We start from the raw sequence: 55,982 nt of genomic DNA, 5'->3' as shown, positions 1-55,982 counted from the left end.
GTGCATTGGCAAAGAAGCCGGCCCCGTTGCTCCTGTGGATCCACGGCGGACCGCTTGGATCGTGGAATGCCTGGACGTGGCGGTGGAACCCATGGCTCCTCACGGCCAGGGGCTACGCAGTGCTCCTGCCGGACCCGGCGCTGTCCACAGGCTACGGCCAGGCCAACATCCAGCGCGGCTGGGGCTCATGGGGCAAAGCACCGTTCACGGACCTGATGGCCGTGACCGACGCGGCCGTGGAAAGGCCTGATATTGACGCGGACCGGACGGCCGCAATGGGAGGCTCCTTCGGCGGCTACATGGCCAACTGGGTGGCCGGGCAGACGGACCGCTTCAAGGCCATCGTCACCCACGCCAGCCTATGGGACCTGGACCAGTTCGGCCCCACCACCGACGCCTCACAGTACTGGCTGAAGGAAATGACAGAAGACATGGCGTTGAACAACTCGCCGCACCTCCACGTGGAAAAGATCAAAACACCCATGCTGGTCATCCACGGCGACAAGGACTACCGGGTGCCCATCGGCGAAGGCCTGCGGCTCTGGTACGAACTGCTGTCCAAGTCCGGGCTCGCCGCGGACCAGGACGGCCGGACACTGCACCGGTTTCTGTACTTCCCCGACGAGAACCACTGGGTACTCCAGCCGCAGCACGCGAAGGTCTGGTACCAGGTCGTAGAGTCCTTCCTGGCCCGCAACGTCCTGGGTGAGGAGGTCGCACTGCCGGCCGAGCTGGGGCTGTAATCCTTGTCTTGTGTTTCCTTGGCTGGCTTCAGCGGCGGATATCAGAATTTACCGGCGCCTGCTCCTTCGTCGCTTTGACGGCGCCTACATAAATCCCTGATACCCGCCACCTCCTGCCTCTCCCACCCACTACAGGTGTCCCGGCTTGCTACTGCACTGTCTCCTGCCCGAAGCGCTGGCGGGCGTATTTTAGGTGGAAGTAGAGGTAGCAGGCTGCTACGAAGGGGATGCCGAAGTAGAGGGCCGTGGCTTGGGTGGGATCGAAGCCTATGCCTACCAGGGAGATGACGCAGAGCAGGAACGCGGCGATGGGCAGCAGGGGAAACAGCGGCGCCTTGTAGGCCAGGTCCTCATTGCGGCCGCCGTTTTTCAGGAAAGCCCGGCGGTGGAAGAAGTGTGATGCCGTGATGGACATCCAGACGCCCACTGTTGCGAAGCCCGCAATGGATACCAGCACCAGGTACACCGTGGTTGGAGCAACAATACTGCTGACCAGCGACGCCAGTCCGCCCAGCATGCTCACGCACAAAGCAGCCATGGGAATTCCCCGCTTTGTCAGTTTGCCCAGCGCTTTCGGTGCATGCCCCTCGTCAGCAAGTGAAAAAAGCATTCGGGCGCAGGAGAACAAACCACAGTTGCCGGCGGACAGCAGCGCGGTGATGATGACGAAATTCATGATGTCGGCCGCGTAGGGAATTCCCAGCTGGGAAAAAACGGTGACGAAGGGGCTTTCCTGCAGGGAAGCGTCCCCGTACGGGACAGTACCGGCAATTACGGCGATGGCGCCCACAAAGAAAATCAGGAGGCGGATTACAGTGGTGCGCATGGCCTTGGGGATATTCACGGCCGGATTTGAGGTTTCCCCTGCCGCCACACCAATAAGCTCCGAACCGGAAAAGGCGTAAAAGACGGCAAGCGTGGTGATCAGGACTCCCGTAATGCCGTTGGGAAACAGGCCCTCCGACGTCATCAGGTTCTCACCGAGGGCCGGAAAGTCCTCCTGGGCAAGGGGATGGAAACCCAACAGCGCAGCGCCGCCCAAAACGATAAGTCCGACGACGGCGCTCACTTTGATCAGCGCAAACCAAAACTCCGACTCACCAAAGACCCGCGAAGAAATGGCGTTCAGGGTGAACAGGATCGCCGCAAAAAGCAAGCACCAAATCCACACATCCACCTCCGGGAACCAGCGCTGCATGAGGAGCCCGGCAGCCGTGAATTCCGAGCCGAGGGCAACAGCCCAGCACAGCCAGTAAAGCCAGGCAGTGGCAAACCCGGTAGCGGGACCAATAGACCTGGCAGCGTAGATATGGAAGGCTCCGGACACCGGATAGGCCACGGCCAGCTCACCCAGACAGGCCATCACCATGTAAACCACGGCCGCCCCGATGAGATAGGCGATGATCGCCCCCAGCGGTCCGGCCTGGGCGATGGTGTAGCCCGAGCTGAGGAAAAGCCCGGAGCCGATGACTCCTCCCATCGCGATCATCACGAGGTGGCGGGCCTCCATGGAGCGCCGCAGGCCCCGTTTCCCGTGTTGTTGTTCCTGCATGTCCGTGGTCAGCGTGGGGGAGCCTAATGCCATGTTTCCTCCGGGGTAGGATCTCATTCCTCCGTCGACGGTGACGGGGGTAACAGCGGCAACACTGCTGGTCAGCGGCCTGCGGCTGCAAACTGGTCCGTCGCTCACAGGGAAAGTCTGGGCAGTCACCACCCGTTTCTGGCGCTAAGCGTAAGCAGCGCTTCGACTTACCTTGTTTATGAAGGACCTTTGGCTGCCAGCGGGGCAGGCAGCCAAATTGCACCGCCTGGGGCGGCGTGCCACGCCTAGAGGACCCGGATCATCCGGGTGTTGCCAAGGGTGTTTGGCTTGACCCGGGCCAAATCCAGGAACTCCGCGACGCCCTCGTCGTGTGAGCGCAGGAGCTCTGAGTACACCACCGGATCCACTACCGACTGGTCCGCCATGACCTCAAAGCCGTGGCGCTTGAAGAAGTCAACTTCAAAGGTGAGGCAGAAGACCCGCGCGACTCCCAGGGCCCGGGCTTCTTCCAGGAGGTTCTCCACCAGCACGTGGCCCACGCCTTTGCCGCGCCATTCTTCGGAAGCGGCCAAGGTGCGAACTTCCGCCAGGTCTTCCCACATGACGTGCAGCGCCCCGCAGCCGATGACCTCGCCGTCGGCAGACTCCGCGATCCGGAACTCCTGCAGGCTCTCGTAGTAGGCCACCGTCTCCTTCGCCATCAGGATCCGCTGCTCAGCCAGCGGCGCCACCAATTTCTTAATGGCGGAAACATCGGGGGTGCGGGCAGGCCGGACATGGAAGGAGTCAGTCACAGGCCCATCCTAGTTCTCGCCCTGCCGGGCCACGGACACGGCGGTGGGAGGGGCAGCCGGATAACGCCCAATTTTTGGGGTCTTCCCGTCCATCCATTCGATGGATAAACTGGGCGATACTGGTCGTGCCATGGCCGGTTGACTGCACGGAGATCGACATGTTGCGGGCGGAAGCCCACTTGACCGCGGCCTCGACGTCGTCAGCGTTGACGGAAGCCAGGACAAGGTCCGGGGCAGGCAAAGGGACAGTCATTGGGGGCTGTCCCTTTGCTGTATCCGCTCCCACCAGCGGAAACCTACCGGATCCGCCCGCCCCGGTAGTAGGGTCGGAAGGACATCCTTCAGGAGCAAGCCAGGAGCACTGCCATGAAGAAACTCATCAATGATCCCCGGTCTGTCGTTGCGGAATCCGTCCAGGGCTTCGGCCTGGCACACGCAAACCTCGTGACCGTCAGCGAAGATCCCATCTACATCACGCGCAAGGACGCGCCGGTCAGCGGAAAGGTAGGGCTGGTGTCCGGCGGGGGCAGCGGCCACGAACCCCTGCACGCGGGCTTCGTAGGGCAGGGAATGCTCGACGCCGCCGTGCCGGGGGCCGTCTTCACCTCACCTACGCCGGACCAGATCCTTCCCGCAACCCTTGCAGTCAACTCAGGCGCCGGCGTCGTGCATATCGTCAAAAACTACACAGGCGACGTTCTCAACTTCGAGACCGCGGCGGAGCTCGCGGAAGCGGAAGGCGTGAGTGTCCGGACCGTCCTGGTCAACGACGACGTCGCGGTCGAGGATTCGCTGTACACCGCCGGCCGACGCGGGGTGGGCGGAACGGTGCTCGTGGAAAAGATTGCCGGCGCCGCCGCCGAACGCGGGGACGGCCTTGACGCCGTGGCAAGCATCGCCGAGCGGGTCAATGCCGGCGTCCGCACCATGGGGGTGGCGCTTTCCGCCTGCACCGTCCCGCATGCAGGCTCGCCAAGCTTCGACCTCGGCGAGGATGAGATCGAGATCGGCATCGGCATCCATGGAGAGCCGGGCCGGCACCGGATACCGCTCGAAAACGCGGACGGCATCACGGACCGGTTGCTGGAACCGGTTCTCGCCGACCTGAAAGTCACCGCCGGTGACAAGGTGCTGCTCTTCGTCAACGGGATGGGCGGCACGCCGCTGAGCGAGCTTTATATCGTGTACCGCCGCGCTGCGCAGGTACTGGCCGGCCAGGGAGCAACGGTGGAACGCTCGCTGGTGGGCAACTACATCACGTCCCTGGAGATGCAGGGCTGCTCCATTTCGGTCCTCCGGCTCGACGATGAGCTGGCGGAACTGTGGGATGCGCCGGTCCACACGGCGGCCCTCCACTGGGGCGTGTAGCCGTGGCGCTGGATGTCAACTGGGCCGTAAAGTGGCTGACCCTGTCCGCGCAGGCCATGGCTGAACACCGGACGGAACTGATTGAGCTGGACCGTGCCATCGGTGATTCGGACCACGGCGAGAACATGGACCGCGGCTTCCAGGCTGTCGTGGACAAGCTGGCCGAAACGCCGCCGGAGACGCCGGGTGCTGCGTTGAAGCTGACGGCCATGACCCTGATGTCGAAAGTGGGCGGTGCGGCGGGGCCGCTGTACGGTACCGCCTTTCTGCGTGCGGCCGCTTCGCTCGGCGACGCCGCGGAAATCGACCCGGCGGCCCTGGCGGCGGCGCTGGCCGCCGCGAGGGACGGCATCGTTGCCAGGGGCCAGGCCGAACCCGGGGACAAAACCATGGTGGACGCCTGGACACCGGCGGTGGAAGCAGCCAGGGCCGCCGCAGATGCCGGGGGCACTGACACCCTCAGCGTCCTGGTTGCCGCCGCCGAAGCCGCGGAAGCCGGAGCTGTGGCCACCGATCCGCTGGTGGCCCGGAAAGGCCGGGCCAGCTACCTGGGAGAACGGAGCGCCGGACACCGCGACCCGGGGGCGGCCTCCAGCGCGCTGATCCTTCGGGCGGCAGTAGGGGCGGCTGCGTGACAGTCAGCATCGTGGTGGTCTCGCACAGCGAAAAGATTGCCGACGGCGCCGCGGAGCTTGCCGCCCAGATGGCACCTGACGTCGTGATCCGGGCGGCCGGGGGCACCACCGACGGCAGGATCGGCACCAGCCTGGAAAAGGTGCTCGCCGCCCTGGAGCAGGCCTCCGGTTCCGACGGAACGGTGGTCCTCACCGACCTCGGCTCTGCGGTGATGACAGCCGAATCCGCCCTTGAGTTTGCCGGGGACGCCGCCGGGGTGCTGCTGGCCGACGCTCCCCTGGTGGAGGGGGTGGTGGCGGCCTCCGTCGCCGCCCAAGGCGGAGCCGACGTGCAGGCGGTAAAGCGGGCGGCTGAATCCGTCCGCGGCCCCGCCCAGCAGCCCGGGCCGCCTCCGCAGGAGGTCCCGGAAGGCCCGGCCACCGGCGAGGGCCCGGCGTTCACCGGGGACTTCGAGCTCATCAATGAGGCGGGCATGCATGCACGTCCGGCCGCCAAGATTGCCGGCGGACTGTCCTCCCTTGACGCCGAAGTCCTCGTCAACGGCGTGGACGGCACTTCCATGACCGCACTGATGATGCTGGCCGCCGGCAAGGGAGCCGTGCTCCACGTCGAGGCCCGCGGGGTGGACGCAGAGCGGGCCGTGAACTATGTGGGCGGGCTGGTGCAGGCCGGCTTCGGCGAGCCTTAGTGGCCTGATCCGGACCCTGCGGTGTGTTCCGGACTGCTTTGTCCGCCCCTGGGAATAAGCTCGAACCCATGGAACGGCAGGACCTCGAAGACAACTCCCCAATTGAAGTGCTGGACGGGCAGCTGTCGGTGGAGGAACTCCTTGCTGACCTGGGCTTCGAGTGGCGGCCGAAGCCTCCCCCTTCCGGTGCCGCGGAAGCACCGGCCACGGACATTTTCGGTCAGCCTGCACTGTTCTGAACCGGCCGTTCAGGTCCGTTCGCGCAGGCCTGAACTTTCCAGCGTCACGCCTGCGCTAAGGAACTTGCCGCATTGTTCGCCGAACGGGTAGTCAGCCCTGGGGCGGAATTCCACCGTGTGCACGGGCAGCGGGGCCCCGTCCCTGCCGGCGCCGGAGGACGTTACCGTCAAGGTCGCTTCCGTCAGGGTATCCAGCATGAGCATTCCCACTTTGGTGCCGTTCGGGGAGGCGGTGGCGGAGCACACTCCGTCCGGCGTGCAGCCCTGGTCAATGGAGTCGCTTCCCGGACGCAGCTCGACGAAGTCCTCCTTGCACGTTCCGTCCTGGCAGGCTTTCAGCCGGAGGGAGCCGACCTGCGGTGCGTAGTCCTCCGGAACCGTGACGGAGACTGCGGTCGCCTGGGCTATGGCCGGGCAGGCAACTGCCGCCGGTCCGCATCCGGCGAGTCCCGTCGTCGTCATCAATGCCAGAAGCAGCCCCGGCGTGCGCATACTTCAGCGTAGGACTGCCAAAGGCAGCGCCGTGCCCGCGACGGGGAAGTGACAGCGGCATTGTTATGGCGCCGGTGCTGCTGACGGTCAAAAGGAGACCGTTGCGTATTCAGGCAGGAAGCCGGTAGCCGCCGTCGTGCAGTTCCGCCAGGCCGTCCGCCAGTAGCCCGTTGAGGGCCCGCTCCAGCTGCTCCGGCGGCGGATTCAGCCGGTGCAGGGCGGCCAGCGGCACGCCGATTCCTTCCGGGGCGAAGCCCAGGTCGGCCGGCTCGTGATGGAACATTTCGGCTGGTACGGGAGCCTCGGCCAGCCGCAGCACTGCCACCACGGCGCCGCGGACCTGCCGGTCGGTGCCGTGCCACGCCTGGCCCTTGGGAACGTACGACGGCGGCGGCTCGCCTGCCGCCAGCCAGGCACAGGAGTCCCGCACCGGGCAGGCGGAACATTTGGGCGCCCGGGCGGTGCACACCAGCGCGCCCAGTTCCATGACCGCGGCGTTCCAGCGCACGGAGGCTACGCGGTCCGCCGGCAGCAGCGAGGCCGCCAGGCGCATCTCGGCGGCAGTCAGGGCGGGCGCGGGCAGTGCTGTCCCGGCAATAAGCCGCGCGTGGACCCGCCGGATGTTGGTGTCCACCACGCTTTCCCGGCGGCCGTAGGCGAACGCCGCCACAGCCGCTGCCGTATAGCTTCCAACGCCGGGCAATGCCAGCAGTTCGGCGTAATTGTCCGGCACTTTGCCGCCGTGCTCCCCGGTAATGGCGACGGCGGCGGCATGCAGGCGGAGCGCGCGGCGGGGATATCCCAGCCGGCCCCAGGAACGCACGGCTTCCCCTGCGGGTTCACCCGCCAGGCCGGCGGGCGTGGGCCAGCGCTTGAGCCATTCGTGCCAGACGGGCAGCACCCGGACAACAGGGGTCTGCTGCAGCATGATCTCGCTGACCAACACCCCCCACGGGGAGCAAGCAGCTTCGCGCCAGGGCAGGTCGCGGGCGGTTTCCGCGAACCAGTCATTGATTGTGGCGTGCAGCTGCTGCAGTTCTGTGGCACCCGGCAGGATACCGGGCGAAGCTGGAGGGGGAGTCTTGGTGTCGATCCCAACACTGTAATAGATGGGTTTCCCGAGGCGTAAAACGGGATGTGACCAGCGCCTTGCCGGTCGGGCGGCGTGGTGGCAGTGAAGAATCCGGACCGTTCCCTAGCCTAGAAGGATGGGCAGGGAAGGTATTTCATCAGCACGCGGCAAGGCATCGGCATCCGGCTCCAGCAGCGTCCGGAAGCCCAGCCCTGCCGTTTACCGGCGGCGCCGTCTGGCTGTTGGCGGAGCATTGTTGATGCTCGTTGCCCTGGTGGTGGGCGGGTTTGCGGTGGCCGGCGCCTTCGGCGGCGGTTCGGAACAGGCCTCCTCCACGGACGCGACAAGCAGCGCCACCGCCTCCCCGGCTCCCGGCACGTCCACCACCGCCACGGCCACCGCCACGCCCACGCCGACTCCGTCCGCCACGCCCACCTGCAACCAGAACCTGGTGACGGTCTCGGCCTCGACCGACAAGGCCGCCTACGGACCCGAGGAGAATCCCCTGCTGACCTTGAAGGTCACCAATGGCGGGACTGCCCCCTGCCAGGTCAACATCGGCACATCGCAGATGGAATTCCTGGTCACGAGCGGCCCGGACCGTGTTTTCTCGTCCCGGGACTGCCAGACGTCCGGCGAGGACCTGGTGAAGGTCATCGCTCCCGGCGCCAGTGAAACGGCCAACTTCCCGTGGCAGCGGAACCGGACAGTGGAGGGCTGTTCGGTGGTGGATGCCAAACCCGGAGGGGGCGGGGCTTACTACATCTTCACGGCCAAGCTCGGTTCCAAGGCCAGCCCGAAGGCAGTCTTCCAGCTGCACTAAGGCCTGCAGGGAGGCTGATGGACGAGCGGCTACAGGAAGCGGTCCAGCAGGCTCGCTTCCGCCATCCGGCTCAGGCCCTCGCGGACGGTCCTGGCCCGCTGGTCGCCGATGCCGTCGACGGTCATGAGGTCGTCGATGGTGGCGGCCATCAGGAACTGCAGTCCGCCGAAGTGGTCCACCAGCCTGTCCGCCACGGCCTTGGGAACGGCCTTCAGCCCGGACAGGAGGCGGTAGCCGCGGGGCTGGACGACGGCGTCGAGGTTGGCTTCGCCGCCGGCAAACCCCACGATCCCGGAGATCTTGCCGAGGTCGATCAGCTCGGTGGAGCCCAGGTTGTTGAGCGCGCTCACGGCCTGCTCGATGTCCTCAGGAGAGGCATCGGGGCTGGCGTAATCCCGGATGATGACGTCGCTGCCCGGGCCCCGGCCCACCGTCAGTTCGTCGAGCTGCAGGGACAACAGGCGGCCGTCTTCGCCCAGTTCCAGGACGTACTGCGAGATCTCCTCCGAGATCCGCCGGACCATCTCCTGCCGCTGAAGGGTGACAGCCACGTCCCTGACTGTCACCATAGCCTCGATCTCGAGGGCGGACAGCGAACTGGTGACCTGGTCAAGGCGCGAGCGGTAGCGTTCGAGTGTGGCGAGGGCCTGGTTTGCGCGTGCCAGGACTTTTTCCGAGCCCTCCAGCACATGCCGCAGTCCGTTCACGTACAGGGCGATGATCTGCATGGACTGGCTGACCGAAATGACCGGAACGCCGGTCTGGATCGCAACGCGCTCGGCGGTGCGGTGCCGGGTGCCTGACTCCTGCGTCTCGATGCTGGAATCCGGCACAAGCTGGACGGCGGCCCGGAGGATGTTGCCGGCGTCCCTGTCGCAGATGATGGCACCGTCCATCTTGGCCAGCTCACGAAGCCGCGTGGGGGAGAAGTCGATGCCGATATCGAAGCCGCCGGAGCAGATGGAGTCCACGGTGCGGTCCGAACCAAGGACGATCAGGGCGCCGGTCCGTCCGCGGAGGATGCGTTCCAGGCCGTCCCGAAGGGGTGTTCCGGGTGCCACCCTGCCGAGAGTCGCCCGCAGTTGTTCCTCGGGGCTCCGCGCCATAGGTCTTTCCCTTCAAAGCTGCGGAACGGTGCCCGCAAGAATGCCGGCATTCACGGTTGGCCGGCAGGATCAAAAAGTACTCAGTTTCCCGCAAGCACAATGATAGGGGTAACAACCACCAACTTCCGCACGGGCAAGCCCCAAAGTACCCCGCCAGGGGGTGCCGGAAAGTGCTGCTGAACCGTCCTGGCGGCTGGACGTCGAACAGGTATTTTTCGCCGGTCAGCGCAGCGGCGTGATGGTCCGTGTGGCACTGTCCCAGAGCCGGGCTCCGCTGCACTGGCCTTGCAGGCGCAGGTCCAGTACGTCCATGGCCGGTCCCAGCAGCCCCGCCGGAACGCGCCGGGCGAGGGTGACATGGGGAGTCCAGGCGCCGGGCCTGGTCAGCGGCAGGGCTTCCGGGATGCCGGAGTGGAGGCGGGTGTGCAGCTGGAGGAGGGGGCCTGTGACCACCACCGACCGGGCGAGGACAAACTTGCCCGGTCCCGCCGGAAACAGCTGTGCGCCGGAGAACTCCACGTCAAGGGGCAGCAGCTGCCACAGGCCGTCCAGGTCCGCAGGCAGCCGGAGCCCGGGCCCCGCCGCGAGGGTGATGTGCGGGCTGTTGCTGGGGGCCGTGTGCCCCGCCAGGCTGGGGACGCCGGCCGCTGCCAGCCGGGACCAGTCGGCCCGGATGGTGGAATCGGTGAAGCCGTCGAAGACCAGCTCGATGCTGCGCATGGACACATCATGCCGTTACCCCGGCCGGAGGTGCGAAACTAGCGTGCGCGCTCCCGGAGCATGCGCTCCAGGTCCCTGCTGACCTGCGCGAGCGATGCTGCGCGCAAAGCCTTCAGTTCGGCTGCTGTCTGGGTCCCGTTGCTGGACATGCCGGAAACCGGGTGGCCGGAGACACGCTCCTGCTTCAACGCGGGCTCCAGGCCGGGGGACAGGGGGTCGAAAAACAACTTGCCGGACTTCGTCATGCGCCCAAGGTAGCGGCGGCCCGTTTCGCGGTTTTGAACCGCTGGTTTCACCGGTGTTAAGCGGAACCGGCCACCGGACCGGCGGCCGGTTTGCGGCCCTGCGATAAACTTGGAACTTGGCTGTCCGCCAGCCGTCACCGGCCCCGCGCCGCCAAGCCCTCGAACGGTGCGCTGGAAAGCAGTACTTCGAAGTCCGGCGCACGGGCAGTCCCAACCGCAGCGAAAGTAGCACCGTGTCCCAAGATGTCCTGACCCCCGCCCGGGTCTCTGCCATTCACAAAGAAGCGAACCGGCGTCGTACCTTTGCTGTCATCTCCCACCCGGACGCCGGCAAGTCCACGCTGACGGAAGCGCTTGCCCTGCACGCCAAGGTGATCGGCACCGCCGGCGCGTCCAGCGGCAAGGCGAACCGCAAGGAAACCGTTTCGGACTGGATGCAGATGGAAAAGGACCGCGGCATCTCCATCAGCTCGGCGGCGCTGCAGTTCTCCTACCGGGACACCGTCATCAACCTGTTGGACACCCCCGGCCACGCCGACTTCTCCGAGGACACCTACCGCGTGCTGGCCGCGGTGGACTGCGCCGTGATGCTCGTGGACGCCGCCAAGGGCCTGGAAACCCAGACCATGAAACTGTTTGAGGTCTGCAAGCAGCGCAACCTCCCCATCATCACCGTCATCAACAAGTGGGACCGTCCCGGGTTGGACGCCCTGGCCCTGATGGACGAGATCACCGAACGCACCGGCCTGCAGCCCATGCCGCTCACCTGGGCCGTGGGCATTTCCGGTGACTTCCGCGGCGTCTGGGATCTCCGTAACGACCGCTTTGCCAGGTTCGAGCGCAACAACGCCGGTGCGCAGATTGCCCTCACCCAATACTTCAGCCCGGAGGAAGCAGCGCAGGACCAGGGAAGCAACTGGTCCGACGCCGTGGACGAGGCCGGCCTGGTGATCGAGTCCAACCTCGCGTTCAACGTCAACGCCTTCCATGAAGGCAAGGCCACGCCCATCCTGTTCAGCTCGGCAGCGCTCAACTTCGGCGTCAAGGAGCTGTTAGACGCGCTCGTGGACTTCGCGCCGCCGGCAGCGCCCCGCCCGGACGTGGACGGCAATCCGCGGCCGGTCGAGTCGCCGTTCTCCGGCTTCGTGTTCAAGGTGCAGGCCGGCATGAACAAGGCCCACCGGGACCACGTGGCCTTTATCCGCGTCTGCTCCGGCGTCTTTGAGCGCGGCATGGTGGTCACCCAGACGCGCACGGGCAAGTCCTTCGCCACGAAATACGCCCAGCAGGTGTTTGGCCGGGAGCGCGAAGTGATCGACGAGGCTTACCCGGGCGACGTTGTGGGACTGGTGAACGCGTCCTCGCTGCGCGTCGGCGACAGCCTCTTCCTGGAGCAGCCGGTGGAATACCCCGCCATTCCGCTGTTCGCGCCCGAACACTTCCAGGTGGCGCGGTCCAAGGATCCCAGCAAGTTCAAGCAGTTCCGCCGCGGCATTGAGCAGCTCGAGCACGAGGGCGTCATCCAGGTGCTCCGCTCCGACGTCCGCGGTGACCAGGCGCCGGTGCTTGCAGCCGTCGGGCCCATGCAGTTCGAGGTGGTGGAGGACCGCATGGCCCACGACTTCAGCGCCCCGATGCGCCTGGAACGCCTGCCCTATTCGATGGCGAGGATTACGACGGCGGACGCCATGCCCGCGCTGGCCAACGTACCGGGCGCCGAGGTGCTTTTGCGGTCCGACGGCGAATACCTCGCCCTGTTCAACGACATCTGGGCGCTGCGGCGGATCGAAAAGAACCACCCGGACCTCACGCTCGTACCCATCGGCACCCACAACCCCGCAAAGTAGGGCTCCATGAACAAAACCCAGCCCCGTGCCGTGGTGACCGGCGCCGGCACCATCAACCCGCTCGGCTCCTCGGTGGCCGAAACCTGGGCCGCCCTGGTAGCCGGAAAATCAGGCATTGCCGCGCTGAACGCAGATTGGGCGGAGCAGCTTCCGGTGAAGATCGCCGGCCAGGCCCCAGCTGACCTTTCCGGCCACCTCAGCACACGGGAGATCAAGCGGATGGACCGCTGCGGCCAGCTTGCCCTGATCGCAGCCCGCGAGGCCTGGGCACAGGCAGGAACTCCCGAGGTGGACCCCGAGCGCTTCGCCGTGGTGATCGGCTCCGCATACGGCGGCCTCGGTTCCACCATTGAACAGGACCGCGCCCTGGCCGAATCCGGTCCGCGCAAGGTGTCACCGCACACCCTGACCCGGCTCATGGTGAACGGGCCCGCGGCCTGGGTGTCCATTGACCTGGGCGCCCGCGGCGGCGCCCGCACTCCGGTGAGCGCGTGTGCTTCCGGGGCTGAGGCGATTGTCCAGGCGGCGGAGATGATCCGCTCAGGTGCTGCCGACGTCGTTATTGCCGGCGGCGTGGACGCCTCCGTCAACGATTTGGTGATTACCGGTTTCTCCCAAATCCGGGCACTATCCACCCGCGAAGGCAACCCGAAGGGTGCCTCGCGCCCGTTCGACGGCGGCCGGGACGGCTTTGTGCTGTCCGAGGGCGCCGGCATGGTGGTGCTGGAGAGCGGAGAGCACGCCCGCGCCCGCGGCGCCGCCGTGCTTGGGTCCGTAGCCGGGGGAGCGGTGACCTCGGACGCCAACGACATTGTGGCAGCGGACCCCGTGATGCAGCGGCGCGTGATGCAGAAGGCGCTGGACTCCGCCGGAATGACACCGGCGGACATCGGGTTCGTCCACGCCCACGCCACCTCGACGCCCGTGGGGGACCGGCTCGAGGGCCAGGCCATCAACGCCATCTTCGGCGCAGGCATCCCGGTGACCTCAACCAAGGGGCACACGGGTCACCTGCTGGGCGGCGCCGGGGCGCTCGCCGCCGTCGTGGTCCTCCAGGCCCTGCGCGCCGGCAAGCTCCCCGGCACGCTCAACGTGGACGCGTTGGACCCTGAGCTGGAGCTCAACGTCATCACGGAGGACGCGCACGACCTTCCGGCGGACTCGGCCCGGGCCGGCCTGGTCAACGCGTTCGGTTTTGGCGGCCACAGCGTCGCCCTGGTGATCGCCGGGGAGTAGAGGCACACCGGAACTGGAGGGGTACCTGCCCGGCAGGAGGACGCTTGCTCGGATTGTTGAACAATCCGATTCCTTGAGGCATGATGATGAAAGCTCCAACCTGAGACGAGGGTCACATGCCTTTCATCGATCTGAACAGCGACGTCGGAGAATCCTTCGGCAACTGGACCATGGGCGATGACGCCGCCGTCTTCCGTTCCGTCACCAGCGCCAACGTGGCCTGCGGTTTCCACGCCGGCGATCCCACCACGATCGCCCGCACCTGCCGTGACGCCGTGGCGGCCGGCGTCACCATCGGCGCGCACGTGGGTTACCGTGACCTCGCAGGCTTCGGCCGCCGCTTCCTGGACTGCTCGGCAACGGAACTCGCGGATGACGTGCTCTATCAGCTGGGCGCGCTGCAGGCCCTTGCCCGCGCGGCCGGTGCCGACGTCCGGTACGTCAAACCCCACGGCGCGCTCTACAACACCATCGTTCATCATGGGGTCCATGCCCAGGCCGTGGTGGACGCCGTGCACGCGTTCAACCCGGGCCTTCCGCTGCTGCTCCTGCCGGGATCCGTGGCCGCTGACAAGGCAGCCGCCAAAGGGCTGACCGCCCTCTCCGAGGCCTTCGCGGACCGCGCCTACAACCCCGACGGCACTCTGGTATCCCGCCGCGAGGAAGGCGCCGTGCTGCACGACCACAAGGCCATCACCGGGAACATGGTCCGGCTGGCCACCGAAGGGACCATCATCGCCCGCGACGGGTCGCCCCTGAAGGTCCGGGCGGACAGCATCTGCGTGCATGGCGATACGCCTGGCGCCGTGGCCATGGCCGGGGCCGTCCGTACCGGACTCGAGGACGCAGGCGTCACCGTGCGGAGCTTTGCATGAGCATCACCGGCCTCCGCTGGGCCGGCCCCCGCGCCGTGCTGGTGGAGCTGGACAACCTCGCCTCGGTCCTCGCGCTGCACCACCGGCTGCAGGCGGAGCCCCTTCCCGGCCAGGTGGATGCCATTGCCGGCGCCGCCACCGTCCTGGTCCGGTTCGCCTCCCGCTTCCACACCGGCGCGGCGCGGGAACTGATCCCGCACCTCGACCTGGCCGTCCGCGGGCGCGCCGCCGGCAGCGAGGTCACCATCGAGGTGGTGTACGACGGCGAGGACCTCGCCGAGGTGGGCCGGCTCACCGGGCTGGGCGCCGACGGAGTTGTTGCAGCGCATACCGGCCAGGTGTGGACGGGAGCCTTTGGCGGCTTCGCCCCCGGCTTCACCTACCTGGTGGGCGAAAACGACTTGCTGCACGTGCCGCGGCGCAGTTCGCCGCGTACGGCGGTGCCCGCCGGTTCGGTTGCCCTCGGTGGAGCCTTTTCCGCCGTGTACCCACGGCAGTCGCCCGGCGGGTGGCAGCTGCTGGGCCACACAGGTGCGGTGATGTGGGACCTGGACCGGGAGCCGCCCGCGCTGGTGCGTCCCGGCGACACCGTCCGCTACGTCGCGGTGCGGGAGTCCGTGGTGGTGCAGCCCGCGCGGGACACGTCAGAAAGAACCGCAGAACAAACTCGGCCTGCCGGGGTTTCAGGTCTTGTGGTGGAGGCAAACGGGCTGCAGTCCCTGGTGCAGGACCTGGGCCGGCCTGGTTTCGGGGACCTGGGAGTCTCCGTGTCCGGGGCAGCCGACCACCGCTCCACCCGGCAGGCTAACCGGCTGGTGGGCAACCAGCCGGGGGCCGCCGTCGTCGAGAACCTGCTTGGCGGGCTCGCCGTCCGGGCCCAGGAAGACCAGGTGCTGGCCGTGGCTGGCGCACACGCACCCCTCGAAATCCGCGACGGCGCCCGGACGCTCCTGCGCCGCCCGGCAATGTTCGCGCCGTTCGCACTGCTCGACGGCGAGACCCTCACCATCGGTGCCCCGGACACTGGCGTGCGCAGCTACCTTGCGGTGCGCGGCGGCGTGGACGTTGCACCGGTCCTTGGCAGCCGCTCCAGCGACTCCATGTCCGGCATCGGACCCGCCCCGCTGTCCGCGGGGATGTTCCTGCCGGTCGCCCCCGTCAGCGGCGTCCACCCCGTGGGCATCCCGGAGGACGGGATAGCCGGGGCCGGGACAACCACCATCCTTCGGGTCACCCTCGGCCCCCGTGATGACTGGTTCGACGCCGAAGGGATCAGACTCCTCTCCGGCCAGCAGTGGCGGGTCACCGAACAGTCCAACCGGATTGGCGTCAGGCTCGCCCCGCCGGCGGAAGGCACTGCGCTGCATCGCACCCGGGAAGGCGAGCTGCCCAGCGAAGGTGCCGTGGCCGGTGCCCTCCAGGTCCCGCCCAACGGACACCCGGTGCTGTTCCTGGCCGACCACCCCGTAACCGGCGGCTACCCGGTGATTGCCGTCGTCGTACCCGAAGACCTGCCCGCCGCGGCACAACTGCCTCCCGGGCAGCAGGTGGCGTTCACCGTCGTCAATCCCCGGACCCTGGCCAGGCTCAACCAGGACAACCTCCTCGAATTCGGCGGAAGCAGCACCGCTCCTGAAGGAAGCCAGCCATGAAAAAAGTCCTGCTCGCCAACCGCGGGGAAATCGCCGTGCGGATCGCCCGGGCCTGTTCCGATTCCGGCCTGCAGTCCGTGGCCGTCTACTCCGACCCGGACGCCGACGCCCTGCATGTCCGCTTCGCCGACGAGGCCTACGCCCTGGGCGGGACCTCCAGCGCCGAAACGTACCTCGACATCGCCAAGCTGCTGGACGTTGCCCGCCGCTCGGGCGCGGACGCCGTCCACCCCGGCTACGGCTTCCTGTCCGAAAATGCGGACTTCGCGCAGGCCGTGCTCGACGCCGGCATCACCTGGGTGGGCCCGTCCCCGGAGTCCATCCGCGCGCTGGGAAACAAGGTGACGGCCCGCGGGATCGCCGTCCGCGCGGGCGCGCCGCTGGTGCCGGGCAGCGACGGCCCGGTGACCAACGCCGAGGAGGTTCTGGCCTTTGCCCGCGGGTACGGGCTGCCCGTTGCCATCAAGGCGGCCTATGGCGGCGGCGGCCGAGGACTCAAGGTGGCGCGGCGGATCGAGGACGTGGAAGATGCCTTCGAGTCCGCGGTCCGCGAGTCCACGGTGGCGTTCGGCCGCGGCGAGTGCTTCGTGGAGCGCTTCCTGGACCAGCCTCGGCACGTCGAGGCGCAGGTCCTCGCGGACACCCACGGCAATGTTGTGGTGGTGGGCACCCGGGACTGCTCGCTGCAGCGGCGCAACCAGAAGCTCGTGGAGGAGGCTCCCGCACCGTTCCTCACCGCGGAGCAGCGCTCCCTGATCCACGAATCCGCAAAGGCCATCTGCCGCGAGGCGGACTACCACGGTGCCGGAACGGTCGAATTCCTGGTGGGCAAGGACGGGATCATCTCCTTCCTTGAGGTCAACACGCGCCTCCAGGTGGAGCACCCCATCACCGAAGAGACCTCGGGCGTGGACCTGGTGCGGGAGCAGTTCCGCATCGCCGCCGGTGCCACGCTGGACCTGACCACCGACCCTGAGCCCCGCGGCCACGCCATCGAATTCCGGCTCAACGCCGAGGACCCGGCCCGCGGCTTCCTGCCCTGCCCCGGCACTGTTGAAGCGTTCGAGCCGCCCACCGGCGCCGGTATCCGCGTGGATTCCGGCGTTCGCACCGGGTCCGTGGTCCCGGGCGAGTACGACTCCCTGCTGGCCAAGCTGATCGTCCACGGCGAGGACCGGCTGCAGGCGCTGCGCCGGGCCGCAGCCGCCTTGGAGGAAATGCGGATTGTTGGGCTGCCCACGGTCCTGCCGTTCCACCGGGCCGTGGTCCGGCACCCGGCGTTCACGGCCGAAGAGGGCCTGGGCGTGCACACCACCTGGATCGAAACCGAATTTGCCGAACAGCTCGCGGCTTCGCCGGAAATCGCCCGCACCCAGCCGGGTGCCGCCAGGAGGACCCTCACGGTGGAAGTGGACGGCAAAGCCGTGCAGCTCGGGCTCCCGGAAAAGTTTTACGAGGCGCTCCTTCGCGGAGGCGGCGCCGGGGCCGCTGCTGCGGTGGCAGCGGCGGAACAGGATGACGCCGGGCTCGCCTCGCCGATGTCCGGTTCGCTGGTCAAGTGGGTTGCTGAAGACGGTGCTGAGGTGGAGGCCGGTCAGACAGTGGCCGTGCTCGAAGCCATGAAAATGGAAACCCCGGTAGCCGCGCACCGGAGCGGCACCCTGGCGCGGGGCCCGCAGGAGCCGGGCACCGCCGTCGGACGCGGTGACGTCCTCTGCCGCATCACCTGAGTCGGGCAACGGGGCAGGCAGATGCTTCGGTAAATTGGAACGATGTCCATGAATGCAGCACTCCAGGCAACCGCCGACAGCGGCCAGGCACCCCACGCGCATACCGGCGCCTGGGTTGCCGGGGTGCTGCGTTCACGCATCTCCGCGGGACAGCTGGCGCCCGGCAGCAAGCTGTCCGAGCAAAAGCTCTCCGAGGCGCTCGGCGTCTCCCGTAACACGCTCCGTGAGGCGTTTACGGTCCTGGCAGGGGAATCAATGGTGCAGCGCATCCCCAACCGTGGCGTCTTCGTCGCCGCACCCGGTGCAGAGGACGTGCGCGAGATCTACCGCGTCCGGCGGCTGATCGAACCTGCGGCGGTCCAGTCGGGCGAGATGCCTCCGGGGGCGCTTGAGCACCTGGAAGCGATCGTCGCCAAGGCCCAGGAGGCAAAGGCCGCAGGCTCTGTCCTGGACATGGCCGACGCCAACCAGGAACTGCACAAGGCCCTGGTGGGCCTGTCCGGCAGCGCTACCCTGGCCAGGCTGATGGAGAAGGTGCTGGCCGAGATGCGGCTGGTGTTCCACGCCATGTCCACCGCGCCGGACTTCCATAGCCACTACGTGGACCTGAACGCGGCCCTGGTGGAGCAGATCCGTGCCGGCCGGCGGGCGGAAGCGGCGGCCGAACTCCGGCGCTACCTGGACGCCGCCGAACGCGAACTGCTGGTGCATCTCGGGGCGGTGCCGGCGGAACCTGCCACCAAGGGCGGCGCTGACCGCTGAAGGGCCGCGCCGCCGTCGTACGTTCTTCCTTAGGCCCGGCTGGGAACCGCGGCCTCCACGCCGAAGTCCTCGGTTTCGGCCGCCGGCTCGCCGCCGGTACGCCGTTCTTTCAGGAAGTAGACCAGTCCGGCGGCCAGCGTGGACGCCGCAGCCAGCGCGAAGAGACCGGGGATGACGCTGCCCGTCTGTTCCTTGATGATCCCGAAACCGAAGGGGGCAACGAAGCCGCCCAGGTTGCCCAGGGAATTAATGAGGGCGATGGCCGGGGCCAGAACCAGCGGGTGCAGGCCGGACTGGGGAATGGTCCAGAACAGCGGGGACGCGCTCTTGAAGCCCATGGCGGCGATGGCCAGGAAGACCAGCGCCATGGCGGGGGAGGCGATGGCGGCGGCGAATGTGCCCACGGCGGCGGTGAGCAATGCGGCCACCAGGAGCGGCTTCTTGGAACGGGCCTTGTCCTGCAGTTTCGCCGCAAAGTACATGGCGAACACGGCGCACACCCACGGGATGGAGGACAGGAAGCCGACGGTGAGGTCAGTGGTGCCGGGGATCTGCTTGATGATGCTGGGAAGCCAGAACGTGTTGGCGTAGATGGACAGCTGGACCGAGAAGTAGATGCCGCACAGCAGCAGGATCTGTGGGTTCAGGAGCATCTTCCAGCGGTTAACCCTGCCGCCGTCTGCCTTGGTGTGCTGGGCGTCCTCATCGCTGATGGCCTGGGCCAGTGCGTCCTTCTCGGCTGCGGTCAGCCACTTGGCGTCTTTGATCCTGGCGTCGAGGACGAAGAACACCGCCATGCCGACGACGACGGACAGGGCTCCTTCGAAGCCGAAGAGCCACTGCCAGCCGCGCAGGCCCAGGGCGCCGTGCAGGCTGAGGAGCAGGCCGGCGATGGGGCCGGAGATAGCTGCTGCGACGGACGAGCCGGCGATGAAAATCGCGGTTGCCTTCCCGCGCTGCCCGGCGGGGACCCAGCGGGCGAAGTAGAAGATGACGGCGGGGAAGAAGCCTGCCTCCGCGGCGCCCAGCAGGAAGCGCAGGACGTAGAACATGGTCTCGTTCTGGACGAACGCCATCAGGAAGGAGACTGTGCCCCAGCTGATCATGATCCGGGTAAGCCAGACTTTGGCGCCGTACTTCTCCATCATCACGTTGCTGGGAAGTTCGAAGATGGCGTAGGCGATGAAGAACAGGCCCGCGCCGAAGCCGTAGGCGGCGGCGCCGATACCCACGTCAGCCTGCAGGTGGTCCTGGGCGTAGCCGATGTTGGAGCGGTTCAGCTGGTTGCAGACCAGCATGACAAGCATGATGGGCAGCACGCGCTTGAAGAACTTTTTCGTGGCGGTGGCCACGTCCGAGACAGCATTGTCCACAGACTTCATTGAATGTAATTCCTTTGGGATAGATAACGCAGGCCGGCTGCGGGGCGGAGGGATGTGGGGCCTGCCACAGCGACCCTCCTACTGTAGGGCGCCGGTGTGATGCACGTCCAACACACATAGGGCATCGCTTCATGCCCTCCGGGCATGGCCCTGGCCGTCTTGGGCGCATACAGAACAGCGGCCCTTTCCGCACTGCATCTGCAGGGCGGAAAGGGCCGCTGGTGTGCCTCCTAGCGGACCAGGCAGGGCCGCTTGGGGTCGAAGGACCAGCCTTCGATGTAGTACTGCATGCCGATGCTGTCGTCGCGGGCGTCCAGGCCGTGCTCCAGGTACAGCTTGTGGGCTTTGTCCAGGGCGTCCCGGTCCAGTTCGATGCCCAGGCCGGGCTTGTTGGGGACCTCTATGGCGCCGCCCTTGATTTGCAGCGGTTCCCGGGTGAGGCCCTGGCCGTCCTGCCAGATCCAGTGCGTGTCCAAAGCGGTGATTTCGCCCGGGGCTGCCGCGCCGGTGTGCGTGAACATGGCCAGCGAGATGTCGAAGTGGTTGTTCGAGTGCGACCCCCAGGTGAGGCCGAACTCGTTGCAGAGCTGGGCTACCCTGACCGAACCGTGCATGGTCCAGAAGTGCGGGTCTGCCAGCGGGATGTCCACGGCGTTGCTGCGGATGGCGTGTGACATCTCCCGCCAGTCGGTGGCGATCATGTTGGTGGCCGTCTTCAGGCCGGTGGCGCGGCGGAATTCGGCCATGACTTCGCGGCCGGAGAAGCGGCCCTCTGCGCCGCACGGGTCCTCGGCGTAGGCCACCACGCCCTGCATCCGCTTGCCCAGCCGGATGGCGTCGGCCAGGAGCCACCCGCCGTTTGGGTCCAGCGTGACCCTGGCCTCTGGGAAACGCCTGGCGAGGGCCGTGACAACGTCCACTTCGTCGTCACCGGACAGCACGCCGCCCTTGAGCTTGAAGTCGCTGAAGCCATAGCGCTCCTGCGCAGCTTCGGCGAGGGCGACGACGGCTTCCGGAGTCATTGCCTCCTGGCGGCGCAGTTCCTCCCAGCGGTCAGCAGGGTTGTCTTCCACGAGGTACGGCAAATCTGTGCGCTTGTGGTCGCCCACGAAGAAGAGGTAGCCGAGCATCGGCACGGAGGTGCGCTGCTGTCCGTCACCGAGCAGTTCAGCCACGGGAACGCCGAGGTACTGGCCATGCAGGTCCAGCAGGGCGGACTCCACGGCGGTGACGGCGTGGACAGTGGTGCGAAGGTCGAAGGTCTGCAGGCCGCGGCCGCCGGCGTCGCGGTCCGCGAACTCGGCGGCGATCTCCCGCAGCAGTGACCGGTACCGGGCCACCGGCCTGTCCTTGATCAGGGCGCCGGCTTCCTCAATGGTGGTGCGGATTTTCTCGCCGCCGGGCACCTCACCCAGGCCTGTGCGGCCGTCGGAGTCGGTAATGATCACCACGTTGCGGGTGAAAAAGGGGCCGTGCGCGCCGCTGAGGTTCATCAGCATGCTGTCGTAGCCGGCAACGGGCACAACGTCGACGCCGGCAATGGTGGGCTGGTTGCTCATGCGCTGGCCTCTGCTTTCTCTTCGGCGGGCACAACGTTGCCGTTGATGCGGCGGTTGAGGTGCCAGGGGTTGGTGTCCTGCAGGGGCTCGGGGAGGAGTTCCTGGGGAAGGTTCTGGTAGGCGACCGGGCGGAGGAAGCGGTTGATCGCGAGGGTTCCCACGGAGGTGGTGCGGGAGTCGGAGGTGGCGGGGAAGGGCCCGCCGTGGACCATTGCGTGGCCCACTTCGACGCCGGTGGGCCAGCCGTTGACGATAATGCGCCCCACCTTCTGCTCGAGCACGGGGATCAGCGGCGCCGCCGTCGGGTAGTCCTCCCCGGTGAGGTGGAGGGACGCGGTGAGCTGGCCTTCGATCCGGGCTGCGGCCTGGAGCAGGTCTTCGGTGCTGCGGTAGCGGATCACCAGGGACGCGGCGCCGAAGATTTCCTCGTGCAGGACGTGGTTGCTGGTGAAGTGCTCCACACCGGTGCCGAAGATAGCCGGGGCGGGGGCGTTTTCGGTAGCTCCCGGGGTACCTTTGCCGATCAGTGACACGCCCTCGGCGCTGCGGAGGGCCTCGGTTCCGGTGTTCCAGGAGGCGGCGATGCCTGCGGTGAGCATGGTCTGCCCTGCGCAGGTTGCGACAGCACGTCCGACGGCGGCGGCCAGTTTGTCCCCTGCCTCGCCTTCGGGGGCGAAGAGCAGGCCCGGGGAGGTGCACAACTGCCCGGAGCTGCCGGTCACCGCGGTGACGTAGGCGGCGGCGAGTGCGTCCACGTCACCCTTGAGCGCGCCTTCGAAGACGAAGACCGGGTTCAGCGAGGACATTTCGGCGTAGACCGGGATGGGCTCCGGGCGCGCCGCCGCCGTTTTCATCAGGGCGATGCCGGCGGCCTGGGAGCCGGTGAAGCCGACGGCCTTGATGGCCGAGTCCGCGACGAGGGCCTGGCCGATGCTGGCGCCGGGGCCGTAGACCAGGGAGAACACGCCCGGGTGCAGGCCGAGGTCCTTCACGGCCTTGGTGACTGCGTGGCCGACGAGTTCGCTGGTGCCCGGATGGGCGTTGTGGGCCTTGAAGACCACGGGGCAGCCCGCGGCGAGGGCCGAGGCGGTGTCTCCGCCCGCCGTCGAGAACGCCAAGGGGAAGTTGCTGGCGCCGAAGACCGCCACGGGGCCGAGCGGGATCTGTCGCTGGCGGATGTCGGCGCGGGGGAGCGGGGTGCGGTCGGGGATGGCGGGGTCGATCCGGACGCCGCGGAAGTCGCCCTGACGGACCACGGCGGCAAAGAGGCGAAGCTGCCCGGTGGTGCGGGCGCGTTCACCCTGCAGCCGGGCTGCCGGGAGACCGGTTTCCTGGCCGGCACGGGTGATGAGTTCGTCGCCGATGGCCTCGATGTTGTCCGCGATGGCCTCAAGGAACGCGGCGTGGGTTTCCGGGTCCAGGCTGCTGAAGGACGGGAAGGCGTCCTTCGCTGCCGCGGTCGCGGTCTTCAGCTGCTCCTCGGTGAGCAGCGAGTACGCGGGCTCGAGGGCCTCGTTGGTGGCGGGGTTGAAGCCGTTGGTGGTTTTGCCTTCGCCAACAACCGGCTCGCCGGCGATAAGGGAGTGTCCGGTGAGGGTCACGATGGTTCCTCCTGTGTCTTCGGGGACGGTTAGGAAACGGTGGCGATGAGCGCCTTGAGGTCCGCCAGGTCCTGCCCGGCAAGGTTCTGCAGCGGCGGGCGGACGGGCCCGGCGGAACGGCCGATGGCGTCCAGGCCGCCCTTGACGATGGACACAGCGTAGCCTTTGACGCGGTCGCGGATGTCCAGGTAGGGGATGACGAAGTCGTTGAGCTTCTTGTTCACGGCCGCGCGGTCGTTGTTGCGGACATCCTGGTAGAAGTCCAGGGCGAACTGCGGGACGAAGTTGTACATGGCGCTGGAGTAGGTGCTCATGCCCAGCTGCAGCAGGGGGAGGGCGAAGGTCTCGGCCGTCGGCAGGCCGCCCAGGTAGAAGAGCCGGTCACCGAGCTTGGCGTAGACGCGGGAATCGTGCTCCAGGTCCCCCACGCCGTCCTTGAAACCGATGAGGTTCCCGTGCCTCTCGGCCAGGGCAGCCACGGTGGTGTCCTTGTAGATGGCGTTGGCGCGGTTGTAGATGATGACGCCGAGGGACGTGGCGCTGCAGACCGCGCTGACATGCTCGATCAGCCCTGCCTGGTCTGCTTCGGTGAGGTACGGCGGCAGCAGGAGGAGGCCCTCGGCGCCGGCGGCTTCTGCAGCCTTCGCATTCTCGATGGCTTGCGCCGTGGATCCGCCGGCGGACGCAAGGACCGGGACCTGGCTTCCCACTTCATCGACGGCGGTGCGGACCACGCGCTCGGATTCGGCCGGGGTGAGTGAGAAGCCTTCGCCGGTACCACCGGCTGCAAAGAGGCCCGCCACCGGGAAGCTTGCCTGCCACGCCAGGTGCTTGCGGTAGTTCTCCTCATCGAACTGCAGCTGGGCGTCGAACGAGGTGACAGGGAAGGACAGCAGACCGTCCTTGAGGATGTCCGCCAATTCCTGGGGTGTGTACTTTGCCACGGTGTGGTCCTTTGTGGTGTGCGCCGCAAGCGGCAGGCTGATGGTTCCCCTCCAGAGTAGGAGCGCCGCTGATGCCTGTCTAAGTGCACTTTTGAATGCATTGATACCTTTGAGGCATCACCCGCGATCTACTCCATGGCAAATTCGAGATCCCGCAGCAGGCGGGACAGGGCCGGGTTGGTGATCCTGCGGTTCCAGATGGCGTGCAGCTCCACCTGCCCGCCGTCCCCATCCGGCAGCGGCAGGAACTCCACGCCCTTGATGCCCAGCATGGTGGCGGAGTGCGGCACGAACGCGACCCCCCGCTTGGCTGCCACGAGGGAAACCATGGTGAGGACCTGGCTCACGGTGTGGACCACATTCTCGTGCCGGATCGGAAGCGTCCGCACCACCAGGTCATAGAAGTAGCGGGCCTGGATGGGCGAATGCATGATGAGCGGCTCATCCTTGAAATCCTCAGGGGTGATGTCCCGTGCCAGCCTTGTCAGGGGGTGTCCGCCCGGAACCGCGAGGACCAGTGACTCCTGGTACAGCAGGTGCGAGTCGAAAGTCTCCCGGTCGAACGGGGGCCGGGCGAGGCCGATGTCCAGTTCGCCGGTCATCAGCCGGCTGATCTGGTCTCCGGTCACCAGTTCCTGCAGGTCCACATCCACGTCCGGGATGATTGTGCTGATTTCCTCCAGGAGCGGCCCCAGGATGCTGAACCCGCTGGCGGCCGTGAACCCGATGCGCAGGACGCCGGAGCGCCCCGAGGCAATCCGGCGGGCCGAGGCCGGAGCTCGCTCCGCCAGGGCCATAAGGCGGCGGGCTTCCTCGAGGAAGGTCTTGCCCGCATTGGTGAGTTCCACCTTCCGGTTGTCGCGCTCAAGGAGTTCGGCGCCGATGATCTTTTCCAGTTTCTGGATCTGGCGGCTCAGTGGCGGCTGGGTCATGTTCAGGCGCTCGGCCGCCCGCCCGAAATGCAGTTCCTCGGCGACGGCGATGAAGCCGGCCAACTGGTCGAAGGTAAACATGATGCCTTCCAGGTATCACTTGATGCAGATTAGGGCTTAGACAGGCATCATAACTGCTCCCTACACTCGACACAGCGAACGGGGTGACCCGGTTCACAGAACGTCCGGACCCCAACCGGAGAAATAACGAGGAGTTCCAATGAAGCACTTCCCCACCCGCCGTGCCGTCCTCGGCACGGCGTCGGCCTTCACCCTGATGGCATTGACCGCCTGCGGCGGCAACGTTGCCGGCGGCGCGGCCAACACGTCCAATTACCCCAGTGGCCCTGTCACCCTCACCGTCGGCCAGGCTGCCGGCGGCAGCACCGACCTTATCGCCCGTGCCCTGGCCGAAGGTGCCACGGAGTCCCTCGGTGCACCGATGCCCGTGGTGAACAAGCCGGGTGCCAACGGCGCCCTGGCCACCAAGGAAGTGGCCGGCAAGCCCGCCGACGGCCAGGAACTCGTCCTGCTCAACGCTTCCCTGATCACCATCACTCCCCTTGCGGTCAGCGCCGACGAGGCCGTGAACATCGACGACCTGGATGTCATTGCCGGGCTCTCGCAGGACGATTACGTGCTCGTCGCCAGCACGGATTCCGGGTTCAAGAGCTTCGAGGATGTGACCGGCGCCGGCCGCAGCGTCACATTCGGCACCACCGGCGTCGGGACCGGCAGCCAACTCGCCCAGACGGTCCTCTTCAAGCAGGCCAACGTGAACGGTACCGACATTCCGTTTGACAGCGGCAAGCCGGCCCTGACCGCCGTCATGGGGAACCAGGTGGAACTCGCCACCATCCAGCTCGGCGAGGCAATGCCGCAGATCGAGGCCGGGAAGGTGACGCCGCTGCTCGTCTTCTCGGAGGAGCGCAACAGCTTCCTTCCCGACGTACCCTCCGCCAAGGAAGCCGGCTACGACGTTCCCGTCGCCCAGTACCGCGCCGTGGCAGCGCCGAAGGGTACCCCGCAGGAGGTCAAGGACAAGTTGCTGGCCTCGTTCCAGGAGGCCTTCAGGACGGACGCCTACAAGGAGTTCAACGAGAAGAACATGCTGACTCCCAAGGAGATCACCGGTGAGGAAGTCGTCACCGAGTGGAAGGGCTACGCAGCCAAGTACAAGGAGCTGGTGGAAAAGCACGGCATCAGCCTGAGCGGAAACAAGTAACAGCAATGGAGACCACTCCAGCAGTGTCCGCCGGACGGGACGGCAGTTCCGCCGTACCGTCCGGCGGGGACGCCAATGACCTGCCCGAAGCCCTGACCCCCGAGCAGCTGGCCGCCCAGTGGGAGGCGGAAAAGCCGCCCGCCGCAGGCGCCCTCGCCAACGCGGGCTCATCCCTGGTGGTGCTCGCCGTCGGCATCGGTGCGCTGGTGCTCTCCGTATCCATGGGCCTTGGCACTCCTGCCGCTCCGCAATCGGGCCTGTGGCCGTTCATGATCAGCTGCGTCATGGTGGGGCTGGGGCTCTTCCAGCTGATCCTGGGCCGGCGCAACCGCGATGCCGAAAAGTTCACCCGGATGTCCCTGGCTCCGGTCACCGGCCTGGTCACGCTTGCCGCCATGGTTGCGCTGATGCCCCTGATCGGGTTCGAAATCCCCGCGCTCATCCTCTGCGTGATCTGGATGCGGATCCTGGGCGGTGAAACCTGGCGGTCCACCGCGCTGGTCAGCGTGCTCGTTGTGGCCGCGTTTTACGGGATCTTCGTCCTGGCGCTCGGCACCTCCATTCCCCATCTCTTCTAGGAGACCACCATGGATTTCCTGAATCCTGTGATCAATGGATTTTCAGTCGTCCTGGAGCCGACGAACCTCCTCTACTGCCTGGTCGGCGTCGTTATCGGCATGCTGATCGGCGTGCTGCCCGGATTGGGGCCGGCGGCAACCATTGCCATCCTGCTTCCGCTGACCTACGGCGTGGAACCTGTCACCGCCATCATCATGCTCGCCGGCATCTTCTACGGCGCCCAGTACGGCGGCACCATCACCTCCGTCCTGCTGCGGCTTCCCGGTGAAGCATCCTCCGTGGTCACGGTTTTCGACGGCTACCAGATGGCCCGGCAGGGCCGTGCCGGCACCGCCCTGGGCCTTGCCGCGATCGGATCGTTCGTGGGCGGTACCGCCGCCATCATCGGCCTGACCTTCCTGGCGCCCATCGTGGCAGGGTTCGCCCTGGACTTCGGTCCGCCCGAATACTCCGCGCTGGCGCTGCTGGGCATCCTCCTGGTGGCCACGATCAGCAGCGGTGCCAGGGCCAAGGCGCTGGTGGCCGCCGCGATCGGCCTCCTGCTGGCCACGGTGGGCCGGGACATGTTCACCGGTGAAAGCCGCTTCACGTTCGGCAGCATGCAGTTGGCGGACGGCATCGACTTTGTTCCGATCGCCATGGGCATCTTCGGCCTGGGAGAGATCCTCTACAACCTGGAGGAGCGGCACCGCGCGGCCAAGGCGCCGTCGAAAGTTTCCAACGTGTGGCCCTCAAGGGGCGACCTGAAGCAGGCCTCCGGGGCCGTGGGCCGCGGCTCGGTGCTCGGCTTCTTCCTTGGCATCCTGCCCGGCGGCGGCGCCACCATCGCTTCGATGGCCTCCTACGCCATGGAAAAGAAGCGCGCCAGGCAGCCCGAACGGTTCGGCAAGGGTGCGCCGGAGGGCGTTGCGGGGCCGGAAACCGCGAACAACGCGGCAGCGACGTCGTCGTTCATCCCGCTGCTGACCCTCGGCATTCCCGCCAACGCCACCATGGCACTGATGTTCGGCGCGCTGCTGATCCAGGGCGTCCAGCCCGGACCGCAACTCGTGGAGCAGAACCCGGACCTGTTCTGGGGTGTGGTGAACTCGATGTACATCGGGAACATCCTGCTGCTGATCATGAGCCTTCCGCTGGTGGGCATCTTTGTGCGCATCCTGCGCGTTCGCGCCGCGATTCTGGCCCCCATCACGGCCCTGATCACCCTGCTGGGCGCCTACACGATCAACAACAGCATGTTCGACGTCACCCTGGTAGTGGTCTTCGGCATCGTTGGTTATCTGATGAAGAAGTTCGGCTTCGAACCCGGGCCGCTGGTCCTGGCCTTCGTCCTTGGCGAGCTGCTGGAAAACTCCCTGCGCCGTTCGCTGCTGATGTTCGGCGGCGACGCCACCGGGTTCCTGACCCGCCCCATTTCGGCCACCCTGCTGGTTGTCTTTGTGCTGGTCGCCTTCCTGCCGGCCATCCGCACATTCATCGCCAAGCGCAAGGGCGGCGCGGGAGCCGTCACCACCACCAACAACATCGAGGAGAAGGTATGAGCATCGTCGTCGGGTTCGTTCCCACCCCGGCCGGTGAGGCGGCACTCGCCGCCGGCATCGCGGAGGCGCAGCTCCGGAAGCAGGAGCTGGTCATCGTCAACTCAGCACGGCAGGGCGCCCTGGTGGACAAGTCCGTTGCTCCGGAGGATGTGCTGGCGCAGGCTGCAGAGCGGGCATCGGAAGCAGGAGTGCGCGCCCGCGTGATCCAGCCGCCGTACCAGCACGACCTCGCTGATGAGTTCCTGGATATCGCCCGCGAGGTGGATGCCTCGCTGATCGTGATCGGACTGCGGCACCGGACCCAGGTGGGCAAGTTTATCCTCGGCAGCCACGCCCAGCAGATCCTGATGCAGGCGGACCGGCCGGTGCTCGCGGTCAAGGCCGGCGGCGGCAACTGCCCATAGAGAGCATGCCGCCGTCTGGCCCGGCAGCACAGTAGTAAAAGGTTGGCGGTCCCGGCAGGGGCCGCCAGCCTTTTGGTTGCCTAACCGAAGACGTGTTTCACCAGGGCGTCGAGGACGGGGATCTGGCCCTTGACCAGCTTCAGCCTGGCTTCTGCCTCCGGAAACCAGCGGGCGTCGTCGATCTCCGGAAAGTGCTGGATCCTGCCCGACCCTTTGGGCCACTCAAGGGAAAAGGTATTGCTGGCGATCCCATCCGGCTCGAAGTCATGTTCTGCCGCGTAGACCACAACCATCTTGCCGGACGGCTGCCGGAAGCCACCCAGCAGCCGGTACTCCACCTCAGGCGCCGGGGTTCCCATCTCCTCCGCGAATTCCCGAAGGGCGGCAGCCAGCGGGTCCTCGTCCTCGCCGTATTCGCCCTTAGGAATGGACCAGGCGCGGTCGGCTTTGTTGGCCCAGTACGGCCCGCCCATGTGGGCAATCCAAACCTCCAGCGTGCCGGGGGCCTTCTCCGGCGGCGCCGTTCCACCCCCGGTTGCACCCTGGCGCCTGTAGAGCAGTATCCCTGCACTGCGTACCGGCATCTGTTCTCCACCTCACTGCCGTCTTTGGCCCAGCCTGCAAAACTCCGCGCACTGCCCTCGAACAGGCGCAAAACCGCCTTCCGGTGTTAACCCGGAGTTCACGGCACTGCTTTAGGTTATTCCTTCAAGCAGTCTGCTGAAGGGACCCGTCATGGCCAATATTGCTGAGGTTTTGGGACGGCTCACGCCGGAAGAACTTGAGGAACTTCGCAGCCTTGGGCCCCAGGGCCACCTGCCGCGCCATCTCCAGGATGCGCTGGACCGGGCGGCCGGCGGACCCGGTTCCGGCCGCGGATATTACGTGCCCACCGGAAACGTCAGCGCCACCGGCGGGCCGCTGCTGGCGCTGCGCAGCGACGTATCCGGGTGGCTTTTCGGTGCCCACCGGGACGACCCCGAGCAGCTCGCCCAGCACCCCTGACTCCGGAGTTTTTGTCCAGATATGCAGGGCAAAGGGCCGGCGCTGAAGTCCTCATATCTGCACAAAAACTCTCTGCCGGGAGGGCGGCTATCCGATCAGTAGACTCAGCGCCTCCGTCAGGTGCTCCACTTCACGCACGGAGAAGCCCGCGGGAACAGGGCCGGGACCTGTGTGGCTGGCCGGAACCACTGCGTGTGTAAACCCGAGCCGGTGGGCTTCCTGGATGCGCTGGTTGATGCCGGGCACGGGCCGGACCTCCCCGGCGAGCCCCACTTCGCCGAAGGCTATCAGGCGGACGGGCAGCGGCTTGCGTGCCTTGGCCGAGGCGACCGCCAGGGCAACAGCAAGGTCAGTGGCTGGTTCGCTGAGTTTCACGCCGCCCACAGTTGCCACGTAGGAGTCATCCTTGTGCAGCAGGGTTCCGGCGCGTTGCTGCAGGACGGCCAGCAGCATGGACACCCGGGAGCTGTCCAGGCCGCTGGTGGCGCGCCGGGGCTGCGAGTTGGGGCTTTCGGCGAGCAGCGACTGGACTTCCGCCAGGAGCGGCCGCCTGCCTTCCATAGTCACCGTGATGCAGGTGCCGGAGACGGGATCCTTGGTCCGGCTGACAAACAGTCCGCTGGGATCGGCCAGGCCCTCGATGCCGTTCTCGTTCAGGTCGAAGCAGCCCACGTCATCCGTGGGCCCGTAGCGGTTCTTTACCGCACGGAGCAGCCGCAGCCGCGAATGGCGTTCACCCTCGAACTGGCACACCACATCCACCAGGTGCTCCAGGAGCCGCGGACCGGCGATGGAACCGTCCTTGGTTACGTGGCCTACCAGCAGCGTGGTCATGTTACGGCGCTTGGCCGCGGCGATAATGGACGCAGCCACCTCCCGGACCTGGGAAACGCCACCGGCGCTGCCGTCCACGTCCGCGCTGCTGAGTGTCTGCACCGAGTCCACGATCAGGAGCCGCGGTTCAATCTTTTCCACCTGCCCCAGTGCCTGGCCGAGGTCCGTTTCGGCCGACAGGTAGAGGGATTCGGCGACGGCGTCAATCCGTTCGGCGCGCAGCTTCACCTGGGCCGCTGACTCCTCACCGGTTACATACAGGACGTCCTGCGCGGTCCGGGCAAATTTGGCGGCAACGTCCAACAGGAGCGTGGATTTGCCGACACCCGGCTCACCGGCCAGCAGGATGACTGCACCCGGGACCAGGCCGCCGCCCAGCACCCGGTCCAGCTCATCAACGCCCGTGGGCAGGAAAGCCGCGGTGGTTGCATCCACCTCGGCAATCGGGCGCGCCGGCTCAGCAACCGTAGCTGCCGGCGTCGTCCGTGCCACCGCGGTGCCGGTTTCCTCCACCGTGCCCCACGCCTGGCACTCGCCGCAGCGGCCCACCCACTTGACCGTGATCCAGCCGCATTCGACGCACTTGTATGCGGGCGCCTTGGAAGCCCGGGAAGTCTTTGATGCCATGCGTCCAACCCTAGCGGTGGGCCATGACAATTCCCCCGCAGGGGTTTTCGATCCACGGCCGCGGGCTAAAGCGCCGGGAGCACGTCCCGGGCCTCGCGCGCGTCCATCCCGGTGGCTTCCAGCAGGTCCACCATAAGCGGCCGGAACAGCATCACCACCGTCTCGCCTTCGAGCCGCTGCACCCCGAGCAGTTTTGGATGCAGCCGCAGGGCGATCTCACTCAGGTCGTTCCGTGCGGTGCGCAGGTGGGCGCGCCGGACGCCGTCGTGCGTCTCTGCGAGACCCAGGGACAACTCGTCAACCGCGGCAGCGGTCTCCTGCAGCACCTCGGCAATGTTCTCAGTGGCCTCGTCGGAGAGCGCCGCATGGTTGATGGCACTGGTGAGGCGGCGCGCGAACACCCGGCTGTTGCGCAGCGCAAGGTCGATAAAGTCAAGCGACACCTGCAACCGGTCCAGCTCTTCCCGGTGCCGCCGGTAGGCGGGGGCCAGGCGGGCCACCTCGCCCGAGGCCCGCAGGGAATGCCGCATGCCGTCCACAAGTGACTGGCAGTTGCGGCCCCGGACCAGCGCGTGCCAGGCCCTCGTCGAATCGCTGCCGGCCAGCGCCTCAGCGCATTCGCGCAGCACTTCGGCCAGCTCGTGCAGCAGCTTCTGGACGTCCTTGCGGGGTTCGCGGCGCGGATCCTTGGGCGCCAGGATGGTGACGAGCAGTGCGAACAGCCCGCCGACCACGGCGTCGATGCTCCGGGTGAAAGGCCCGCCGGTCGGCGCAGGCAGCAGCACCACGAGCAGCGACTGGAGGGCCAGCTGCGTGGTGAAGATATTGCCGCTGTCCAGGAAGCGGGCAAGCAGGATGGAGAAAAGAAGCACGACGGCGGCCTGCCAGATTCCGCCGCCCAGCCAGTGCAGGAGCAGATCACCTACCGCGATGCCGATGGTGCAGCCGAGCCCCACTTCCAGCACACGCCGCAGGCGCGGCTCGCGCGAGAAGCCGAGGGCAATCAGGGAGGACGTGGCGGCGAACAGCGGGCCCGAGTGCCCCAGCACGTACTCGGCGAAGGCGTAGGCCCCCACCGCACAGACTGTCATCTGGACCGCGGGAAACATCGAGTTCCGGCTGCGGATCAGGCCGGTCCGGATACGGCTGCGCAGGAATCGCCTGCCTGCTGATAGTCCTGCTGCGGGAGCCATGCCGTTCAGTTTATGTGTTGCCAGCACTGTCAATCCCGGTCGGGATGCACTACGACTGGAGATGTGATCTGCGCAATGGTGACCCGGCATTTGTAAGCCAAATTCACGCTGTCGTTAATCCTCCGTTCATCTTGGACGGACCATCCCGTTACCTGTGGCCCCTAACTTCGATGAAGGTACAAAAGTACGCATCGCGCAGCAGGGTTTTCCGTTCCCTGCCCCGCACTGAATAACCCTGGAAGGGGTACACGTAGTGAAGGCATCCCGCTTCGGCCGCCACGCGGCTATCGCTGTTATCGCAGCCGGCGCACTCGCGCTCACAGCCTGCGGTTCGGACAACGCCACCGGCACCACCCCTGGAGGCGAACAGGGTTCGTCCGGTCCCAAGGTCACCGGTACCCTCACCGGCATCGGCGCATCCTCCACCGGTGCGGCCATGGACGCCTGGAAGGCCGGCTTCGCCTCCGCGAACCAGGGCGCCACCGTGCAGTACTCCCCGGACGGCTCCGGTGCCGGCCGAAAGGCGCTCATCGACGGCTCCGCACAGTTCGCCGGCTCGGACGCCTACCTGAAGGACGACGAGCTGGAAGCCTCCAAGGCTGTCTGCGGTCCAGACGGCGCCATTAACATCCCGGTGTACATCTCGCCGATCGCCGTTGCCTTCAACCTCCCCGGCATTGAAGAGCTGAAGCTGGACGCAGCCGCCGTGGCCAAGATCTTCCGCGGCGAAATCGCCACCTGGAACGATCCCGCCATCGCTGCCCTGAACGAGGGCGTCACCCTTCCCGACCTGAAGGTCACCCCGGTCAACCGCTCCGACGATTCCGGCACCACCACCAACTTCACCGAGTACCTGTCCGCCGCCGCTCCCGAGGTCTGGACGGACAAGGCCTCCGGTGTCTGGCCCGCAACCCTGCAGGGCGAGAACGCCAAGGGCACCTCCGGCGTCGTCAAGACCGTCACCGACACCCCGGGTGCAGTGACCTACGCTGACGACTCCGCCGTTGGCGGCGCCCTGGGCACCGCCTCCATCAAGGTGGGCGAGGAATTCGTTGAGATTTCCGCCGAGGCTGCCGCCAAGGCCGTGGAAGCAGGATCCCCGGTCGAGGGCCGCTCCACCAACGACGTCGCCATCAAGCTGGACCGCAAGACCACTGAGTCGGGCGCCTACCCGGTTGTCCTCGTTTCCTACCACGTGGTCTGCAGCGCCTACGACAGCCAGGAGACCGTCGACCTGGTCAAGGCCTTCGAGAACTACGTAGTGTCCGAGGAAGGCCAGCAGACTGCCGCGGATTCCGCCAAGTCCGCACCGCTGTCCTCCGCCCTGGCCGAGAAGGCAACCGCGGCCATCGAGTCCATCAAGGTCAAGTCCTAATAAACTGTCCAAAACCGGGTTCCCCGCCTGCCGAAAGGCAGTGCGGGGAACTTCGGTTTGAGAAGCACCATATATTTTCAGTGTCAGTAAACGATCGAAGGGCCGTCGAATGACCGCCACCTCCCTGACCACCACCCAGGGCGCCGGCCGAGCCGGTGACAAAGTCTTTTCCGGTGCCGCGCTCGCCGCCGGCTGCCTCATCCTCGCCGTCCTGTTCGGCGTCGCGCTCTTCCTGGTGGTCCAGGCCATCCCTGCGCTGACCGCCCCGTCCGCAGAAATCCAGGGCGGTGAAGGCTTTTTCGCCTACATCTGGCCCATCGTCATCGGCACCCTCATCGCCGCAGTGATCGCCCTGGTCATCGCAACGCCCATCGCCATCGGCGTTGCCCTCTTCATTTCACACTTCGCGCCCCGCGGGCTGGCCTCCGGCCTTGGCTACGTGGTGGACCTGCTCGCCGCCATCCCGTCCGTGATCTACGGCGCGTGGGGAGCGGCCTTCCTTGCCAAGGAAATCTCTCCGGCCTACAACTGGCTGGCCGCCAACATGGGCTGGCTGCCCATCTTCCAGGGCCCGGCCTCCGCCACCGGCAAGACCATCCTCACCGCCGGCATTGTCCTCTCGGTGATGGTCCTGCCCATCATCACCTCGCTGTCCCGCGAAATCTTCCTGCAGACTCCCAAACTGCACGAGGAAGCAGCCCTCGCGCTGGGTGCCACCCGCTGGGAAATGATCAAGATGTCGGTCCTGCCCTTCGCCCGGCCGGGAATCATCAGCGCCGTCATGCTGGGCCTGGGCCGCGCACTGGGTGAAACCATGGCAGTCGCCCTGGTGCTTTCCTCCGGCGCCCTCACCGCGAGCCTGATCCAGTCCGGCAACCAGACCATCGCGGCGGAAATCGCGCTCAATTTCCCGGAAGCAAGCGGACTCAAGGTCAGCACACTGATCGCCGCAGGCCTGGTCCTGTTCATCATCACCCTGGCCGTGAACATGATCGCGCGCTGGATCATCAGCCGGCACAAAGAATTCTCGGGAGCCAACTAAATGACCTCCACGCTTACCCCGGTGCGCAGCAAGCGCTCGGCCCTGACCAAGGGGCAGCTGCCCAAGTACGCCCCGTACGTCGTCCTCGCCGCCGCGCTCATCATCGGTGCCGCCATCATGGCCCTGGTGGGCTTCAACGCCTTCGGCTGGGGCATCGTCTCAGCGCTGCTGTTCGCCATCGGACTGGTGTCCTGGAGCGCGGCGTCGGAAGGGTCCCGCAAGGCAAAGGACAAGCTGGCAACGTGCCTGGTGGTGGGGTCCTTCCTGGTCGCCCTGCTGCCGCTTGTCTCCGTGATCTGGACCGTCCTGGTCAACGGTGTTCCCGGACTCCTGGCCCCCGGGTTCCTCAGCACCTCCATGAACGGCGTCACCGGCGTGTACGACAACCGGGCTGTGGAGGAAGGTGCCCCCGTGCTGGGCGGCATCTACCACGCACTCCTGGGCACGGTGCAGATCACCCTGCTTGCTACCCTCATCTCCGTCCCGGTGGGCCTGCTCACCGCCATCTACCTGGTTGAGTACGGCAACGACGGCCGCCTGGCCCGGGCCATCACGTTCTTCGTGGATGTCATGACGGGTATTCCGTCCATCGTGGCCGGCCTCTTCGCCGCCGCCTTCTTCTTCGCCGTCGTCGGGCCCGGCACCAAGACCGGTGCGGTGGCCGCCGTCGCCCTGTCGGTGCTGATGATTCCCGTGGTGGTCCGCTCCAGCGAGGAAATGCTGAAAATTGTTCCCAACGAGCTGCGCGAGGCCTCCTACGCCCTCGGCGTCCGCAAGTGGCGGACCATCGTCAAGGTGGTGATCCCGACGGCGATCTCCGGCATCGCGTCCGGCGTCACCTTGGCCATCGCCCGCGTCATCGGCGAAACCGCGCCCATCCTGGTCACGGCCGGGTTCGCCACGAGCATCAACTCGAATGTCTTCAGCGGCTGGATGGCGTCCCTGCCCACGTTCATCTACACCCAGATCCTGAACCCCACCTCGCCGGCCAACCCGGATCCGTCCAACCAGCGCGCCTGGGGAGCGGCGCTGGTGCTGATCATCCTGGTGATGGTCCTCAACCTTGCGGCACGCCTCATCGCCCGCGTCTTCGCTCCCAAGACCGGCCGCTGACAAGTTACTGCTACCGCCCTTCCGGGCGGGAACCTAGACTCAATTCATACCCAGTAAGTGAAGGAACACCATGTCTAAGCGCATCGACGTCAAGGACCTGAACGTGTACTACGGCGACTTCCTCGCCGTGGAGGACGTCACCATCAACATCGAGGCCAAGTCCGTCACCGCATTCATCGGCCCCTCCGGCTGCGGAAAGTCAACCTTCCTGCGCACCCTAAACCGCATGCACGAGGTCCTGCCCGGCGCCCGCGTGGAAGGCGAGGTCCTGCTCGACGGCGACAACCTGTACGGCGCCGGCGTGGACCCGGTGACCGTGCGTTCGCAGATCGGCATGGTGTTCCAACGGCCCAACCCGTTCCCCACCATGTCCATCCGCGACAACGTGCTGGCCGGCGTCAAGCTGAACAACAAGAAGATTTCCAAGGGCGAGGCTGATGTCCTCGTTGAGCGCTCGCTGAAGGGCGCCAACCTGTGGAACGAGGTCAAGGACCGCCTGGACAAGCCCGGTTCGGGGCTTTCCGGCGGCCAGCAGCAGCGCCTCTGCATCGCCCGCGCCATCGCCGTGGAACCGCAGGTGATCCTGATGGACGAGCCCTGCTCCGCACTGGACCCCATCTCCACGCTGGCCATTGAGGACCTCATCAACGAGCTCAAGGACCAGTACACCGTGGTGATCGTGACCCACAACATGCAGCAGGCGGCACGCGTCTCGGACAAAACCGCGTTCTTCAACATCGCCGGCACAGGCAAGCCGGGCAAGCTGATCGAGTTCGGTGACACCCACACCATGTTCAGCAACCCCGCCCAGAAGGCCACCGAGGATTACGTCTCCGGCCGCTTCGGGTAAATCGCCTTCCGATAGGCCCTTCCGGCAGCGCTGCAGGCGTTCCCGGGCGGGCCTATTCCGGAACTTCGAGCTGGAAGCCGCAGCGGCAGCGCAGGACCCTCGTAGGCAGGCAGACGGCGCTGAGCCCGCTTCCGCTGCTGCTGTTGCGGTAGCAGAGCCGCTCGATTTCGAACTCCGCTTCCTCCATGGGGAAGCCGCAATGGATGTAATCGTCGCCGAACATAATGACCTTGGCCATCCACCGCACCTGGTGCAGGGCCGCAGCGACGTCTGCCGCGTAGGCGAGGTGCTCCTGGAACAGGCTGCAGTCGTTGCAGGTGTAGGACACCGTCACCAGGTCGCCGCCCGCCGCGCCCATTGCGGTGATGGCGTGGATGGTGAGGTGGTGTTCCGTTCCGCAGTTTTGGCATCCGAGTTGCCGCGGCTGGGGCAAGGGACGCCGGGAGTTCGAGGTAGACATAACGCCTGATCTTTTCCGCGATGTGCTTCCAGGCCGCCGGTGGCTGCAGCGGCGAACGCCCAAAGGCCTGCACACGGCGGCGGGCGCAAGTCCCGGGGCCTCAGTGCCGGGGGACGTACTTTTGAATCTACGTCACCAGCCGTCCGCTGTATAGGGGAGCGGAACCCCTTGCACAGGCTTCAGCCGGCCAGCGGTGACAGGGCAAGCGCCAGGATGAACGCCAGGGCGGCCGTGGCGGCCGGGGTCAGGGCCCACAGGCCGAGGATGCGGAACACCAGCTTGCGGTGGGTCACCGCGAAGTTCTGGTTCTCTCCGGCGCCCAGGACCGCCGAGGTGACGGTGTGCGTGGTGGACAGCGGCCAGTGCAGCGCGATGGCGCCCACGAACAGCATCACGGCGCTGTAGATCTGGGCCACGGATCCGCGCAGCGGGTCTATCCGCGTGATCTTGTGGCCGATGGTGTGCGAAATCCGCCAGCCGCCGAAAAGCGTTCCCGCGGTGATCATCACTGCGGACAGCAACGCCACCCACACGGGCATCGTCCCGCCGTCGGAATAGCCCGCCGCCAGCAGGGCAAGCAGCAGCACCGCGCTGACCCGCTGGCCGTCCTGCAGGCCGTGGCCGAACGCCACCGCGCCCGCCGCGATGGCCTGGCTGCGCCGGAACCGCTGGTTCACCACGTTGGGCTGTGTGTGTCGGGCTGCCCACGTTGCCGGATACACCAAAAAGAACGCGAAGCTGTAGGCCACGAGCGGGGACAGCACCAGCGGCAGGACCACCTGGAACAGCAGGGACTGGTCCACGCCGCCCACTCCCGTGCCGCCCACGGCGAGGCTCGCCAGGCCGGCACCTGCCAGGCCGCCCACCAGGGCATGGGTCGAGGATGAGGGCATCCCGCGCCACCACATCAGCAGCCCCCACGCGCAGGCGCTGACCAGGCCGGCGATGAGGATGCTCAGGCCGCTGGAACCCGGAGGCAACGTGATCCAGTGCTGGCTGACTGCAACGGCAAGGCCCGCGCTGAGCAGGGCGCCGATGAAGTTGAAGAACGCGGCCAGCAGCACGGCGATGCTGGGTGTGAGGGCCCTTGTGCGGGTTGCCAGCGCGACGGCGTTGGAAACGTCGCGGAAGCCGTTGAGGAACGCGAAGGCTGCGGTCACCAGGACCACCGCACCGAAAATTACCGGCGCCACTCAGGATTCCTTGACGATGATGCTGCCCACCTGGGTGGCTACCCGCCGCATGTCCTTGGTGACCTCCACCAGCTGGTTGGCGATGTCCCGGTGGCGGGAATACTGGGCCCATTTCATGTCGCCGATCATGTCCGCCACCCACACCCGGTGCGTCCGTTCCGCCCGCTTGGCCAGCCGAAGGATCTCGATCCAGTAGTCCTCAAGGTCGTCCAGGTTGTCCAGCCGGCGCATGGCATCTACGGTCAGTTCAGCCTGCCGGCTGATGATTTCGAGCTGTTCCGCGGCCCGTTTGGGGAGCCGTTCCAGTTTGTAGAGGGCCACCAGTTCGGCGGCGGCGTCCATCTTCTCCATGGCTTCGTTGAGGTACCGGGAGAGGGCGTACATGTCCTCGCGGGGAAGGGGGTTCACAAAGCTGGTGCGCATGTGGGTCAGGATCGCGAAATGCAGTTCAGCCGACCTGGCCTCGTGGTTGTGCATGTCCTCAACCAGCTTTTCGTGCTCGGCTGCAGGCAGGCCGAGGATTTCCGCCAGGGTGCCGCTGGCCAGCACGATTTGCTGCGCCATCTGCGTGAGGAGGTTCAGCCCGGCGGGCTCCTGGGGAAAAAGGCGCAGCTTCACGTGGTTCCGTTTCCGGGAAAAGTACATTGCGGGATTGCCGCCGTGTGACTTGACCCTGGCAGGCAACTGACGCTAACTCTACCGGCCCGTAACTGCAGCGTTGAAATGGCCGAACGGTGGGCGGGCAGAAAAATGGTGCCGAACCGGATACGCCTCTCGGCGGTAGGCCGCTCTAGGCGGCTGAGTGTTGAAGCCCGGGGGTTTCGCGGTTCGGCACCGGTTTCAGTTTTCTACGTTGCCGGGCGCAAGTCAATCTTTACATCGGGCCGACGGCGGGGCAGGCGCGGGCTCAGTCGAGTTCGCCCAGCCGCCAAGCGTTGGCTGCGTGTTCCAGGTCCTCCGCTGTCTTGACCAGCTGGTGCGAGTTCCGGGTCAGCTTGCTGGCATGCGCTTCGTTGGCGTGTTCGGCGCCGTCGGCGACGGTCGCCTGGCCCAGCGCCACAACCCGGCAGAAAGCAGCGGAACGTTCCAGCGCGACGTCGAACTCGCCGTCGAACGCTCCGGAGAGGATGGCGTCTGCCATGGCCGTCATCTCGTCAGCGCCGGGCGGCTCGGCCGCGCCCGCCACCACGTTGGAGACCTGGGCGGTGTCCCGGCCCGCGCGGAAATAGACGGAAATGCGCTCAGGGTCCTGGACGGTGGCGGCGCGCAGCGCGTACAGCCGCCAGAGCGCGCCGGGCAGGGAACGGGCAGGGCTCTCGGCCCACATCTCGGCGATGGCCTCCAGGCCCTGTTCATCGGCGAGCTTCACCAGGCGCTGGGTCACCACGGGGTCGTCGCTGTCCCGGCCATGGCGGACCAGGGCATGCGCGGCGAGGTGGGCTGCCTCGGAAACCCGGGCGGGATCGGCGCCGCCGGCGAAGGGCTCGAAGTCGATGGGAGCGAACGGCTTCGGCTTGTGGTGCCGGTGCGCGCCGCCGTAAGGACCGGATCCTGCTTGCTGGCTCATGCCCCCACGCTACTCCTGTGCGGTGCCCGAATCGAGCGTCCCGGCGCCTTCCGGTGAGGCTCGACGGCGGCGCACGCGTGGGTGCCGAGGCGCCGGAACCATGCGTTAGAGTATTAATGTCCAGAAATGGAATGGGCCGGACGGGTATGTTTGACCGGACGGCAGGGGCCTTTAGCTCAGTTGGTAGAGCATCGGACTTTTAATCCGTGGGTCGTGGGTTCGAGCCCCACAGGGCCCACCGTTTACGCAGGTCAGAGGGATACAGCCTCTGACCTGCTGGTGGTTTTGGGACTATATCCAACGGAAACCCAACTAGTTTGGTTCTTCGATGCCCGTCATGAAGCGTCTGGCGAGAAGTTGGGGTGTTTCAAGAACAGCCAACCCCATGGTCCTACGTGAGGTGGTTCAATGACGGTCAGAACCCTGATTTACACACTTCCAGGTCGATCAGGAAATCGCTAGTGAGGATCGGACCGAGCGATTGACCGAGTACGCGGGCTTTCTCTATGTGCAGCGTTAGTGCTTGATTCAAGTCCTTCGTGAGGACGGCGATACGTCAGGTTATGTGCCTTTCATCAACCACTTCATGGCTTCCACCCGTGAAGTGAAGAAACGTTTAGGGCGGCTTGCCTTGTTCATGGCCAAAACGAAGTTTGCGATGACTTTGTCTACGGGCGAGGCCCCCAGAAGCGCAACTTGGGATGCTTGGCAGGGCCGGGCGAAAACAGCGCGTGCACCACGGCTGACGGTAGACACTGTGGCCATGTCCACCAGCAGCGGACGTTCCGTTTGTCCGCACAGCTCGTTAACCATCCGCATGGCTGCCTCAGCATCACTTGAACCGACGATAGCGTGGCGCGGCCACGTCAGCTGAAGGATGCCGTGTTCGTCCAAGAACAGCGCTACCTCGCCTGACCCACCAAGCCCCACTTTCTGAACCCCCCAATTTCCGGTAATGACTAAAGGCTAATGTGAAGGGATTGGATGCCCCCTTCATGTGAATATCTCTTGTTCCTGTTAGATCAAGGTGCCCTGGCGGCAATTTTGCGTACGGATAGCCGTTGTCAAGGTTTTGTCGGAGACCCGGCCTCTTGGCCGTAAGGATACCGATGGAACCCGGCCCACGACATCCAATAGCGACCGTTTTATCTGCAATGGCCGGCGCATTACGGTATTGATGGAGCGAACAAGCCTTTGCTCAGCATGATTGCGCCCAGTAGCGTTCTCTGGGTGGTTGCAGAAGAGCAAAAACTGACCGGTGGAAATGCTTCGGAGAGTGTTGTCCGCATTGGTGACACGGTGCGGAAACCGTGGTTGGCAAACTCATCTGCTGTTCAAAGCTACTTGGACGTTCTCCGGGCAGCGGGAGTTGATGTTCCCCGATCTCTGGGCCGGGATGATCAGGGCCGTCATGTTATCGAGTACGTAGATGGTGTTTCTGCGATGGATCAGCTTCCGTTAGGACGCGACGCGCTGCTGCGGGTGGGTGGTCTGATCCGGCAGATCCATAACGCGAGTGAATGCCTGGAGCTTCCCGATATAGACGGGTGGAAAGTGCTGCTGCCGGCCGAGGAGCCGGATCTGATGTGTCATAACGACCTGGCTCCGTGGAACCTGATTTTGGGGGAGCGGTGGGTCTTCATCGCCTGGGATGCAGCCGGGCCGAGCACACGTCTTTGGGATCTGGCATATGCTGCGCAGTCCTTCGGCCTGCTCTTTGACGAACAACCCGTAGCTGAAGCTGCATTGAGATTGCGGGCAGTAGTAGTGGACGGCTACGGAGCAGATGCCGCACTGCGGAAGGCTTTGCCCGAAGCCCTGGTGAAGCGAACGGCTGCCATGTACGACCTCCTGGAATCCTCCCATAAGACGGGATTCCAGCCCTGGGCCGACATGTACCTGAATGGTCATGGCGAGCACTGGCGTGCCGCTGCCGATTACGTCCGTCGCAACAAGGCAGCGTGGGCACAAGCTCTCGCCTAGAAAGGAGGCGGAAAGCAATCTTGTTTGCGACGTCGCTTGGGATTAGGAGAAGGTGCGGCTGTCCGAACGGAAACCCTTCACTGCACCCGGGTTATTCATTCAGGTGGCAGCGGAAACTGAAAGGTAAACCGGCCATTGGGTGACCAGATGTACTCGTCGTCGTATTGATATCCACGCAGCCACTTTTGGCCGTCCACGACGCGAAGATAGAAGCCCTTTGGATATTCGTCGTCTTGGCTGATGGCCTCGGCGGCCACTGTTGGGCACCATCAGGTGCCCGAAGAAGTCGTGCCCTTTTATAAGCGTGCGGTTACACACGCCTGCATCAGCTCACCATAGATGTCTCTCCGCAGGACGCCAGACCGTAATAGCAGCAATGGCCCCACGATGATTTGTGCCGGAACGAAGCCCATAAGCAGGTGGCCGGACGAACCATCAACCTTCGAGGGCTCCCTTGGTGACTGGCAGTAACCGCCCGTAAGCCCTCTCGCGATCCCGGTGCGGGATCCCTTACTGGACTCGGCTGCTCGCTTCGTATTGGTTAGCTGCGGGAATCGGTGAGCAGCCTGCTGGCAGCGAACTCCAACTTCGCGAGGTCGGATTTGGTCGCATTTATCTCCTGGTAGGCGGAAACCCGATCGTCCTCACTGCTCCTGCCACTGGAATGAAGAACGGCGAATGCCTTGCGGCCTCGAATCCTCCGCTGCGCCTCCAACGCGGGCAACACAAGCGAATCGTCGACAGTGTAGGCGGAGCTTTCGAGTATTGTGATCTACCGACTGGGCACCACGAGTCGGTAATGCGGGGCGTTCCCTGGCAACCGCTCCGCCTTATGGGGGACAGGCGAAGAAGCCGGCATCAAACCTAATGGGAAGCATGCTTACTTTTAAAAAATTGGAAGACACCCCTAGATGGGAGGAGGGCCGCACCGGTGTCGGTGCGGCCCTCCTGGTAGCAGCAGGAAGCTGTCTTCGTGTTGGGGCGTTTAGAGGACGTCTACGACGACGACGAGCACGTTGTCCACGACGGTGACGTCCAGTACGTCCTCGACGTCGATCTCGTTGTCATTCAGGGCGTTGACCGTGATGCCGTTGAGCACGTTGTTCACGGGAACGTCAACGTCGATGTTGCTCAGGACATCCCCGTTCACATTGACCAGCTGGATCTGATCGATGTCTACTGTGCGGTCTGCGTTCACTGCGGCTGCGACAAGGCCGCCGACGGCGCCTGCGTTCTGATTGGTGGCTGCCTGGGCGATTCCGGCGCCGCCGAATGCCAGCGACGCGGTGAGAGCTGCGGTGGCAAGTGTCTTGGTGATCTGCATGGGTTGTACTCCTTCGTTTAGGCGAAAGGGGGGTGCTAATCCCGGTGCGTGACTCACGTTACGCATGTTCCTGTTGTGCATGCAAACCAGTCGTAAGGTTGCTTACTATCTACTAGAATCTGTGTCCGCGCCATGAAGTCCTGGCTGCATGTTCAAAACGGCTGCTGCGGCAGCGAGTGGATAGTCCTCAAAAACGACCAGACTCACCAAGTGCAGGTCCTCAGCGCCCAGCGTTCCAAGAGCCTGCGAGAAGTCCTGGTCCAGGTTCTCTTGGTGACCGGAAAAGGTCAGCTTCCAACGGCTGTGAAGATGCCTCTGTGCGCGGTGGCGAGTCCAGCAGCTTCTGGTAGCGGAGGGCAGCTCGCCCGTTATTGCTAGCCATGTTTGTCGTCGTAACCAGCAGCCAGGATAGGATAACTCCCTTCCACTACACGGACTTTAGCGCGCCGCCGCCACAGCTCAAGAAAGGCGGCCGCCATGGTGTCTTCAGCGTCGTGATGGTTCCCAGCGAGCTGGTAAGCATGATGGAACACTCGGTCACGATGCCTGTCGTACAGCACGCCAAACGCTTCGCCGTCACCGCCCAGGCTGAGGGACCAAAGGCTGCCCTCGTCACTCTCGAGGTTCCCCATGCCCCGTATTGTCCGGGACAGCCGAAAAAGGTTACACAGAACCAAGAAAGACACAAAAAATCTTATGGGCATGCAACACAGGGCAGTCTTGTATCCCAAGGTTTCGAGGCATGGAGGTTTCGAGATATTGAATCGGGCTGAAAAAAGGAGCCGAACACCCCTCAACGGAAGGGGAGGCGGAACGCCCCTCGCTCGGATGTGGCCTACGCGACGGTAGGGGCGGAGCTGCCCAGGTAGCCTCATAAAATAACGCCGCAGCCAGTCCCGCTGATACGTCAATATCGACCACGCAGGCAACACGCGTGCATCGCGTCGCAGCATCACTTGGGGCTGAAGAAGTTGAAAAGGAATGCTGCCAACGACGGCATGCGGCGCGCGGCGAGCGAGCCGCGATGAGAACTGGCACTCTGGACCCGCCGTCTTTGACCCACCTCCAGCCCGGTGACGCGTTGCTGAACGGCACAGCGCCTTCAGAGCCTGATCTGGCCGCGCTTACCGTAGTCAAGCTCGGCAAAGAACGACGGCGGCCTTCTCACCTATCGGTGTGCGTGCGGATTCAGCTTTGATCAAGGCACGATCTAAGTAGTTAACGGGGGGTCCGTGGCACTGCCAGAGGAAGAACGCAGGCGCTTTGAAAGGCTTGAACAGGAACTGGCCTCCACTGATCCGGATCTGGTCCGGAAACTGCAGACCGGTACGCCCGGCCAGCATCCCAGGGAGGCGGCCATAGTGGTCCGTGGAGTCCTCACACTGGTCGCCGGATTCACCCTTGTGGTTGTGGGTACCGCAACAGAAGTCATCATCATCGGCGTGGCCGGCTTTCTGCTGATGATGGCCGGCGGGCACTGGTTTATCAACGGCCTCGGACTTTACCTAGGGCCGAAAGAGACAAAGCGTGAAACCTGAAAGGAATGTGCGCAACACATGCACACCACGCCGCAAGTTCCTGGGGCTTCCATTCCTTCACTACCTGCACGGCGACGGCGATCGGCACGGGCCGCCCTCCAGGCCGTAACGGAGACCCGCCTCCTGTTTGCTGACTGTTCCTTTCTACATGATGCTTTGAGTGGCTTCTCTTAGTCCTTGTTGGGGGGGAGGAACAATAATGCCTTCGCCCCGAGAGAAGCTGCTGGGGGTGGGGCTGGCTCGGGTCTCAGCACGTCTTGAGCCGGCGCCCACTACACCGGGAGGACTTGCCATAGTTGGCACGTGGAGAAGCGAAGGAAGACCCCGAGGCGTCCCCCATGCTTCGGGGTTTTCTGCTGTTTTCGTGCAGATGCTGTCGAGATTAGGTTGAGTGCAGGAGCACGCGGTAGCGCTGGGTGTTTCCTGACGGCAGGGCTCCTGCCGCTTACGTTTTCCGAAAGCAGGGACCGCCGGGGGGCCGGCGAACAACACGGGCGAGCAAGCTGCTCGTTATCCCCGATGTAATTAGTGGTCTGCCTTTTGAGGAGGGTAAAGGGGTGTTAACTTCCCGCGCCAGACCAATCTCTACCTGATCCAGCGCTAATGGTCTTTCTAGACAGTGTTCTGTCGTACCGGCAAACTGAAGTCCCCAGGTACTCACGGATCGTCACCGGGAGAGGACCCGATGGAGCATGGAGCACCTCAGCCGCTTCGCGAATGAATTTGTTGGGGCGCTGAGGAACCTGCTGCCTATCGTGGCCGTGGTTGTGGTGTTCCAACTCATGGTGTTCCGCCGGATGCCGGATGATCCGCTGGAGCTTGTCGCCGGACTTTTGATTGTGGCCACGGGGATTGGAGTGTTCCTGCAGGGCCTGGACCTGAGCATCTTCCCGGTCGGGAAGAACTTGGCCAACCAGTTCGTCCGGAATGGGGCGTTGAGGCTGTTGCTGCCGTTTGGTTTCGCGATCGGTTTCGCTGCCTCCATCGCCGAACCGGCGGTGATCGCCGTTGCCCAGCAGGCCCAGATCGTCAGTGAAGGACGCATTAACGGGCTGACCCTGCGCCTGGTCATTGCCGTCTCCGTGGGGCTGGTTCTGGTCTTGGGCATCCTCAGGGTCCTGCGCGGTTGGCCTATTCACAGGTTGCTTATCGCGGGGTACGCGGTAGCGCTCACTTTCACGTTCGTGGCACCTGCGGAAATCATCGGCCTTGCATACGACGCCGGTGGCGTCACCACCAACATCGTGAGCGTGCCCCTCATTGCCGCCATCGGCCTGGGCCTGGCCAACTCTATCCGCGGACGCAGCCTGCTGGCCGATGGGTTCGGTCTTGTGGCCCTGTGCGTGATGGTGCCGATGGTCGGCGTGCAGCTTTACGGCACATGGGTCTACTCCTTTGGCGGTGCCGGTGACATCCCGCCGCCGCCGGACTCCGATGACGGGCCGGCGGATTGGGTCCTCGGGATGATCCTGGGGCTGGCCGAAATGGTCCGGGAAGTCCTGCCCATCGTAGGTGTGGTCCTGTTCTTCCAATACATCGCGCTTCGGCGCCGGCTTGCCCACCCTTGGCGGGTAGTGGTGGGCTTCGTGATGGTCTTGGTGGGCCTGTACGCCTTCGTTGTTGGCCTGAAGCTGGGATTGGTCCCGCTCGGAACGCTGATGGCGGAGCAACTGATCGAGCAGGGAGTCCCGGCGCTGATCCTGTTGTTCGCCGTGCTCATAGGCTTCGCAGTGACGATGGCCGAACCGGCCTTGGTGGCCATCGGTGAGCAGGCCCAGGACGCTTCCCCCGGGAGGATCAGTGCCACCGCAGTTCGGGTCATCGTGGCACTTGGGGTCGGTTTGGGGATTGGTTTTGGTGTCTACCGGATTCTGGTGGGCGGGCCGTTCCATTACTTCATAGCCGCCGCGTACGCGGTGGCTATGGTGTTGATGTTCCTGGCCCCGCGATACATCGTCGCTTTGGCCTTCGATCTCGGCGGGGTAACGACATCCGAGGTTACCGTGCCGCTGGTCACCGCCCTGGGCATCGGACTGGCGGCGGCTGTGGAGGGTAGGAACGTCCTGATCGACGGGTTCGGGCTGATAGCTTACGCGTCAATCTTTCCTGTTATAGCGGTCATGGTGTATGCCATGGTGATGGAGAGATCTCCCCGCCTAAGGAGGGAACCCGGATGAAGTTCACCGCCGTCATCGTGATCGCACCCGATGACCTGGAGGACAAGGTGATTGACCGGGCGCAGCGGGCCGGTGCCACCGGGGTGACGATCCTTCCGGGCAAGGGCATCGGAGGCGAAGCGAGGAAAACCTTTTTCGGACTGACCTTCGAAGGGACTCAGTCCGTGCTGCTCATGGTCGTCGGTCAGCACCTGACCGCCCCCATCCTGAAGGAGCTGCATCAGGTCCTGGTCAAAGGTACCGAGTCCCGGGGATTGGCGTTCGCGATCCCGATCGAACACCTCACCGGGATCGAGATGTCCCAGGTCGTCAGGTTCGAAGAGCACCTGCGCCGCACCGAGACCTGAACCAAGGCTGCCCTGCTATGAGGAGGAACATTGCTTACCGTCAGAGACGTTATGGTCCCCGAGGTCGTCACGATCTCCCCGTTCAGCACCCTCCGGGAGGCGCTGTCGATGATGAAGGAACGTCAGGTGAAAAGCCTGGTAGTTGAGCGGCAACACGCCCATGACGCCTACGGCATGCTCAGCTACAGGGAACTCCTGGACACGGTCGTGGCGCAGGAAGGCGATGTGGATCTATTGAACGTCTACGACGCGGCAACGATTCCTGCGATTACGGTGAACGAGGACCTATCCGTGCGTCAGGCGGCAGCCCTAATGAGCCGGTACCACCTCAGCCGCCTGGTAGTAGTTGAAGGGAACCAACTCGTGGGGCTGCTGGCAATGAACGATATCCTCGCCCGCATGATGGAAGATCTGATCTGACGGCTACTGGTTGGGGTTGACCAGGACGTCCGCCCCGAACAGGGCCAGTACCTGCTTTGTCCCGCTCTCCAGCAGGACGGGCTACAGCAACCTTGCTGGATCATCCCATGGGTATGGGTCAGAAACGACCGTTTTTGAGACGGGCTTTGGGGGTGATGGTGGAGAGGCCGGGCAGGACCGCAGTTCTTTAGCTGCTTGGAGACGGATCCGGAACAGGTCAGTAACGCGCGTTTCTGCGCCTGCAGGATTCAGGGCGCGGGGCGACCTGCATATCCACCTGTCGGCTGCACCAGAAACTGAATCCACCTTCTCCCTTCGGCCGCGCTGATCGCCATCCTTGCCGCTCGAAGACAAAGCGTTAGTGCGCCAGTGCCTTGTGAATGAGATGTCTGGGTGTTTTCGATGCTCTGATCCTGTGGGGGACGCAAATCAGTTCATCTTTCGCCAGGAGGGCGGGAGGGCCATTATTAGGAATACCGCGCCCTGTGGTTTGTATCGGAGCTGCCATGATTTATGACCTGCTGTGCAAGCTGAGTATCGACACGGATGGCATCTTGAGCGCCGACGACGGGACGGTTTACAGGCGGTGTCGGCGATGCGACAAGGATGAGAACCAACGCGGCGAAGGTAAAGGAGGAGGATGATGGTTGATCCAGTGGACGACATCATCGGGGACTATCGGGCTTTCACCGCGCAGCAGCGCGACCGCCTGCTCGTGCGAGGCATCGACATCGCGTCGTACGAGCTGAGCCACCTCGCTGTCCGCGTGCCTGAGTGGGACCAGTATGTCCACCTGCGGACCCTGCTCGAACGCCACGCCATCGCCAATATGGAGAACGTTTGGAACGGGCGGCCGATGTCCATGCTCCTTCTCGCGGATCCGCTCCGCGTCCTTGATGACCAATTAATCCCGCTCATCGAGCTCATTCCGCCCGTCCACCAGCGCGTTTACAAGATGGGCATGGAGCACTTTGGCGTGGTCGTCGGCGAGGAAGTCGACGCGTTCTCCCGCCGGCATCGCGAGGCGCTGACCGGCCAGCAGTTCCAAAACCAGTGGAACGAGCCGTATTACGTCCTGTTCGAGGACTTTACTCACGTGAAGTTCCACCGGCGCCCGCTGCGCGCGGTGGTTGAGCTGCAAGGCGGGACGTTCGATGGTATCCACCATGTTGACGGCTGGGTCCCGCAGCGGCTGATCACGGCGACTGGCCCGAACCCTCTCCCGCGCTAAGTGGAGCCGTTGTTGGAAGGGCGCTCTCGGGATTAACAGCAGCGTTTTCAGTTAGAGAGCGCTCACCGTCCCGCTGCTCCTGTGCGGTGACGGGTCCACGGGATGGCGTCCATCACAAGCGACCATTTTTTGAATGCGATTTTGGGCAGCAGTGGGGGCCGGTTGGCCTACGGTCTCCTGCCGGACAAGCTTGCCTGTTCCTATAAAAGGTACGTGCCTGATGCCAGGAGCACGAGCACTCTTTGGTCTGTTGGCGTAAGGCCAGGCGTACCAGCACCCTGATACAGGGCTTGGTTGGCGTTACGGTCGCTGCTTCGGCTGAGCCGATGCCGCGTTGTCTGCCCGACGACGCCGGTATAGGTGGCACGCCGACCAAAGCCTCGGATTGAATCTCCTTTTCCCAGACGGTAGGGGGTTGTCCCTTACAGTAGCGAGCAGCCCGCTCTGGTCGGAGCGGAGCGCGCCCGGAAGGGTGAAGGGGTAGCCCCAAGGGAGGCCGCGCTTCACCCTTCCGGACGGTTGTACTCCTTGACGGTCTCCAGGGTTAGCCGGCGCGGCGCTTCAGGAAGCGCTCGGCTGCGATCATGCTAATGCCGCCGGCAAGAAACGTTCCGCCCAGGAAAAGGGCCAAGTCCTCACTGGTGCCGGTCCGTGCCAGCTCTCCGCCATTGGCGGACGGTGCGGGCACTTCGCTTATTCCAGCCGCGGTGACGACCTCAGCAGCGCCGTCCTGTCCCGGCGCCTGTGGTACGGCAGGAACTGCTTGTGCCGGCTGCGCTGCCAGCCTTGTGCCGGCAGTAAGCACAGCGCCCGCCTGGGTTCCCGTGTTTGCGCTGGCGTCCCCGTCGGCGCTACCCCCGGCGTTTACCGTCTCCACGTTGTTGTCGCCGGTTCCGGTGTCCACGCTGCCGGCACCACCGGTGGTTCCATCGGCCGGGCATACGATCGTGTTCTTAACCCGTGACTCAGTGACGGCAGGAATGGTGACAGTCGCATAAACGGCATCAGCACCCGGGGAAACAATAACGGTCCTGGTCTGGCCGGTTGAGGAGAATCCGCGGGAATTTTCGCTGTCGTCTGCGTTCCAGCCTTCTTCTTCCCACCGCGGTGAGTTCGGGTGGTTCTCGTTCCGGTGGACGTATTCGTACTCAACCCTGATGACCGGCTCGACTGCGGGCGTGACCAGTCGCTGTTCTGTTCTTTCCGGGCTGATGACGACGGTTTCCGTCTCGGTTACGACGTGGCAACCTGCGGGAACGGCCTGGTTATGGGTATCGGCGGTAGCCGGTGCCCCGGTCAGGAGCGTCAGGCCCAAGGCTGCGGCGAAAATGCTGGTGGCGATCGTGCGGTTCGGCATCAAAATACCCACCATTTAGTGATGCTTACGGATTCGGTGCGCAGGCTGCGATTAGTCCGAATAATAAGTTCACTTACTAATATAGGGATACGTGAAAGGTCAACAAAAACAACACGCCAGAAGTCCGGGAGGCGATCATTGGTACGAAAGTTGTGAAGACGCCGTACCTGCCCGATGAAGGTACTCCATTCGCAACTGTCGAAACGACCGATTCTGGGTTGCAGCTTCAGGCGGTGAGTCGTTCACAGAAGTCGTCTGCACCCCTTCATTCGGAAGTATGGTCCCGGCGCACGGGACTGTTGACATCCGCTTGGCAGAAGTAGCCTGCACTGCCGGCATTTTCATCAGAAGTCGTCTGCACTAGCCTGAATCATGGTCAGGAGTCGTCTGTTCGTCAGCGCCCGTAATCACATCGGATGATCCGCAGATCCTGGAGCGGGGCGTGTTGGGTATGTCTGCATAAGGCGTGGGAGCGCGTCCGCCGGGCAGGACGAGGTCACGTAAATTCTGTAGGCGCCTACCTTGAGCCCGGTGACGTCGGGGGCCCATTTGGTGTGTTTGGTCGCGGTTTCGAACTGGCGGTTCAACACGTCCTTAGCATCCTGACTCGCCACGGCAGGAGTTGTATCTGCGCCGGCGACGCACTGGGCTTGATAACCCGAGCGCGCGCATGAGTTTCAGCACGGCTTCATGGGACCCAATACTCCTGATTACGATTTCATAACTAGTAAGTGTCCTTAGTTGTGGCTTCGTCGAACACTGTAAGCATTGAGAAGCCTTGAGAGTTGTCGTCCCTACGTGGATGTCACTGTTGGGCTGGGGCCAACTTTTTACAAATCCCTAGGGAGAACTTTGAAATCGCGTAAACAACTACTCGCAGCAGGATCCGCCGTCACGCTCGCCGCTGGTGGCGTTTTCTTGAGTGCCGCGCCTGCATCCGCGGACCACACTTCTTCGGAATGCCTGTCCGCGCAAAGCGCCTTCACCGCGGCGCTGCACACTGTTGAACTCAATGCCGACCTCGAGGTTGAGCTCACCGCAGCGCTGCAGAACCTGGTGGACGCACAGGGAACACTGGAACTGCTTCGTGCTGAAGACACGCTGACGCGTGCTGAAATCGAGGCCCAGATTGCTGCCGCGCTGGAGGACACCCGGCTCAAGGTACCGCAGCTGCCCGCCATTCAGGCGCTCATCAACGCCAATGCAAGCGGAAACAGCGCAGTGGGGCAGGCCCGGGCGCTGATTGATGCCGCAGTTGATGGTCCGCTGGACCAGGCAACTTTGGAAGCACTGGCAGCCGCCGGCGTCGAGCCGGAGCTGTTCCTGCTTTCCCCGCTTCTTGATGAGGCCGCCTTGGAGGCAGCTGTAGTTGCAGCTGTTGACGCCGGGCTTCCTACGGGCGTCGACCAGGCCCTGGTGGCTGCTTTGCTGCTCGACATCAACAATGGCGACGACGTAGTGAGCGCCGCTAACCTCACCACGCTTGCGGCGTTGGGCCTCGAGGTAGAGGATTTCGAGACGCGGCAGTTCGACGTAGCCGCACTTGAGGTAGCACTCAATGGGGTCGTCACCGTGGAGGAACAGGAGGCCGCGCTGGCCCTGGTTGCCGCCCTGAACGCCGGCGACATTACAGCCATTCTGGAAACCGCAGCCGCGCTCAATGCTCTCACCGGCGCAAACGTGGACTTTGCGGCGCTGGTGAACCTGCAGACGCAGCTCCTGGAGGCCCAGGCCGTCCTCGATGCCCAGGCTGATCTTGACGCTGCGATCGCCGCCGTAAACGGTCTGCGGGTTCAGCTCGATGCGCTCGACATCGATCTGCTCGACCTCGAAGCACTCTTCAGCACAGCTATCGAAGCGTGCGACGGCGTCAGCACTGTCGGGGGCGGCAACGACCACAACAACGGTGACATCGGCGCTGGAGCAGGCGGAACCGGGGGAACAACCGGAGGTACAACAACGGCCGGAGGAACAACCGGCGGTGCAACAACAACTGCCGGAGCCACGACTGGCGGCGCAGTAACACTTGCCGCCAGTGGAACTAACCGCGGAATGAACGTACAGACTGCCGCGGCCACCAGTACCGATCCTGCCGGAATTGGCGCCTTCGCGGCCGGCATCGGCTTCATGGTTGTAGCAGCCGGAACAATGGCTGCTCGTCGGATTCGCACCAGCTAGCAAGCCTGGCTGCACGAGATAAGAGGTGCCCGTTCAACCGGGCGGGCACCTCTATCACTGCGCCCAATTGGAGAACCCTGAACAATGATTGACACCGAGCATGAGCTAACTGGACCGAGGGAAAAAAGCCGCCGATTACCACGGGTGGCAATCGTCGCCGTCGTCGCCGTGCTGTTCCTGGCCCTCGCTGTTCTTGGAGTACAGATGTTCTCCGAGCGAAGCGCAGCGCCGGTTTCGGCTGCGCCTGCTACATCGCCGTCTTCAAGCTTCAAGCCTGCGGCGGGGACTGCCCTACCGCAGGCGTCTTCACCACGGAAACTTACCATTGAATCGGCGAACATTGACGTTCCCGTCCTCCCTCTGACCCCAACGGAGTCGGATTTGGCGGCGCAGTCACTCGTGCCGCCAGAGACCCTGGACGGCTACTGGCTCACGAATTACGGGAGCCCCGGAGCAGGATCCAATAACACCGTCTACATCACCGGGCACAGTTGGGAGAACCGCGACAGCCCGTTCAACCGCCTCAGCTCAGACGTCGAGGTCGGCAACACCCTCACGTTGACCACCGACAAGGGAACGATCGACTACGTCGTCGACAACGTAACCACCCACAACAAGGACACCCTCAAAGACGCCGACATCTGGAACATCGTTCCCAACCGGCTGGTCCTCATCAGCTGCTACACGGAGGACCTCTGGGGAAAAAACGTCATCGTCACCGCAACACCCGCAGCATAGAAACAACTCATCCGCCACCACGGGAAAACGATGAGTTGCTATCTCGATATCAGACGATATGGGTTAAGGAGGGGCGCCGGTGGTCGGGCCCTTCTGAAGGCCATTGTCGCCGCTCCGGACCCGGGAGCGCCTGTTCGATAGGGCTGGCTTTAGGGGGTTCGGCGCTCCGGCTCCTTTGCCGGCGCTGCTGGCCTCTATCAGAAGGGCCCTGTCGGGGGGACTGTGTTCCAGAAGGCTGGAACCTCCTTTTCAAAGCAAGACGTGGGTTGCCTGCCACACTTGGCGGACAGGTAGAGCCACATTTGAAATTTGGAGGTTCCAGCTATGTTCGAGCGTACAAGCGTTGGTCTGGATGTCCATGCCCGAACTGTCGTAGCCTGCGCCTTGGACGGTCAGACCGGCGAACTTTTCCGGCAGCGTCTGACGCCGGACCGGGATGAGATCCTTGCTTGGATAGTCTCCCTGCCTCCCCCGGTCAAAGTCGTCTACGAGGCGGGCCCGACAGGTTTCGGTTTGGCCAGGTTCCTCCTCGCTGCAGGGATCGACACTGTTGTCGCGGCCCCATCGAAGCTTCAGCGCCCGTCCGGTGACAGGGTAAAGACCGACGCGAAGGATGCCTTGTATCTGGAAGAAGTTGGCCAGGACACGGTCAACCGGGCTGGCACCTAGAAGCGCAATCCGGGAGGCCACGCAAGGCATGGAGAACACCGCCCGCGCCTGCCGTGTCACCGATGTAACGCGTATGTCCAGCTGCAAAGGCGTCGCTGCGGTGGCAGCAAGCATGGACAGCGTTGCGGGACTCAACCCCTGACTGGGCGTTGTCTTGGTTGGAACCGGAAGCAACTTAGAACAGGTCCAGAAGGTTACCCGTGATCACCTAATTGTCGCGCTGGCCACGACTAGTGTCGGTGACGGTTGAAAACTGAGCCATTGTGACGGTTGAAAACTGAGCCGCCCGTTTCAAACGATTGGGTGGGTGATCACTGTGGAGGATTGGGCGCTTATTCGGCGGTTGCATCTTGCCGAGGGTGAGTCGATGAGGTCGATAGCGGCGCGGCTGGGGATCTCCCGGAACACCGTTGCCAAAGCGGTCAGCTCTGATAGTCCGCCAGCATACGCCCGGGCGCCTCAGGACTCCGGGATCAAGGCTGTCGAGCCTGCGATTCGCGCTCTATTGCAGGAGAACCCGCGGATGCCCGCGACCGTGCTCGCGGAGCGGGTGGGCTGGTCGGGGTCCCCGGCGTGGTTCCGGGAAAACGTGGCCAGGATCCGGCCAGAGTATGCGCCGGCTGATCCTGCTGACCGGATCACCTATGACCCCGGGGATCAGGCGCAGTGCGATTTGTGGTTTCCAGAGGCGCGGATTCCCGTCGGAGCGGGGAAGACCAGGGTGTTGCCGGTGCTGGTGATGGTGTCGTCGCATTCACGGTTCAGCATGGCCAGGATGATCCCGTCGCGGATGACCGGGGACCTGCTGGCAGGAATGTGGGAACTGCTTGGTGGGTTGGGGGCGGTTCCGCGGCGGCTGATCTGGGACAACGAAACCGGGATCGGTCGTCGGAACAGTTACGCCGCCGGGGTTGCTGCGTTCGCCGGGGTCCTCGCCACCCGGGTCGTCCAGGTCAAACCCTATGACCCGGAAAGCAAAGGCGTGGTCGAGCGGGCCAACCAGTTCCTGGAGACCTCGTTCCTGCCGGGCCGGGTCTTCACCTCACCGGAGGACTTCAACACCCAACTGGCAATGTGGCTGCCGAAGGCCAATGCCCGCTTCGTCAGGCGGACCGGTGCCCGGCCGGCGGAGCTGATCAACGCGGACAAGAAGGCGATGCTGGCGCTGCCGCCGGTTCCACCGGTCACCGGATTCACCGCCAGGGTCCGGCTCCCACGGGATTACTACGTTCGGATGGGATCCAACGACTACTCCGTCCACCCGCAGGCGATCGGCCGGTTCGTTGACGTCACCGTGGACCTGGAAACCGTCACGATCAGCCTGGACGGCAGAACTGTCGGAACCCACACCCGGTACTGGGGCAAGGGCATCACGATCACCGACCCGGACCACGTCGACGCGGCAAAGGCACTGCGGAAGGCCTTCCAAACCCCTCAGCCGGCGGGCGAAACAGTGCTGCGGGATCTGGCCGACTACGACCGGGCGTTCGGGGTCGTTTTGGATGACGGGCAGGTCGCCTGATGCCCGCCACCAAGGAAACCATTGGCCAGATCGAGTACTACTCCCGGGCAATGAAAGCACCCCGGATCCGGGAAGCAGCGCCCCGGCTCGCTGACCAGGCCCGGGAAGGAGGCTGGACCCACGAGGAATACCTCGCCGCTGTGCTGTTGCGGGAAGTGGCCGCCAGGGAAGCCTCTGGAGCAGAGATCAGAGCTCGGGCCGCCGGGTTCCCGGCCCGGAAATCGCTCGAGGACTTCAACTTCGATCATCAGCCCGGCCTCAAACGCGACATCATCGCCCACCTTGCCACCGGTGTGTTCCTCACTGAAGCATCCAACATCGTCCTGCTCGGACCGCCCGGCACCGGCAAAACACATCTCGCCACCGGTCTGGGCTTACGGGCCACACAGCTCGGTCACCGGGGCCTGTTCGCGACCGCCATCGACTGGGTTGCCCGGCTCCAGGGCGCCCACCAGAATGGCAGGCTGCCCCAGGAACTCGTAAGGCTGCACCGCTACGGAC

The 55,982-nt window shown here is 64.9% G+C and carries 56 protein-coding genes, 1 tRNA gene and 1 pseudogene (2 of these 58 only partly in view); 33 read left to right on the top strand and 25 right to left on the bottom strand.

Going from position 1 to position 55,982, the window contains the following annotated elements; genetic code table 11:
• On the top strand, window positions 1-743 hold the end of the coding sequence (locus FDW83_RS11575; protein ID WP_138138235.1) for a S9 family peptidase. It extends 1,378 nt beyond the left edge of the window; the window shows 743 of its 2,121 coding nt (coding positions 1,379-2,121); its start codon lies off the left edge, out of view; it ends in the stop codon at window positions 741-743.
• A gap of 148 nt (window positions 744-891) precedes the next feature.
• Here FDW83_RS11575 and FDW83_RS11570 read toward each other — a convergent pair whose 3' ends face one another.
• On the bottom strand, window positions 892-2,328 hold the full coding sequence (locus FDW83_RS11570; protein ID WP_240720962.1) for an amino acid permease: 1,437 nt from the start codon (window positions 2,326-2,328) through the stop codon (window positions 892-894).
• Between the two features lie 242 nt (window positions 2,329-2,570).
• Window positions 2,571-3,080 (bottom strand): amino-acid N-acetyltransferase, encoded by a 510-nt coding sequence (locus FDW83_RS11565; protein ID WP_138138234.1) that lies wholly within the window; start codon window positions 3,078-3,080, stop codon window positions 2,571-2,573.
• Window positions 3,081-3,446: 366 nt separating this feature from the next.
• Here FDW83_RS11565 and dhaK point away from each other — a divergent pair, with 366 nt between their 5' ends.
• The 4 genes from dhaK to FDW83_RS19175 all read left to right on the top strand — a co-directional run bounded on the left by dhaK (window position 3,447) and on the right by FDW83_RS19175 (window position 6,011).
• Entirely contained in the window at window positions 3,447-4,448 is a 1,002-nt protein-coding gene (gene dhaK / locus FDW83_RS11560; protein WP_138138233.1) for a dihydroxyacetone kinase subunit DhaK, read from the top strand.
• Window positions 4,449-4,450: 2 nt separating this feature from the next.
• A complete protein-coding gene (gene dhaL, locus FDW83_RS11555) occupies window positions 4,451-5,083 on the top strand; it encodes a dihydroxyacetone kinase subunit DhaL (RefSeq protein ID WP_138138232.1) in 633 nt (210 codons plus the stop codon).
• On the top strand, window positions 5,080-5,772 hold the full coding sequence (gene dhaM / locus FDW83_RS11550; protein WP_138138231.1) for a dihydroxyacetone kinase phosphoryl donor subunit DhaM: 693 nt from the start codon (window positions 5,080-5,082) through the stop codon (window positions 5,770-5,772). Before dhaL ends, dhaM begins: the two co-directional genes overlap by 4 nt.
• Window positions 5,773-5,840: 68 nt before the next feature.
• Complete coding sequence (locus tag FDW83_RS19175) at window positions 5,841-6,011, top strand: hypothetical protein (protein WP_171027539.1); 171 nt, start codon at window positions 5,841-5,843, stop codon at window positions 6,009-6,011.
• 9 nt (window positions 6,012-6,020) lie between these two features.
• Here FDW83_RS19175 and FDW83_RS11545 read toward each other — a convergent pair whose 3' ends face one another.
• Together FDW83_RS11545 and FDW83_RS11540 are read right to left on the bottom strand one after the other, a co-directional pair.
• The gene (locus FDW83_RS11545) at window positions 6,021-6,503 is read right to left on the bottom strand and encodes a hypothetical protein (RefSeq protein ID WP_138138230.1); all 483 of its coding nucleotides are present in this window, start codon (window positions 6,501-6,503) and stop codon (window positions 6,021-6,023) included.
• Between the two features lie 109 nt (window positions 6,504-6,612).
• On the bottom strand, window positions 6,613-7,449 hold the full coding sequence (locus FDW83_RS11540; RefSeq protein WP_240720960.1) for an A/G-specific adenine glycosylase: 837 nt from the start codon (window positions 7,447-7,449) through the stop codon (window positions 6,613-6,615).
• A gap of 262 nt (window positions 7,450-7,711) precedes the next feature.
• Here FDW83_RS11540 and FDW83_RS11535 point away from each other — a divergent pair, with 262 nt between their 5' ends.
• Entirely contained in the window at window positions 7,712-8,398 is a 687-nt protein-coding gene (locus FDW83_RS11535) for a hypothetical protein (RefSeq protein WP_138138228.1), read from the top strand.
• Between the two features lie 29 nt (window positions 8,399-8,427).
• Here FDW83_RS11535 and disA read toward each other — a convergent pair whose 3' ends face one another.
• The 3 genes from disA to FDW83_RS11520 form a co-directional block, all read right to left on the bottom strand.
• On the bottom strand, window positions 8,428-9,504 hold the full coding sequence (gene disA / locus FDW83_RS11530; RefSeq protein ID WP_138138227.1) for a DNA integrity scanning diadenylate cyclase DisA: 1,077 nt from the start codon (window positions 9,502-9,504) through the stop codon (window positions 8,428-8,430).
• Between the two features lie 222 nt (window positions 9,505-9,726).
• Window positions 9,727-10,224 (bottom strand): 2'-5' RNA ligase family protein, encoded by a 498-nt coding sequence (locus tag FDW83_RS11525; RefSeq protein ID WP_138138226.1) that lies wholly within the window; start codon window positions 10,222-10,224, stop codon window positions 9,727-9,729.
• Window positions 10,225-10,262: 38 nt separating this feature from the next.
• On the bottom strand, window positions 10,263-10,469 hold the full coding sequence (locus FDW83_RS11520) for a hypothetical protein (protein WP_138138225.1): 207 nt from the start codon (window positions 10,467-10,469) through the stop codon (window positions 10,263-10,265).
• A gap of 233 nt (window positions 10,470-10,702) precedes the next feature.
• Between FDW83_RS11520 and FDW83_RS11515 the strand changes: the two genes are divergently transcribed.
• From FDW83_RS11515 to FDW83_RS11490, 6 genes are all read left to right on the top strand, one after another.
• Window positions 10,703-12,316 carry a peptide chain release factor 3 gene (locus tag FDW83_RS11515; RefSeq protein WP_138138224.1) on the top strand — a complete coding sequence of 538 codons (1,614 nt, stop codon included), beginning with the start codon at window positions 10,703-10,705 and terminating at the stop codon, window positions 12,314-12,316.
• Window positions 12,317-12,322: 6 nt separating this feature from the next.
• A complete protein-coding gene (locus FDW83_RS11510; RefSeq protein ID WP_138138223.1) occupies window positions 12,323-13,552 on the top strand; it encodes a beta-ketoacyl synthase in 1,230 nt (409 codons plus the stop codon).
• 116 nt (window positions 13,553-13,668) lie between these two features.
• Window positions 13,669-14,427 carry a LamB/YcsF family protein gene (locus FDW83_RS11505; RefSeq protein ID WP_138138222.1) on the top strand — a complete coding sequence of 253 codons (759 nt, stop codon included), beginning with the start codon at window positions 13,669-13,671 and terminating at the stop codon, window positions 14,425-14,427.
• Window positions 14,424-16,079, top strand: coding sequence for a 5-oxoprolinase/urea amidolyase family protein (locus tag FDW83_RS11500; protein ID WP_138138221.1), 1,656 nt, complete (start codon window positions 14,424-14,426; stop codon window positions 16,077-16,079). The genes FDW83_RS11505 and FDW83_RS11500 overlap by 4 nt, the downstream gene beginning before the upstream one ends.
• On the top strand, window positions 16,076-17,809 hold the full coding sequence (locus FDW83_RS11495) for a biotin carboxylase N-terminal domain-containing protein (RefSeq protein ID WP_138138220.1): 1,734 nt from the start codon (window positions 16,076-16,078) through the stop codon (window positions 17,807-17,809). Before FDW83_RS11500 ends, FDW83_RS11495 begins: the two co-directional genes overlap by 4 nt.
• A gap of 42 nt (window positions 17,810-17,851) precedes the next feature.
• On the top strand, window positions 17,852-18,571 hold the full coding sequence (locus FDW83_RS11490) for a GntR family transcriptional regulator (protein ID WP_138138219.1): 720 nt from the start codon (window positions 17,852-17,854) through the stop codon (window positions 18,569-18,571).
• 29 nt (window positions 18,572-18,600) lie between these two features.
• Here the strand turns inward: FDW83_RS11490 and FDW83_RS11485 are convergent, their stop codons facing one another.
• From FDW83_RS11485 to FDW83_RS11465, 5 genes are all read right to left on the bottom strand, one after another.
• The gene (locus FDW83_RS11485; protein ID WP_138138218.1) at window positions 18,601-19,953 is read right to left on the bottom strand and encodes an MFS transporter; all 1,353 of its coding nucleotides are present in this window, start codon (window positions 19,951-19,953) and stop codon (window positions 18,601-18,603) included.
• Window positions 19,954-20,183: 230 nt separating this feature from the next.
• Window positions 20,184-21,512 (bottom strand): enolase C-terminal domain-like protein, encoded by a 1,329-nt coding sequence (locus tag FDW83_RS11480; RefSeq protein WP_138138217.1) that lies wholly within the window; start codon window positions 21,510-21,512, stop codon window positions 20,184-20,186.
• A complete protein-coding gene (locus FDW83_RS11475) occupies window positions 21,509-23,113 on the bottom strand; it encodes an aldehyde dehydrogenase (NADP(+)) (protein ID WP_138138216.1) in 1,605 nt (534 codons plus the stop codon). Before FDW83_RS11475 ends, FDW83_RS11480 begins: the two co-directional genes overlap by 4 nt.
• A gap of 29 nt (window positions 23,114-23,142) precedes the next feature.
• The gene (gene kdgD / locus FDW83_RS11470) at window positions 23,143-24,057 is read right to left on the bottom strand and encodes a 5-dehydro-4-deoxyglucarate dehydratase (protein ID WP_138138215.1); all 915 of its coding nucleotides are present in this window, start codon (window positions 24,055-24,057) and stop codon (window positions 23,143-23,145) included.
• A gap of 128 nt (window positions 24,058-24,185) precedes the next feature.
• Window positions 24,186-25,070, bottom strand: a complete 885-nt coding sequence (locus FDW83_RS11465) for a LysR family transcriptional regulator (protein ID WP_138138214.1) — start codon at window positions 25,068-25,070, stop codon at window positions 24,186-24,188.
• Window positions 25,071-25,209: 139 nt separating this feature from the next.
• Here FDW83_RS11465 and FDW83_RS11460 point away from each other — a divergent pair, with 139 nt between their 5' ends.
• From FDW83_RS11460 to FDW83_RS11445, 4 genes are read left to right on the top strand one after another with little or no spacing between them, the layout of a single operon-like run.
• Complete coding sequence (locus tag FDW83_RS11460; protein ID WP_138138213.1) at window positions 25,210-26,214, top strand: tripartite tricarboxylate transporter substrate binding protein; 1,005 nt, start codon at window positions 25,210-25,212, stop codon at window positions 26,212-26,214.
• 5 nt (window positions 26,215-26,219) lie between these two features.
• Complete coding sequence (locus tag FDW83_RS11455) at window positions 26,220-26,792, top strand: tripartite tricarboxylate transporter TctB family protein (protein WP_138138212.1); 573 nt, start codon at window positions 26,220-26,222, stop codon at window positions 26,790-26,792.
• A gap of 9 nt (window positions 26,793-26,801) precedes the next feature.
• Window positions 26,802-28,334 (top strand): tripartite tricarboxylate transporter permease, encoded by a 1,533-nt coding sequence (locus FDW83_RS11450; RefSeq protein ID WP_138138211.1) that lies wholly within the window; start codon window positions 26,802-26,804, stop codon window positions 28,332-28,334.
• A complete protein-coding gene (locus FDW83_RS11445) occupies window positions 28,331-28,738 on the top strand; it encodes a universal stress protein (protein WP_138138210.1) in 408 nt (135 codons plus the stop codon). Before FDW83_RS11450 ends, FDW83_RS11445 begins: the two co-directional genes overlap by 4 nt.
• Before the next feature lie 80 nt (window positions 28,739-28,818).
• Here the strand turns inward: FDW83_RS11445 and FDW83_RS11440 are convergent, their stop codons facing one another.
• Window positions 28,819-29,322 carry an NUDIX domain-containing protein gene (locus tag FDW83_RS11440; RefSeq protein ID WP_138138209.1) on the bottom strand — a complete coding sequence of 168 codons (504 nt, stop codon included), beginning with the start codon at window positions 29,320-29,322 and terminating at the stop codon, window positions 28,819-28,821.
• Between the two features lie 151 nt (window positions 29,323-29,473).
• On the opposite strand from FDW83_RS11440, the gene FDW83_RS11435 reads away from it, so the two are divergent.
• The gene (locus FDW83_RS11435; RefSeq protein ID WP_138138208.1) at window positions 29,474-29,743 is read left to right on the top strand and encodes a hypothetical protein; all 270 of its coding nucleotides are present in this window, start codon (window positions 29,474-29,476) and stop codon (window positions 29,741-29,743) included.
• A gap of 87 nt (window positions 29,744-29,830) precedes the next feature.
• On the opposite strand, the gene radA is transcribed toward FDW83_RS11435, so the two are convergent.
• Window positions 29,831-31,204 (bottom strand): DNA repair protein RadA, encoded by a 1,374-nt coding sequence (gene radA / locus FDW83_RS11430; protein ID WP_138138207.1) that lies wholly within the window; start codon window positions 31,202-31,204, stop codon window positions 29,831-29,833.
• 65 nt (window positions 31,205-31,269) lie between these two features.
• Window positions 31,270-32,397, bottom strand: coding sequence for an aromatic acid exporter family protein (locus FDW83_RS11425; protein WP_138138206.1), 1,128 nt, complete (start codon window positions 32,395-32,397; stop codon window positions 31,270-31,272).
• 253 nt (window positions 32,398-32,650) lie between these two features.
• Here FDW83_RS11425 and pstS point away from each other — a divergent pair, with 253 nt between their 5' ends.
• From pstS to pstB, 4 genes are all read left to right on the top strand, one after another.
• Window positions 32,651-33,772, top strand: a complete 1,122-nt coding sequence (gene pstS / locus FDW83_RS11420) for a phosphate ABC transporter substrate-binding protein PstS (protein WP_138138205.1) — start codon at window positions 32,651-32,653, stop codon at window positions 33,770-33,772.
• 109 nt (window positions 33,773-33,881) lie between these two features.
• Window positions 33,882-34,814 (top strand): phosphate ABC transporter permease subunit PstC, encoded by a 933-nt coding sequence (pstC, locus tag FDW83_RS11415; protein WP_138138204.1) that lies wholly within the window; start codon window positions 33,882-33,884, stop codon window positions 34,812-34,814.
• Window positions 34,815-35,927 carry a phosphate ABC transporter permease PstA gene (gene pstA, locus FDW83_RS11410; RefSeq protein WP_138138203.1) on the top strand — a complete coding sequence of 371 codons (1,113 nt, stop codon included), beginning with the start codon at window positions 34,815-34,817 and terminating at the stop codon, window positions 35,925-35,927. It abuts the gene before it with no gap.
• Between the two features lie 70 nt (window positions 35,928-35,997).
• On the top strand, window positions 35,998-36,777 hold the full coding sequence (gene pstB / locus FDW83_RS11405) for a phosphate ABC transporter ATP-binding protein PstB (RefSeq protein ID WP_138138202.1): 780 nt from the start codon (window positions 35,998-36,000) through the stop codon (window positions 36,775-36,777).
• 52 nt (window positions 36,778-36,829) lie between these two features.
• Here the strand turns inward: pstB and FDW83_RS11400 are convergent, their stop codons facing one another.
• The 4 genes from FDW83_RS11400 to FDW83_RS11385 all read right to left on the bottom strand — a co-directional run bounded on the left by FDW83_RS11400 (window position 36,830) and on the right by FDW83_RS11385 (window position 39,997).
• Window positions 36,830-37,237 (bottom strand): hypothetical protein, encoded by a 408-nt coding sequence (locus FDW83_RS11400; RefSeq protein ID WP_138138201.1) that lies wholly within the window; start codon window positions 37,235-37,237, stop codon window positions 36,830-36,832.
• Window positions 37,238-37,416: 179 nt separating this feature from the next.
• Complete coding sequence (locus tag FDW83_RS11395) at window positions 37,417-38,430, bottom strand: inorganic phosphate transporter (protein ID WP_138138200.1); 1,014 nt, start codon at window positions 38,428-38,430, stop codon at window positions 37,417-37,419.
• Window positions 38,431-39,048 carry a DUF47 domain-containing protein gene (locus FDW83_RS11390; RefSeq protein ID WP_138138199.1) on the bottom strand — a complete coding sequence of 206 codons (618 nt, stop codon included), beginning with the start codon at window positions 39,046-39,048 and terminating at the stop codon, window positions 38,431-38,433.
• Between the two features lie 289 nt (window positions 39,049-39,337).
• On the bottom strand, window positions 39,338-39,997 hold the full coding sequence (locus FDW83_RS11385) for a hypothetical protein (protein WP_138138198.1): 660 nt from the start codon (window positions 39,995-39,997) through the stop codon (window positions 39,338-39,340).
• Between the two features lie 165 nt (window positions 39,998-40,162).
• On the opposite strand from FDW83_RS11385, the gene FDW83_RS11380 reads away from it, so the two are divergent.
• Window positions 40,163-40,235: transfer RNA gene (locus FDW83_RS11380), tRNA-Lys, on the top strand.
• 323 nt (window positions 40,236-40,558) lie between these two features.
• Here FDW83_RS11380 and FDW83_RS11375 read toward each other — a convergent pair.
• On the bottom strand, window positions 40,559-40,891 hold the full coding sequence (locus FDW83_RS11375; protein WP_138138197.1) for an STAS/SEC14 domain-containing protein: 333 nt from the start codon (window positions 40,889-40,891) through the stop codon (window positions 40,559-40,561).
• A gap of 336 nt (window positions 40,892-41,227) precedes the next feature.
• Here FDW83_RS11375 and FDW83_RS11370 point away from each other — a divergent pair, with 336 nt between their 5' ends.
• The gene (locus FDW83_RS11370) at window positions 41,228-41,980 is read left to right on the top strand and encodes a phosphotransferase (protein WP_138138196.1); all 753 of its coding nucleotides are present in this window, start codon (window positions 41,228-41,230) and stop codon (window positions 41,978-41,980) included.
• A 95-nt stretch (window positions 41,981-42,075) separates the two neighbouring features.
• On the opposite strand, the gene FDW83_RS19170 is transcribed toward FDW83_RS11370, so the two are convergent.
• From FDW83_RS19170 to FDW83_RS19515, 3 genes are all read right to left on the bottom strand, one after another.
• Window positions 42,076-42,237, bottom strand: coding sequence for a hypothetical protein (locus tag FDW83_RS19170; RefSeq protein ID WP_171027542.1), 162 nt, complete (start codon window positions 42,235-42,237; stop codon window positions 42,076-42,078).
• 728 nt (window positions 42,238-42,965) lie between these two features.
• Window positions 42,966-43,304, bottom strand: a complete 339-nt coding sequence (locus tag FDW83_RS11365) for a hypothetical protein (RefSeq protein WP_138138195.1) — start codon at window positions 43,302-43,304, stop codon at window positions 42,966-42,968.
• 374 nt (window positions 43,305-43,678) lie between these two features.
• A complete protein-coding gene (locus FDW83_RS19515; protein WP_240720959.1) occupies window positions 43,679-43,936 on the bottom strand; it encodes an RNA polymerase sigma factor in 258 nt (85 codons plus the stop codon).
• Window positions 43,937-44,536: 600 nt separating this feature from the next.
• Here FDW83_RS19515 and FDW83_RS11355 point away from each other — a divergent pair.
• The 5 genes from FDW83_RS11355 (at window position 44,537) to FDW83_RS11335 (ending at window position 49,017) form a co-directional block, all read left to right on the top strand.
• Window positions 44,537-44,842, top strand: coding sequence for a DUF3040 domain-containing protein (locus FDW83_RS11355; RefSeq protein ID WP_138138194.1), 306 nt, complete (start codon window positions 44,537-44,539; stop codon window positions 44,840-44,842).
• Window positions 44,843-45,534: 692 nt separating this feature from the next.
• Window positions 45,535-47,019: a DUF1538 domain-containing protein gene (locus FDW83_RS11350; RefSeq protein WP_138138193.1), complete on the top strand. Its 1,485-nt coding sequence runs from the start codon at window positions 45,535-45,537 to the stop codon at window positions 47,017-47,019.
• Complete coding sequence (locus FDW83_RS11345; protein ID WP_138138192.1) at window positions 47,016-47,366, top strand: transcriptional regulator; 351 nt, start codon at window positions 47,016-47,018, stop codon at window positions 47,364-47,366. The genes FDW83_RS11350 and FDW83_RS11345 overlap by 4 nt, the downstream gene beginning before the upstream one ends.
• A 30-nt stretch (window positions 47,367-47,396) precedes the next feature.
• Complete coding sequence (locus FDW83_RS11340) at window positions 47,397-47,786, top strand: CBS domain-containing protein (RefSeq protein WP_138138191.1); 390 nt, start codon at window positions 47,397-47,399, stop codon at window positions 47,784-47,786.
• A gap of 643 nt (window positions 47,787-48,429) precedes the next feature.
• On the top strand, window positions 48,430-49,017 hold the full coding sequence (locus tag FDW83_RS11335) for a VOC family protein (protein WP_171027541.1): 588 nt from the start codon (window positions 48,430-48,432) through the stop codon (window positions 49,015-49,017).
• Between the two features lie 544 nt (window positions 49,018-49,561).
• Here the strand turns inward: FDW83_RS11335 and FDW83_RS11330 are convergent.
• Window positions 49,562-50,389, bottom strand: coding sequence for a hypothetical protein (locus FDW83_RS11330; RefSeq protein ID WP_138138189.1), 828 nt, complete (start codon window positions 50,387-50,389; stop codon window positions 49,562-49,564).
• A gap of 837 nt (window positions 50,390-51,226) precedes the next feature.
• Between FDW83_RS11330 and FDW83_RS11325 the strand changes: the two genes are divergently transcribed.
• The 3 genes from FDW83_RS11325 (at window position 51,227) to FDW83_RS11315 (ending at window position 53,959) form a co-directional block, all read left to right on the top strand.
• Window positions 51,227-52,552: a hypothetical protein gene (locus tag FDW83_RS11325; protein ID WP_138138188.1), complete on the top strand. Its 1,326-nt coding sequence runs from the start codon at window positions 51,227-51,229 to the stop codon at window positions 52,550-52,552.
• 84 nt (window positions 52,553-52,636) lie between these two features.
• On the top strand, window positions 52,637-53,290 hold the full coding sequence (locus FDW83_RS11320) for a class F sortase (RefSeq protein ID WP_138138187.1): 654 nt from the start codon (window positions 52,637-52,639) through the stop codon (window positions 53,288-53,290).
• 324 nt (window positions 53,291-53,614) lie between these two features.
• Window positions 53,615-53,959 (top strand): transposase, encoded by a 345-nt coding sequence (locus tag FDW83_RS11315; protein ID WP_240720958.1) that lies wholly within the window; start codon window positions 53,615-53,617, stop codon window positions 53,957-53,959.
• Here the strand turns inward: FDW83_RS11315 and FDW83_RS19510 are convergent.
• Window positions 53,918-54,025, bottom strand: a pseudogene (locus FDW83_RS19510) (STAS/SEC14 domain-containing protein); the annotation flags it as partial. The gene FDW83_RS11315 and the pseudogene FDW83_RS19510 overlap by 42 nt on opposite strands.
• A gap of 241 nt (window positions 54,026-54,266) precedes the next feature.
• On the opposite strand from FDW83_RS19510, the gene istA reads away from it, so the two are divergent.
• Both istA and istB read left to right on the top strand, forming a co-directional pair.
• Window positions 54,267-55,481, top strand: a complete 1,215-nt coding sequence (gene istA, locus FDW83_RS11305; protein ID WP_138138186.1) for an IS21 family transposase — start codon at window positions 54,267-54,269, stop codon at window positions 55,479-55,481.
• Window positions 55,481-55,982, top strand: partial view of an IS21-like element helper ATPase IstB gene (gene istB / locus FDW83_RS11300; protein WP_138138185.1) — the 5' portion only. The gene runs 287 nt beyond the window's last position; the window shows 502 of its 789 coding nt (coding positions 1-502); its start codon is at window positions 55,481-55,483; its stop codon lies off the right edge, out of view. Before istA ends, istB begins: the two co-directional genes overlap by 1 nt.

Source organism: Pseudarthrobacter sp. NamE2, from assembly GCF_005796205.1.
GTDB lineage: Bacteria > Actinomycetota > Actinomycetes > Actinomycetales > Micrococcaceae > Arthrobacter.
This window is presented reverse-complemented; position numbering and strand designations above follow the sequence as displayed.

Excerpts from the sequence above, each read along its gene's own strand:
- FDW83_RS19515 (WP_240720959.1), bottom strand. The coding sequence starts at position 43,936 with ATGGGGAACCTCGAGAGTGACGAGGGCAGCCTTTGGTCCCTCAGCCTG.
- FDW83_RS11510 (WP_138138223.1), top strand. The coding sequence starts at position 12,323 with ATGAACAAAACCCAGCCCCGTGCCGTGGTGACCGGCGCCGGCACCATC.
- FDW83_RS11320 (WP_138138187.1), top strand. The coding sequence starts at position 52,637 with ATGATTGACACCGAGCATGAGCTAACTGGACCGAGGGAAAAAAGCCGC.
- FDW83_RS11545 (WP_138138230.1), bottom strand. The coding sequence starts at position 6,503 with ATGCGCACGCCGGGGCTGCTTCTGGCATTGATGACGACGACGGGACTC.
- FDW83_RS11490 (WP_138138219.1), top strand. The coding sequence starts at position 17,852 with ATGTCCATGAATGCAGCACTCCAGGCAACCGCCGACAGCGGCCAGGCA.
- FDW83_RS11505 (WP_138138222.1), top strand. The coding sequence starts at position 13,669 with ATGCCTTTCATCGATCTGAACAGCGACGTCGGAGAATCCTTCGGCAAC.
- FDW83_RS11315 (WP_240720958.1), top strand. The coding sequence starts at position 53,615 with ATGTTCGAGCGTACAAGCGTTGGTCTGGATGTCCATGCCCGAACTGTC.
- FDW83_RS19175 (WP_171027539.1), top strand. The coding sequence starts at position 5,841 with ATGGAACGGCAGGACCTCGAAGACAACTCCCCAATTGAAGTGCTGGAC.
- FDW83_RS11330 (WP_138138189.1), bottom strand. The coding sequence starts at position 50,389 with ATGGTGGGTATTTTGATGCCGAACCGCACGATCGCCACCAGCATTTTC.
- FDW83_RS11425 (WP_138138206.1), bottom strand. The coding sequence starts at position 32,397 with ATGGCTCCCGCAGCAGGACTATCAGCAGGCAGGCGATTCCTGCGCAGC.
- FDW83_RS11570 (WP_240720962.1), bottom strand. The coding sequence starts at position 2,328 with ATGGCATTAGGCTCCCCCACGCTGACCACGGACATGCAGGAACAACAA.
- FDW83_RS11435 (WP_138138208.1), top strand. The coding sequence starts at position 29,474 with ATGGCCAATATTGCTGAGGTTTTGGGACGGCTCACGCCGGAAGAACTT.
- FDW83_RS11400 (WP_138138201.1), bottom strand. The coding sequence starts at position 37,237 with ATGTCTACCTCGAACTCCCGGCGTCCCTTGCCCCAGCCGCGGCAACTC.
- FDW83_RS11440 (WP_138138209.1), bottom strand. The coding sequence starts at position 29,322 with ATGCCGGTACGCAGTGCAGGGATACTGCTCTACAGGCGCCAGGGTGCA.
- FDW83_RS11495 (WP_138138220.1), top strand. The coding sequence starts at position 16,076 with ATGAAAAAAGTCCTGCTCGCCAACCGCGGGGAAATCGCCGTGCGGATC.
- FDW83_RS11445 (WP_138138210.1), top strand. The coding sequence starts at position 28,331 with ATGAGCATCGTCGTCGGGTTCGTTCCCACCCCGGCCGGTGAGGCGGCA.
- pstB (WP_138138202.1), top strand. The coding sequence starts at position 35,998 with ATGTCTAAGCGCATCGACGTCAAGGACCTGAACGTGTACTACGGCGAC.
- FDW83_RS11485 (WP_138138218.1), bottom strand. The coding sequence starts at position 19,953 with ATGAAGTCTGTGGACAATGCTGTCTCGGACGTGGCCACCGCCACGAAA.
- FDW83_RS11525 (WP_138138226.1), bottom strand. The coding sequence starts at position 10,224 with ATGCGCAGCATCGAGCTGGTCTTCGACGGCTTCACCGATTCCACCATC.
- pstC (WP_138138204.1), top strand. The coding sequence starts at position 33,882 with ATGACCGCCACCTCCCTGACCACCACCCAGGGCGCCGGCCGAGCCGGT.
- FDW83_RS11535 (WP_138138228.1), top strand. The coding sequence starts at position 7,712 with ATGGGCAGGGAAGGTATTTCATCAGCACGCGGCAAGGCATCGGCATCC.
- FDW83_RS11480 (WP_138138217.1), bottom strand. The coding sequence starts at position 21,512 with ATGAGCAACCAGCCCACCATTGCCGGCGTCGACGTTGTGCCCGTTGCC.
- FDW83_RS11345 (WP_138138192.1), top strand. The coding sequence starts at position 47,016 with ATGAAGTTCACCGCCGTCATCGTGATCGCACCCGATGACCTGGAGGAC.
- dhaK (WP_138138233.1), top strand. The coding sequence starts at position 3,447 with ATGAAGAAACTCATCAATGATCCCCGGTCTGTCGTTGCGGAATCCGTC.
- FDW83_RS11455 (WP_138138212.1), top strand. The coding sequence starts at position 26,220 with ATGGAGACCACTCCAGCAGTGTCCGCCGGACGGGACGGCAGTTCCGCC.
- FDW83_RS11465 (WP_138138214.1), bottom strand. The coding sequence starts at position 25,070 with ATGTTTACCTTCGACCAGTTGGCCGGCTTCATCGCCGTCGCCGAGGAA.
- pstA (WP_138138203.1), top strand. The coding sequence starts at position 34,815 with ATGACCTCCACGCTTACCCCGGTGCGCAGCAAGCGCTCGGCCCTGACC.
- FDW83_RS11335 (WP_171027541.1), top strand. The coding sequence starts at position 48,430 with ATGGTTGATCCAGTGGACGACATCATCGGGGACTATCGGGCTTTCACC.
- radA (WP_138138207.1), bottom strand. The coding sequence starts at position 31,204 with ATGGCATCAAAGACTTCCCGGGCTTCCAAGGCGCCCGCATACAAGTGC.
- FDW83_RS11520 (WP_138138225.1), bottom strand. The coding sequence starts at position 10,469 with ATGACGAAGTCCGGCAAGTTGTTTTTCGACCCCCTGTCCCCCGGCCTG.
- FDW83_RS11365 (WP_138138195.1), bottom strand. The coding sequence starts at position 43,304 with ATGCAGATCACCAAGACACTTGCCACCGCAGCTCTCACCGCGTCGCTG.
- FDW83_RS11350 (WP_138138193.1), top strand. The coding sequence starts at position 45,535 with ATGGAGCACCTCAGCCGCTTCGCGAATGAATTTGTTGGGGCGCTGAGG.
- FDW83_RS11385 (WP_138138198.1), bottom strand. The coding sequence starts at position 39,997 with ATGAGCCAGCAAGCAGGATCCGGTCCTTACGGCGGCGCGCACCGGCAC.
- FDW83_RS11450 (WP_138138211.1), top strand. The coding sequence starts at position 26,802 with ATGGATTTCCTGAATCCTGTGATCAATGGATTTTCAGTCGTCCTGGAG.
- FDW83_RS11460 (WP_138138213.1), top strand. The coding sequence starts at position 25,210 with ATGAAGCACTTCCCCACCCGCCGTGCCGTCCTCGGCACGGCGTCGGCC.
- disA (WP_138138227.1), bottom strand. The coding sequence starts at position 9,504 with ATGGCGCGGAGCCCCGAGGAACAACTGCGGGCGACTCTCGGCAGGGTG.
- FDW83_RS11500 (WP_138138221.1), top strand. The coding sequence starts at position 14,424 with ATGAGCATCACCGGCCTCCGCTGGGCCGGCCCCCGCGCCGTGCTGGTG.